Source organism: Candidatus Galacturonatibacter soehngenii (assembly GCF_008830185.1).
Lineage (GTDB): Bacteria > Bacillota > Clostridia > Lachnospirales > Lachnospiraceae > Lachnotalea > Lachnotalea soehngenii.
In genome coordinates this window covers 230,687-288,357 of sequence record NZ_WAGX01000003.1, presented here as the reverse complement: position 1 = coordinate 288,357, position 57,671 = coordinate 230,687, and the positions used below count along the sequence as shown (strand labels likewise).

Sequence of the window (57,671 nt, the reverse complement as noted above, 5' to 3'; positions counted from 1 at the left end):
ACCTGTTGCTTTATCAAAAAGGGAATTTGATATTGTGGAGCTGCTTTCGCTGAATGCCGGACAGGTATTTGACCGGGAGCGTATTTATGAAACAGTGTGGGGACTTGACGGCGAGGGTAACAGTGATACTGTCATGGAACATATCAGGAAAATCCGGGCGAAGCTGGCTGCTTGTACGCTTCACAGTTATATTGATACAGTTTGGGGGTGTGGTTATCGGTGGAACGTCTGAAAAATATGGAATTAAAGAAAACTTTTCTCGTCCTATCTGCTTCCTGTGTTTTGGTGGCTCTCCTGATGTTAGGCTTAGTCTTTATGATATGCAATTCAATCAGCAGCAACTTTCCCTCCGGTGGAATAGAAATTTTAGCAGACGGTTCAATCGTTAAAATGGAAACCCCCACAGAGACCCAGCAAAATATATTGTCCATACTTGGAATCATTCAAATTGTGTCCTGCATTGTTCTCCCTATGGGCGGGCTGGCTCTATCCGGCATATTATATTATCATATCAAATTGAAACAGCCGATCTCCACGCTACGGAATGGGATTTCACGGATTCGGAACCATGACCTTGACTTTTCTATGCCTGTCCATTCTGATGATGAATTGGGGCAGCTCTGCACCGCCTTTGATACTATGCGTGAAGAACTTCTGAAATCAAATCAGGAACTGTGGCGGCAGGCAGAAGAACGGAAAAGGCTAAATGCCGCCTTTTCCCATGACTTGCGCAATCCGATCACGGTCTTAAAGGGAACTATAAAATTACTGCGGCAGGGAACAGCAGATGAACAAGCCATTGACAGATTGGAAAGCTATACATTACGGATTGAACAGTATGCAGAAGCTATGAGTAGCATCCAACGATTAGAACAAATGCCGGTGCGGATAAACGAGTATTCCTATTCACTGCTACATTCTGAATTAGAGGAAACAGCAAAAATTCTTGCAGGAGCATTAGAACCGTCTGTTTCCGCACCTGATAAGGGGACAATACAATTAGATCATGGATTGGTTTTAACCGTTGCTGAAAATCTAATTGGAAATGCGGCTCGGTTTGCAAAGAGTAAAATTGAAATTCATTTGGAACGGAAAGGAAACTTCTTGCATCTATCAGTTACAGACGATGGGTCAGGCTATCCTGTGGAGTTAATACAAAGCGGCCCGAAACCGTTTGGAAAAATGAAAGAAGACTCCGCACACTTTGGTATGGGGCTATACAGCAGCCAGATACTATGTCTGAAGCATGGAGGAACACTTACACTGGAAAACAGCAAAAGTTATGGCGCAACGGCTACTGCTTCTTTCCAAATAAATCAGAAACCTTGAGCGTTTTTTGAGATTTCTGTTTTACACTCTCCTTATATTATAAACAAGGAGAGTGTTTTTTATGAACATTGAAGCAAAGGAACTATCGAAAATCTACGGCAGCGGCGAGAGCCGTGTCGTTGCGTTGGATAAAGTCAACCTTGAAATTGCATCCAGCGATTTTATTTCTATTATGGGACCATCTGGCAGCGGCAAAAGTACCTTGCTCCACCTGCTGTCTGGACTGGACAAGCCGACTTCCGGCAGTCTGACATACGATGGAAAAGACATTTATCGTTTTAATGACAAAGAACTGTCCTCATTTCGCCGTCGGCGCATCGGATTTATCTTTCAGCAATTCAATCTTCTCCCTGTGCTGACCGCAAAAGAAAACATCATCATGCCCCTGCTTCTGGACAAAAAGCAGCCGGACGAAGTATATCTAAATCAGCTTACGGATTTGTTAGGTATTCGTGAACGGCTGACCCATTTGCCCCATGAACTTTCCGGCGGTCAGCAACAGCGTGTAGCGATTGCCCGCGCCCTGATCGCAAAGCCGGATATTATTTTTGCTGACGAACCGACTGGAAATCTGGACAGCAAGAGCGGCGGCGAGGTTATGGAAATGCTGCAAAGCATATGGAAAAAGATGGGGAAAACGCTTGTTATCATCACTCACGACAGCCGCATTGCAAGAATGGCAGACCGGCAATTTGTAATTGTGGACGGTGTTCTTTCGGAGGTGACAGCAAGATGAAATCTTATTTAGCTCTTGCATGGAAAGAACTGAAAGCACAGAAAATCACGGCAATCCTGATCTTGGTTGCAGTTATCATGTCCACGATTATGACGACAGTGATCGGTCAGTCTATTGGTATATTGCAATCCATGCGTATTCAGCAGGCGGCGGGTCTGAACGGAAACCGTTATGCAACCTTTCATCAGCTTGGCAAGGAACAAGCGCAAAAGCTGCATGAAGATGATCGCCTATATGATGTAGGCGATACGATCTTTATCGGCAGCACACCATTAGGCAACAGTAGTTTATCTTTATATCTTCGGGAATATCACGATAACGCATTATCTATGTACCCGGCAATCGGAAACGTAAAAGAGGGACGATTACCAGAGGAAGCGATTGAGATTGCCCTGTCGGAGGATGCGCTTCAATATCTTGGATTGGACGCTGTAATTGGCGATACCGTTTCTCTGGATTTGAGTGTTTCCGTTATGGATGGATCGCTGTCAGAGTTAGAATATTCTGCTGATTTTGTATTGACGGGCATTCTGGAAAGCAGCTATATCGGCTACGCATCTGGTACGGTTGAGGGGATTGTCGGTGAGGGAACCGCAGAAGAACTGTTGCCAGAAGAGTATCTGCTTTATTCCACAGATTTTAAGACTTATGACAAGCAGAATTTTCAAAGCATCATTTATGCTCTCGCAGAAGATTTGAACGTGGATGAACGGTATATCCAATATAACTGGGTTTTGCTTGACGCTATTGGTATTTCCTATGATGAAGCGGCAGACAGCGATACCGGTACGGGATTTTCATTTATGACTGCGGCGTGTATTTTGGTGGGTGTTCTGGTCTTGCTGGCGGCTGGGCTGGTAATCTACAACATTCTGAAAATCTCTATCACAAAACGCATCAAAGAATACGGAACACTTCGTGCGATTGGTGGAGAACGAGGGCAAATCTATCGTTTGGTTTCTTTGCAGCTTTTGATTCTCTGTGGAGCCGGTATTCCTATCGGATTGCTGCTCGGTATATTGTCGGCAAAAGGTGTATTGATTGCGGCTACGGGGCTTCTCAATCCCGATCTGTTCATGGCAAACAGCACTTCCGAATTGAACTCTGCAATCAACACCGCCAGTACGGTAAAACTACCGATGCTCTTTGCCAGTATCGCAGTCATACTTCTGTTTGCTCTGCTGGCTGCCTTTCCTGCTGCCCGGTACGCATCCCATGTATCTCCTACTGTTGCTATGTCGGGGCAGACTGTGAAAATCAAACGCAGGATAAAAAGGAACCGCAACATCCGTAATTTTGAAGCCTATTATGCAAGGCTCAACCTAAAACGAGGGCGTGGAAGAACAGCAGTTACCATTCTGTCTTTGGTTATGAGTATTACCGTATTTGTTGCCTTGCAGAGCTTTACAGGGCTGCTTGATGCCAGCAGTTCCGTTCAGGACATGTATTTCAGCGACTATGCAGTTACAAATGAAACCGTTGGCATCCCATCAGAAGCCGTAAAAACATTAGCGGAAAATGACGCAGTAGAAAGTGTTTCCACTACACGGCTTTCTGTATTTATGCCAGGTGCCGGTGATATACTGCCCTTTGAAACTGATCTTTCCGTACAGAGCCATGAAACCTTGCAGCTTGTAAATGTGGATGAAGCACAATTACAAATCTATGCTCCTAACTTGTCTGCTCAGGATAAACAGGCTTTGAAAGATGGAACAGGCTGCCTTGTAAAAAATCCCATTGCCTTTTCTTATGGAGATACAACTGTTCAGCAGACTGATCTTACCGTAGGTGATACCATTCAACTGGGAGACAGAACACTTCCTGTATTAGGATTGATCGATACAGCAATCACAATCAATAATGATGGCTTTACGAATGGTGTTCAACTCATCGTGAATGACGAAATATACTGTTCACTGCTCGGAAACGACAGTTATTCAGAAGTCTATCCTACATTACAGGATAACGCCGATACAGATACCTTTGAAAGCTGGTTGGATAGCTGGTGCAGCAATTATCCAGGAACACATTGGCTTTCCTATCTCCAAAGCAGCAATGAGATGATAGAAAGCTTTGAACAGATCAAAATGCTGTGCTGGGTGCTTATCATCTTTATCGGTATCATTGGCATCCTGAACATCATCAATACCGTTTACAGCAATATTCATACTCGTGTCGGTGAAATCGGGATGCAGCGGGCTATTGGAATGAGTGCCGCAAGCCTTTATAAAACATTTCTGTGGGAGGGCGCTTATTACGGTATCATTGCGTCAGTGATTGGAGCAGTGTTTGGCTATGTCTGCTGTATCTTTGTCGGAGCAGCACAGACCGATGCTTTACAGCTTGTCGCTGTTCCGGTTATGGCGATTGTGGAAGCTGCGATTATTTCTATTGTGGCCTGCCTGCTTGCAACGGCAATTCCTCTGCGTTCTATTGCAAGAATGAGCATTGTGGATTCTATTGAGACTGTTGAATAATATCAAAAACGACAATTAAAACAAGAAATCCCCCATAAAGCAAACCTTGTTGCTTATGGGGGATTTCTGTATGTTCTTTTGGGGTGTGCTAAGTCCCGTATAAGCGTGGTGTTGTTATGTTTGGTGTGGTATCTTTAACTATGGGAAACTCCTGATTCCCACTTCGCTACCGCTTGTCTTGAAATATTAAGTGCCACAGCAACATCCTCTTGCGATAATTTCTTTTCTCTTCTTACCTGTTGTAGCTTATCCTTAAAACTCATACTTTCACCTTGTATAATGAACTCATAGGGAAATTCACTACATATTTTCCTTTCTCGATTATTTTCTATATAATCAGTTGTAGACGCTGTGGATTAGTAAAATCACCTACGGCAGCTTCCCTATAAGCTGACTGTTTCCTTTGGAGGCTCTAACCACAGCTCTATGTTTATTTGTTAATTAGTTAGATAACGCATGACGTTTTATATATAGCAAGGATACATTCAGCATAGAGTTTGCGGAAACACAGCGTAAATTTATTACAAAGGAGTGATTCTTTATGTTATTTGTTGGCATTGATGTAGCCAAATCTAAACATGACTGCTGTATCATTGATTCTGATGGTGTTATCATTACGGATTCCCTTCGTATTTCAAATACAAAAGAAGGTTTCGATACACTTTATACCTCAATCATATCTGCGCTTGATTCAAGTGATTTTTCAAACGTAAAAATAGGACTTGAATCGACAGGTCATTACAGCACAAACATTACAAACTATCTGTATTCCAAAGGCTTTAGTATTACCGTACTGAACCCTTTAGTGACAAATGCTTTTCGTAAGGCTGGAACCCTTAGAAAAACCAAAACAGATAAGTGTGACGCAAAAGTCATTGCAACTATGCTCTTTTCTGATGAATCAAAATCCTATTCACCTTCATCATATCAAATCCAAGAGCTAAAGTCACTAACAAGACATCGTTATCGTATGATTGGTTATCGTTCCAAGCTCAAGCTATCTGTCACACGACTAATCGATATCATTTTCCCTGAACTACCTGATTTTGTATGGTCTATACACCAAGCTTCCTGTTATCAGTTATTACTTGGATTGCCATCTCCAGAAGTAATCAGCACGTGTCATTTAACACATTTAATAAATGTTCTTTCAAAAGCTTCACGTGGAAAATATGGTCGTGAAAAAGCACTTCAACTTCGAGAGCTTGCTGCTAATTCAATCGGATCATCCAACAGATCTTTAACATTTGAATTACAACAAACAATTCGATTGATTCAAGCNGTTCAATCTGAAATTGACACGTTGGATAAACAAATCAAACTTGTCGTAGATGAGTTAAATACTCCGCTTATAACCATTCCTGGTATTGGATATACCATTGCTGCCATCATTCTTGCTGAAATCGGTGATATAAACAACTTCTCATCACCTGCAAAACTTTTAGCATTTGCAGGAATGGAACCTTCTACTTACCAATCTGGAAAATACAATGCATCCAAAACACCTATGGTTAAGAGAGGCTCTACATATTTGCGTTGGGCAATAATGCAAGCTGCCCGTTTGGTTTCTATGCGAGATTCCACTTTTGCCACTTACATGGCCAAGAAGCGATCTGAAGGTAAACACTTTAATGTCGCACAAAGTCACGTAGGCAAGAAATTAATCCGCGTAATCTATTCACTATTGAAAAATAACACAGCATTTGTCCCACAAATGTAACCAATAAATATCCTTTTTTTGAAGGCAACTCACGTTGCCTTATTTGTCATACACTTTTTTATCTATAAGAAAAACTATAAAATGTTATCAATTTTTACTTGACTTCATATAGTTAGTCTCCAATGCAATTATAGCCTTTCAAAGATGAAAATTCTATTTACTGTCACTTGCACTTTTGACAACCAATGGTTGCACCAATAATTAATCTGCAACCGCTTAAAACCAGTGCATAATTCCAGTAATATTCTTTGCTTTATTCATAATTTCGTCTTTGTTTAACTTTAAATAAAGCTTTAATTGTTCTACCTCTTCCTCTGTAAAACCTCTATATGTTTCAATCTCACCACTTGGAACAATACCTTCTGCATAAGTTTTATCCCCTTCAAAGGTAACACGTACGAATTTTTCATCCCCTCGTGATAAAATACAAGAATGTGTCATCCTAAGTTCATTGTTCTCATTTCCCATAGTATTCTTCCTCCTATGTATCAATTATTTATATCCTACTTAAAAATCATTATACTCCACTTACCTATAAACCGCAAACAATAAACTTTATTCATATTCTATTCATGATTTGTTTCGAAACGTTAACAATTCATTCAATTTCTTATCACGCTTTTTACACAAATTAAGTTTATACTTAGTTCATAAGTTAAAGCCAATCACTTATTTATATAGATAATCTTTTTCATATTTTTAAGGAAATGTAATTTCCTTAAACTCCCTCCCCCCTAAAAAGTAACCGTCATGGTTACTTTTTTTTATACAATAGGAAAGAACTCACCATGTAAAATCCTCATGATTCTTGAATTAATCCACATTCTTTGTTATACTTATCCTATTACCTACAGATTGTTTTTCACTTTGCCATATTTGGAGGAAAGGACATGCCATACTATATTACTTACAAAGAATTTCAAACATACACAAAAGAATATTACCACAAAAACGCTACGCTACTATCTTTAAATGAAATTACAAATCATTTACTTGATAAGGGTGTATTAAAACATACGTATGCTCCTTTTAAATTATCTACGCCATATAACGACGATATGTCAAATGAAGAATTTGATGACATGATAGACTCTATTACTTTAACGCTTACTTTACAAGATTCTAATGAGTTTAAAGTACAAGAATCTTTTTTTCTTTCTAAAACAAAGGATGTTTTAACCATTAAGCATCCTAACTATATTAAAACAACATCTCATACACATAATTATTATGAAATTAACTATGTGGCAAATGGGAAATGTGATTTTGTGTTTAAAAATACAAAAAAAGTGATGGAAAAAGGGGAGATATTTATCATTCCTCCATTCAGTGAGCATGAAATCACTCCAAAGGAAGAAGCAACCGTCTATACCATCATGCTGCAAAACAGTATCTTTCATTCTACCTTTTTCACCTTACTCTTCGATAATCTATTATATTTTTATTTTAAAACGATATTACAAGAAAGTACTTCCTATCATTATTTATCGTTTTATATTTCGGATGAGAATTGTCTTAACAAAATCACTAGAAATTTATTAATTGAATCGAACCAAATAGATAGTTATAGCAACAACGCTTGTATTAATTGGTTGAATTTATTCTTTTTAACAATCTTACGAAACTATGATGATACCATATTGCATTATAATTATCAAATGGGAACTGATTTTTCATTACTGTTACAATATATACAACATAATTATCAAACACTTACCCTCGCTTCACTTGCAGAAATATTTGCTTATAGCGAACCGCATCTTAGTACCTTGATTCGTCAAAACACAGGTTATACATACACAGATTTAATTAAAAAACTTAGATTATCAGAAGCTTTGGAATACTTAAAAACAACAGACCTAAAGATTGGAGAAATTGCTGATCTCATTGGATATAATTCAGCAGATCATTTTTCAAGAGTCTTTCGTTCCGAATACGATATGTCCCCACAGCAATATAAAAAACAACATACGAAGGAGAATTCCTTTTTTCCTAATTTATAGAAGTAACCACACGGTTACTTTTTTGTTAATTTTTTTACATTCTTTGTGGAAAAAGTGAGCTTGAAATCTTGACAAATTCGTCATTTTGAGATAACTTATAATCAAATAACAGAAAAAGCAACAACTTTTTATATTATGTTTTCATTGTTTTATTTGGTTTTAGTTGTACTTTATACTAGAAATCAGTTGTTTTTCGTAGTATATTTATCAATGCAATCGTATCTATGAGCGTCATTTTAGATAAGTAGCTGTATCAAATGAATCATAAGTGAGTGATAACACTTAAATACGCAAGGAATGGAGACCAACTATGAATTTGATTGAAACAATTAAAGAAGCTGGTATTGTCGGGGCTGGCGGTGCAGGATTTCCTACACATATTAAGTTAAATACAAAAGCGGAGTATTTTATTGTCAATGCAGCAGAATGTGAGCCATTGATTGAAACAGATAAATATTTATGCAGAACCTTTGCAGACGAACTCATCAAGGGAATTATGATTATTTCGAATCATTTAGGAGCTAGTAAATCTGTAATCGCATTAAAGGGAAAATATAAAACTGAAATCGCTGCATTAAAAGTTGCAATTGAAAGAAATAATGCAGAAATTGAAATCTTTGAGATGAGAACCTTCTATCCTGCTGGGGATGAACAAATCATTGTGCAGCAAGTAACAGGAAAAAGCATTCCTGAAAGAGGAATTCCAATTGAAGTTGGTTCTGTAGTCGATAATGTTGGTACTGTTATTGGAATCTATGAAGCAGTATCCAAGCAAAAGATGGTTACAGATAAGTATCTATCTGTGGTAGGTGAAGTGGCAGAACCAATCATGCTTAAAGTTCCGCTTGGTACTTCGATACGTTCTTGTATTCAAGCTGCAAATCCAAGGATTACTGACTACGCTATTATTCTTGGTGGTCCAATGATGGGTCGCGTTTTTTCAGATGATACCCTGATTGATCAGCAGTATGTTACTAAGACAACTGGTAATATCATCGTATTACCTAAAGATCACTACTTAATCAAACGCTCTAAAGTAACAATTGATAGAATCAAACATCAAACAAGAAGTGCATGCATTCAATGTCGTATGTGTACTGACCTATGTCCAAGATATCAAATTGGCCACCAAATCAAACCTCATTTGGTGATGAGAAATGTTTGGAGAGAAAATTCAATCAAAATAAATGAAGAATTTATTAAAAGTTTCGGTGATGCTGTAAATTGCTGTGATTGTGGACTTTGTGAAATGTTTTCATGTCCAATGGGACTTTCTCCAAGAAGAGTGAATCAATATATGAAAGGTAAGCTCCGTGAAAAGGGTATCATGGTAGACAAGAATGTAAACCCTGTAGCCAGAGCTAGTGTAGATGTTAGTAAGGTTCCAACAGACCGCCTGATTGCCAGACTTAATCTTGGTAAATACAATGGATTACATGCTCATACTTGTATTGAATTAACTCCTGATGAAGTTTTCATTCCTTTGTCTCAACATATTGGAAAACCTGCTATTGCAATCAAAGCCACAGGCGATTATGTGCATATAGGAGAGTTGATTGGAAGTGCAGATGACACTGGGTTATCAACAAATATTCATGCAAGTGTAAATGGTACCGTAAAAGAGGTCACACAGACTGGTATTCGAATAACTTTAAACTAATGGAGGAATAAAAGAATGGGAAATTCAGTTGGGATGATAGAGCTATCTAGTATAGCAAAAGGAATTGAAACTTGTGATTCAATGATAAAGTCTGCGGATGTGGAGCTACTTAGAGCATCAACTATCTGTCCTGGAAAATATATGGTAATTATTGGTGGTGATACTGGAAGTGTTGAGGCTGCAATGAAAGTTGGCGAAGAAGTAGCCGCACAGTTTTTGGTGGATAAATTATTAATTGCGAATGTCAGCGAGCAACTGATGCCAGCAATCAGTAGTACCTCACAGGTTCCTACGGAAGGTGCTATTGGTGTGATTGAATTTTACTCAGTTGCATCAGCTATTGTGGCTGCTGACACTGCGGCAAAGGCTGCTGCGATTAATCTAATAGAAGTTCGTACTGGCTTTGCCATAGGCGGAAAAGGATTTGTCACAATGAGCGGTGATGTAAGTGCAATTACAGAGGCAATTAAAGCTGCTGAAGCTGCAAGTGAGCTAATGGTTCATAGCGTCGTTATTCCTAGGCCACTTGATAAACTATATGAATCTTTAATGTAAAAGAAATGAAGATTGACTTTTTTTGTAAGGTGAGAACAAGGATTTTGTGTAATATATCCTTGTTCTCTTTTTTTAATTACATTCAAATTCTTTATGTAACTAAAGATGCATCGTATCCTCAAGCATTTTTACGAAAGTACTTGGCTTAATATGGAAGGAATAGCTAATCCGAAAAATAACATCAAGTGTTGGCCTTCTTTTCTTTCTTTCTAACAGACTGATATACGTTCTATCAATGTTACATAAGTGTGCTAGTTCTTCCTGTGACATGCCAATTTTTTTTCTCTCCTGTTTAATAACGATGGAAATTGCCTCTTTTAATTCCAATATTTATCACCTCGCTATATACATTATGAAAAAAATATTTTTTAAGTCTACGGACTATAGTCCCATTTCCGATATGAAATATAAGTAAAAGATTAATGCAATCTAGCATTGAAAAAGATGTAATGTCCCTACTCGTTATTGCTGATTGTATATTCAGATACAGATATAAAATCAGCAATATGAATATACATCTGCATCTGAGCTAAAAAGTATTTTTTTCTATGCTTACATCCTTTAATATATTTTACGGATTGCCATTCAGTCAATAAAAATTAGAGGCATACTTCAATTTCATATTCATTTGCTTTATCTATAAAACTAAAATCCGAATTAGAAGGTAAGCTTATATCGTATAGCTAGGTTCCATTGAAATAATTCTAGATAAAAATTACTGTATATAATAATTTTCTATCAATGAAAATGCAATTTCTTTCGCCTTAGCACTGACTAAGTCTTGGCTTTTACTTTCATCCAATCGAATAGCAAAATAATACACATCATCTTTTGTTTCTGCCATACCAACGAACCACGCATTATTATTCTTTCCTGTGGCTAAGTCTTTTCCCGTTCCAGTTTTTCCATATATCTTTACCATATCATTTGATTCAACCAACATAATATCTTTTAAAATATCAATTTTATCTTTTGCAAATGCTGTTCTTCCTTCAAAGATATTGGCTAATATCGCTACTTGTTCCATTGGTGAGATTTTTAAAGAAGATCCAAGCCAAAATCCACTTAACTCAGGCAAAGAATTAACACTACTTCCATTCCATTCACTTATGTCCTTATTCCCATATTGTAATTGTTCTAGATATTTTTGAACCTCATCTGGACCTACTTTATCGATTAGCTTTCTATAATACCAGACACAAGATGCCGAAAAAGCCTCTCCTAAAGTAAGATCTTTATTCCAAGTTTCTATTGGATAAATAGTCCCATTATAGCCCATTGTTGTATCCACATCCACTACTTTATTTTCTAAGCCCATAAGTGTGGAAATAATCTTAAATGTGGAACAAGGTGAGGTCTGTATCTCACATAAGTCTTTGTTATAGACTTGTAATTCATGTGTCGCATCATTGTAAAATACAGCACATCCTGTTATTTCATCAAAATACTCACTAAAATTAACTTCCTCCACTGTGGAGAATTCCTGCAATATCATCTCTTCTACTAACAATTCCTCTTTGTTTGTTTCTTCCTTTTGTAAGTCTTTTACTGATAAATCAGACTTGGCTAGCGTTTCTTCTTTTTTGTTTTCTATCTCTTTATTAGCTTTTATATTTCCTTCATTTGCACACCCCGTGACGCAACAACTCATAAAAAGAATCAGAACAACTTTAGAAAAATGAATAAATGCTCCCCTTATCATGGTTTCTCCCCTTCCATTTTTAGAATTTTGACTATTCGTCTTTCTCATGCTACTTTTTGTCACACTCATTATATACTTATTAATCGAAACCTACAACACCCTTTAACTTAAAAATCCCTTGCCATTCACATTGACTCTATCAAGAAATACATAACCAGATTTTCAACTATTTTATGTTATTGACAGTCTGAATCAATTCATGCTAGACTTATTTTAGTCTAAATAAATCGACTATGTTTTTATTAAATACATTTAACAATACCAGTGGTTGTTCGGCAAAATGCCTAAGGAGGTCCTATTGTATGAATATTCTACCCCGTATAAAAAATCCGCATTTGTAATAATTCTTCCTGTGCTTATCATTGGTTTCGTTGTCACTATATTTCTACTGACAACCCAAGCTAAAGCACTAGAACTTCCAAATGCAAGCTCTGTATTATCTATAGAAATGGAGCAAATTACCGACCATGAAAGCCTTGGTCAAGTGATGATAAGCGATAGAGATGAGATTAATACTGCTTTGTCCGTTCTTTCCCAGACAAGAAAAACGCTGAACTTCTCTGTAAACGATTATCCCACACAAAGCAATTATCTTGCTATCAGACTAAAACATCCAGAAGAACAAACGATACTGTATCTATATAAGGAAGGAAACACATACTATATCGAGATGCCGTATGCGGATATCTATAGAACGAACGAGGACACAAACGTTGCCTTATATAATATCTATAGTGTGGCTCTTAACAATCATGCTACTAAAACTGCTAAGGATACTCTACTTGTAGACTCCCCAAATGGAGCTTATACCGCCAAAGCATATGGAGCGAACACGAATGTCACTGCAGCCGGAGAGTATCCCTATGATGGTTTGTGTATAATCCGCAATTCAGATGGCGCGACCGTATGGAATGAGGATGGGTATTACAGTGCCCAATTCCTTTGGAGTGATAACAGCAAGTACGTTGCCATATGCGTGGAGGCAAGAACCTGGGGAGAAAGCTTTATTGTAGATGCTGAAAATGGAAATGTCATCAAGTTACCGGATTTAAACGCCATTTCTGCACTTCTTGATACTACTTCACAGCCAGACACCAACCGTTTGGACCCTTACTTCAAAGCAGTTGATTGGGTGAATGACTCAACCATTTGCGTGGACTATCGCTTTATAGCAAGAGATGGAGACAAGGAAGTGTCTGGGACATATGAATATGATCTGATTAACGATAATATCCTATTAAATAATTCTACAATTAGTGGCTCTTCTGGTTAAAATCAAAAGAAATACAAAAAATGAGACGATTTGCTTCCAAGCATACCGTCTCATTTTTTCTATGGCAAACTCTTTCTATATTATCAATTTATTAAGGCATTACTTATTTTTTCTTTTGATTTTGCTTTGCATTATATTTATTTGTATTTTCTTCTACTCGAAACAAAACCATTTTTTTAATTAAATCATACGGCATTGGTTCCTTCAAAGGGAATTGTACAGAGCCTTTTGCCCACTTATACTTTGATAATTCTTCTTGAAATGCCTCGATTGCTGATGGTGCAGGATAAAATCCAATGTGATTCTTATGAGCCGCAAAATGTACCAGATTCCCATAAAGATAAAATGTTGGCATTTGGTAACTTATTTTCTGCGTTGCCTCTGGAACAAGTTTTGTTATAAATGCCCTAAGCTCTGTTAAAATAGTTTGAATTTCGATTGGAAATTGTAACATGTATTCGTCAATTGTACTAACAGCATTTTCTTTCATGCAATCACCTTCCTTTAACGACTTTCGTTTTTTATCTCACTTTGAATCCTTTGATAAACTTCTTGATAGGGCAACTTTTTTTCTTTGCATAACCTTGTGACACAGCTATATTCTGGATAATATCGTTTTCCTGAATTAAGTTCACAGACTTTTACCTGCACTTTGCCAAGACTTGTATCCATATTCACAATTTCACGTTTTAGAATTGTTCGCTCCATTCTGATTTTACGAATTCCTATCGTTGTTGTTTCATGAAATATAATTTGTTCCATTGTATTCACATCTTCTTCCATGCAGATTACAGTCAGCTGATAAGCGGGACGATTTTTTTTCATATAGATTGGAATGTAAAACACATCCAATGCACCTGCTTCAAACAGTTGCTCCATTACAAATCCAAGTGTTTCTCCACTGCAATCATCAATATTGCTTTCTAATTTGATAATTGCAGTACTTTCCTTTAAATTTTCCTGAATTAACATAGCTCGAAGCATACTAGGTCTTTCGTAGGTTCGCTTACCCGCTCCAATACCTACCTTTAGAATTGTAAAATCTTTTGGTAATAGATTGGAGGTTTTAATTGCCGCCACAATTGCCGCACCAGTTGGGGTTATTAACTCCCCTTCTGTATTCGTAACATGAAGCGTCAATTGATGACTTGCTGCAATATTTGACACTGCTGGTACTGGTATTGGCATCATTCCATGTTGGCAACGTACAAATCCTTTTCCCTCGTATAAGACTGGAACAATCACCTGTTCAATGTTTAAGTTATCAAGGCAAACTGCTACCGATACAATATCAACAATGGAATCAACTGCTCCTACCTCATGAAAATGCACTTGGTCTAGCGTTGTACCATGTGCCTTTGCTTCTGCTTCTCCTATAATCTCAAAAATACGAATTGCCGTTTCTTTTGCTTTTCTACTGATATCTGCTTTCTCAATGATATTCAAAATATCAGATAAATTTCTGTGTTCATGTGAATGATTTTTGTGTTTGTTATGTTCGTGTCTATGGTGTTCGTGTCCATGATGTTCGTGTTTATGATGCTCATGCTCATAGTGTTCGTGTCCATGATGCTCGTGTTCATGGTGTTTATGAATCCCTTCATGATCTTCATTTTCGTGAAAATGATCTCCATGAAGAAATTCCATATCATGATCATGATTTTCATATTTTGCTTCTAATTGGACACGAAAATCACAGGCATCAATTCCTGACTTTTTAACTCTTGATATAATGGTCTGAAATCCATCTACATTAAGGCTAAGGAGTGCTTGCTGTAAAATCTTTTCATCAGCTCCTAAATCAAGTAATGCAGCAACCATCATATCTCCACTAATACCACTGTAACATTCTAAATATAAGGTATTACCCATGATGTTCCTCCTTTATAGCAAGGCGATTGATTTGTGTTGCCATATAGCCAGCTCCATACCCATTGTCAATATTTACGACTGCAATTCCATTGGCGCAGGAGTTAATCATGGTTAATAATGCGGACACTCCATGAAAACTAGCTCCATAGCCAATTGAAGTGGGCACTGCTATGACTGGCTTATCTACCAGTCCTCCAAGTACACTTGCCAAAGCCCCCTCCATTCCAGCAACTGCTACCACGCAATTTGCACTTTGTATTACTTCTAATCGAGCCAATAATCGATGAATTCCACTTACTCCTACGTCATAGATTCTCTCCACATAAGAGCCAAAAAATTCTGCTGTTTGTGCCGCCTCTTCTGCGACTGGTATATCTGCTGTCCCTGCTGAGCATACCGTTATTTTTCCTGTTCTTATTTTGTTTTCTTTTTCTATTTTAATGATTTTTGATAAGTTATCATATTCTACTTGTGGGTATACCTTTTGAATGAACTCATATTGACTTTGAGAAGCTCTGGTACCAAGAACCTCTCCTTCTTCTTTATAGATTCTACCAAAAATTTGAAGCAAATGCTCCTTATCCTTACCACTACAATATATCACTTCAGCAAATCCAGAGCGAATTTTTCTATGAGTATCTATTTTGGCGTATCCCATATCATCAAAGGGCTGTTTTCGAAGCAGCTGCTCGGCTTGTTCGACTGACATTTCTCCACATTTCACTTTTTTTAATATATCCTGTGTATCCATACTTGGAATTCTCCTTCTATTTCAATTAATAAAATATTGCTTATGTAATAATAGCTGCTACCTTCTTTCTTTTTAACTGCACATCAGTGACTTTCTTTCAGTCTACCTTCAATGATAATCTTTGTCAATTCTTTCTCTTTTCTAACTTCAATCCACTCACTCAGCTTGAAAAAACGATTACTTCAAAATTGTTGTACCTACAATTATAGGATTGATTGTAGGAGCCATCAACGTTATAATATAACCCATCAGTTAAAACATTAGTTTAGGAGTTGAACAATGAAAAAACAAGCAATGATTAAAAAATCCTTTCAAGCCGCATTTCCTTATACGATACCAATTTTTGCAGGTTTTTGGTTTTTAGGACTTACCTATGGTATTTATATGAATGTTTCAGGCTTTCCATTTTTATATCCCATGGTTATGAGCTTTATTATTTATGGTGGCTCTTTAGAATTTGTTGCTGTAAGCCTTTTGCTTGGCGCATTTAATCCTTTGCAGGCTTTCATCATGACACTCATGATTCAGGCACGTCATTTATTTTACGGAATAGCAATGCTTGATAAATACAAAGGTACTGGATGGAAGAAGCCTTATCTTATTTTTGGTATGTGCGATGAAAGTTTTTCGATTAATTACACAGCTACCATTCCAAAGGAGGTAGATTCTGGGTGGTTTATGTTCTTTGTGACTGTGCTCAATCATTTTTATTGGGTCTTTGGCGCAACATTAGGAGGTCTTCTTGGCTCTTTCATTCGCTTTAATACGGAGGGTCTTGAATTCGTTATGACTGCTATGTTTGTCGTAATTTTTCTAGAACAATGGCTAAAAGAGGATAAGCATCACTCTGCTTTTATTGGGATTGTTTCATCAATTTTATGCCTTATCCTATGGGGACCTGATCATTTCATGATTCCTACCATGCTACTGATTCTTTTCTTACTTACATTACTAAGAAAACCCTTAGAACAAACAGGAGGTTTATCGACATCATGAGTTTAGCTGAACAAATTATTATAATTAGCATTTGTGTATTAGGAACTATACTTACAAGATTTTTACCCTTTTTGATATTTTCATCCAAAAAGCCAACTCCTGCTTATGTACAATACTTAGGTAAAGCACTACCTTCTGCCATTTTTGGAATGTTGGTTATTTATTGTCTAAAAGATATTCGTATTTTCAAGGGTAGTCATGGGATACCAGAATTGTTATCTATTATTTTCGTATGTATCTTACACCTTTGGAAGCGCCAAATGCTTGTTTCAATAGCTGGCGGAACCATTCTTTACATGCTGTTGATTCAATTTGTATTTTAAAAGTACAATTTACAAGCCTTACATAGAAATTTTGTTCATATTAAAACACCCATTTCTATCCCTGTGTAACTATCACTGGATTAAATGGGTGTTTTATTCATTCTATAAATAACCTTATTGGTTCTTTACTTCTAAGCGTATTAATTTCTCTATTATTTCATCACAAATCTGCTCAACAGTTTTTTGGTCTGTGGCTACAATAATATCTGCTGCCGCTAGATACTTATCCTGTCTTTTCTCCATGAGCTGTGCAATAAATTCTGTGTTCATATTGTCATTTAGGATAGGTCTTTCTTTGCTATCTTTTACTCTTTCATATATCGTTTGTGGGGTAGCTGTAAGTAAAACAATACGTCCTTGCTTTTTCATATTCCACACATTTTCTTCGCGAAGAACAATTCCTCCTCCGCAAGAAACAATTAAATTATTTCTTTTTTGTAAATCAATTAAAATACTACTTTCACAATCACGAAAATATTTTTCTCCTTTTTCTTCAAATATCTGTGGAATTTTCTTTCCTTCTTTTTTCACGATAAGCGAATCCGTATCTACTTCCTCCATATTCAATTGCTTACTTAAATAAGAAGAAACTGTACTTTTACCTGCTCCCATAAAACCTATTAGCATTATATGAAACGTTATCAAATCTTTGACTCTTCGTCCTTCCTTTTCCATATCTGCAAAGATGTCTCGTGCTTCTTTCTCCATTGGGGCCTCCTTATACTCTTACCAGATAAAAATTATGACTCTACTGGTGTTGTATCAATTCATTAAAGCTTTAACGCATTACCATAGAATAATAACATATCCTATCACTTCCATCAAGCTTTTGATGAATCGATCATTCCTTCATGCCTTGATTTAAAATATGTAACACTTCCTCTAATTGCTTAGCTGGTATTTGCCCTGGAGCAGATGCTTTTTGTGCAGAAGCAAAGGTAACGGATGAGCCAAACACTTGACCAGATAACCGACTGATGACGCCTAAATCAGCCATTGACATAGTAATAATAGGTCTATCTGCATGCTTTTCTGACATTTCTAGTGTCGCCTCAAGTAGTACAAGTACATCCATCTTGGAGTTTGGCATTACAGCGATTTTTGCAATATCTGCTCCAATTTCTTGCATCTTTAAAAGTCTACTAACAATCTCTTCTTTTGGAGGAGTCTTTTTAAAATCATGATTCGATGCAATTACTTTCACTCCATTTTCATGTGCTTTGTTTATGATTTCTTGAACAATATTATCCCCTGTAAATATCTCAACATCAATGAAATCAATTAATTGTGTATTAATGATTGATTTTAATAAGTCAATATACGCTTTGGTCTCGAATTCTTTAACTCCACCTTCTTTAATGGTACGAAATGTAAAAAGCAGAGGAATACTGGTTAAAACACGATTCAACTCCTTTAATACATCTATAACCTGTTCAAAGTCTTCTACGTGTTCAAACCAATCTACACGCCATTCCACAATATCAACTGGAAACATCAAAAGGTTTTTCGCCTCCTTTATGATATCTTCCTTTGCTGTTGCTACGATTGGGATACATATTTTAGGAATCCCTGCTCCAATCACTACATTTTTCACAGTCACTGTATTCATCACAATCTCCTTATTACTCCTATGAAGTCATTCATTTATTGATTCTTTCGAATCCAAGATATCTGGTTCCTTGAAAAGTAAGTTTACCAAAATCTTTTTCCACTAACAACCCATATTCTTTTCCATTTACCTGAAATTCTATCCTATCACCACTTTCGACCTGAAAGGTAGCGTAATAGTTGCTATATGTGGAAGACATCAACTGATCATCTGTTGATTGATGTCTATGTATTTCATCTCTTTTTGTAACTAATGTGGCTTCTACTGTTAAAACTGGGCTATCATTATTGGCTTTCCATTGTAAAGCCCCTTGCACTAATCTAAATGCTATTAACCCAAAAACAAGAACAAAACCTATTACAATGATAATCGGTATAATTGTAAAGAGACTATCTTCTATCCCACCATAATAAAATGTTTCCATATATACCCCCTTATAAAGTACTTATCTTTTTCCCAATAAATTTAATCTATATGAATGAGTATAGCATATAGCAATATGTATTATATTACAAATTTCTAACACTTTATTTATTTTTTGATAGCAGAAACAACTAACGATATAAAAAAGAGTTTTTATCCCTTTATTGATAAAAACTCTTCTCCTCTTATCTTTCTTCTCTAAAATACGCTTTTCCTAAACTTGATGGTGGCTGACTTTCATGTTTATTCCTCTTGCTTGAAATGATAAGAACTACAATTGTAACAAGATAAGGAAGCATCTTACATAATTCCTGCGTTGCTCTTGTCAGTCCTGGTAAGTAAATATACAAAATATATAATCCACCAAATAAGAAAGAGCCCCAAATTGCATTATTGGGATTCCATAATGCTAAAATTACCAAAGCAATCGCAAGCCATCCTCTATCACCAAATCCATTGTTTGACCAAGTTCCACCGTAATATTCCATAACAAAGTATAGTCCACCAAGTCCAGCTATTGCTGCCCCCATTACTGTTGCACTATATTTATATCTAGTTACATTGATACCTGCCGCATCAGCTGTTGCAGGGTCTTCCCCTACTGCACGAAGGTTTAATCCCTTTCTAGTGTGTTTTAGAAAGTACGTCATTGATAAAGAAATGATAATTGCAAGGTAAGTTAAAAAACCATATGAAAATAATAAATCTCCTATAATTGGTATCTTATTTAGCACTGGAACCGATGCTCGAAATGCTGCTGCTGTTGTCTTTACCGATATCTGTCCGACACCACCTGCAAGCTTTGAAATAGAACCTCCAAAAAAGTTACCAAATCCAACTCCAAACGTTGTTAATGCAAGACCAACTACATTTTGATTGGCTCTTAATGTAATGGTTAAAAAACTATAAATAAATCCTCCTAAGGCTGAAACAATGAAAGTCATTAAAAAGGAAATAAAAAGCCCTATAAGTGGAATTGGATTTGCTACATTTTTTTCATAAAAAAATGCTCCCATTAATCCACTAATACCCCCCATGTACATAATTCCAGGGATTCCAAGATTCAAATTACCAGATTTTTCAGTCACAATTTCACCTGTGGCACCAAATAAAATTGCAATTCCTTGTCCAATGGCCTTTTGTATAAATGTAAGTAATAAATCCATTTATTTACCCTCCTTGCTTTTTTTGCGAAGTTCAACCTGATAATTTATAAAGAATTCACAACCGATTAAAAAGAAAATAATAATTCCTGTAATAATGTCAGAGGCATTTTCATTTAACCCAAACTGAGTCGCAATTTGAACGGAACCTTGTTGCATAAATATTAATAATGCCGATACAAGTATCATTGCAATTGGATTAAATTTGGCCATCCAAGCTACAATGATTGCAGTAAATCCTCTTCCGCCTGCTGTACTTGTAGATATTGTATGACTAGCACCACTTACAATTAAGCTGCCTGCAAAGCCACATATAGCACCTGAAACCATCATCGTTCTTAAAATAACTTTTTTTACATTAATACCTGCATATTCTGCTGTAAATTCACTTTCACCAACAACAGAAATTTCATATCCATGCTTACTATATTTCATATAAATCGCAATCGCAGTTGTTAGTAATAGGACTAATACTACATTTAGACCATATACATTTCCAAAAAGGCTTGGAAACCATCCTGCCTTGGTAGCAGAATTGATAATACCAACCGTATTGGAGCCAGTTGGATTTTCCCAAAACACAATACAAAAGGTAACAATTTGCATCGCTACATAATTTAGCATTAAGGTAAATAGCGTTTCATTCGTATTAAAGTATGCTTTAAAGAAAGCTGGAATTATACCCCATATTAATCCTGCAATTGAACTTACAATGATAATAACGATAAGTAAAATACCGCTTGGTAACTTATCTGAAAAGTAAATCATAAAGGCCGCAGCTGCAGTTCCTCCCATTAGAATCTGTCCTTCCGCCCCTATGTTCCAAAACTTCATTTTGAATGCAGGTGTCAAGCCAACTGCTATACACAGCATAGCTAAAATCTCTCTAATTGTAACCCATAATCTACGTTTGCTTCCTACTGCACCGTCAATCATCCCTAGATATACTTCAATTGGATTTTGCTTTGTTATGGCTACAATAACAAGAGCCGCAACAATAAGAGCCAGTATTACAGCAATCATTCGAATGAACCATGCTTTTACAGTAGTGATGCTATCTCTTTTTACCATGCGTATAAACGGTTCTTTATTTAATAACACAATGTCTTTACTCATCCTTGTGCTTCTCCTCTCCTGTACCTGTCATCAACAATCCAAGTTCTTCTTTATTTGTAGAACGCGCATCAACAACACCAGTAATTTTTCCACTATTTAATACAAGGATACGATCGCAAAGTTCTAACAAGACATCAAGATCTTCAATTACGCAAATAACAGCATGTCCTTTTTTCTTCTCCTCATTAAGAAGATTATAAATTGTATAGGAAGAATTAATATCCAACCCTCGCACTGGATATGCTACCATTAAAACAGTTGGATTAAGTGCAATCTCTCTACCTACTAAAACCTTTTGGACATTTCCACCTGATAATCTGCGAACTGGCGTTTCTAATTTTGGAGTAACAACCTTTAACTGCTCTACAATCTTTGATGCTAGCTTTCTAGGTTTCTTACGATCTACTAAAAAGCTTCTTCCATCTTTATAGCTTCGTATCATCATATTATCGGTCAAATCCATAGAACCTACCAGTCCCATTCCAAGTCGGTCTTCTGGTACAAATGCTAATCTAACACCTTTTTCTTTGATTACATCTGCGCTTAATTTAGTTAAATCTTCTATCGTCTCCTCTGGTGTATGATAAAAGATTTGTCCACTTTCTAATTTTTGTAATCCAGCAATGGATTCCAAAAGTTCTTTTTGTCCACTTCCTGAAATACCCGCAACCCCAAGTATTTCTCCACTATATGCTATGAAGGAGGCATCTGTTAAAACAGGCAATCCCTCTTTATTTCTACAATTAATGTTACAAACTTCAATTCGTTTTTTCTGATTGGTAGGCTTAGTTCTCTTAATGTCCAAACTCACCTTTTCTCCTACCATCATTTCTGTCAAAGATTCCACTGTTGCATCTTTTGTTTCAACAGTATTAATGTATGTTCCTTTTCTTAGCACACTGATTCTATCTGATAACTCCAACACCTCATTTAATTTGTGAGTAATAATAATGATGGATTTTCCATCTTCTTTCATATTTTTTAATACTTGAAATAATTTTGTTGTCTCATGTGGTGTCAACACCGCTGTCGGTTCATCTAAAATTAAAATATCGGCACCTCGATACAATACTTTTATAATTTCAACCGTTTGTTTTTGTGATACTGACATATCATATATTTTTTGCATTGGATTTAAATCAAATCCATATTTTCTAGTTAATGCATTGATTTCCTCGACTACCTGAGGCATTTTAATCTTCTTTTCTCCTGGAAGTCCTAATATGATATTTTCTGCTGCTGTTAAAATATTGATTAACTTAAAATGTTGATGAATCATACCGATTCCCAACGAAAAAGAATCTTTTGGAGAGCGAATCGTAACTGCGTTTCCATTTATGCGTATCTCTCCTTCGTCAGGAAAGTAAATACCAGATAACATATTCATAAGCGTAGTTTTACCACTCCCATTCTCACCAAGAATAGAAAGTATTTCACCCTTTTTTAACGTAAGACTTACATTGTCATTTGCAGTAACCTCACCAAATCGCTTCGTTACATGCTTTAATTCAATTGCGTTGACCTGTTCCACAAAAAATCCTCCTATAAAATAGGCGGAACTGTACAATACAGTTCCGCAATATTCGTTGTATCTCGAAACTACTCTGTTAATTCAGTAATACCATCAATTCTTAAATCAAATGATGGGGAAGAAGCAAGTTCAGATTCATGGAAATATCCATCTGATACATAATCAGCATATTTTGCATAATCTCCACCTTCTGCAATTAAGTCTTCAAGTGACTTGCCACCTATTGTGAATGTAGTAGTATCAAATACATGTAAGCTTCCATCTTTAATCGCTGCTTCTACTTGTGCAACTTTCTCTGCACTACCAGCTGCAACCACTTTTTCATTTAAAGCGGTAATGCCAACTGCACCTTCCGCAAAGCCTTGACACCAATTAACATCCATTTTTGTACCATCTATTACACTCTTAACCGCATAGGTATAGTAAGGTGCCCAGTTATTATATGCTGAGGTTAATGCACTATCAGGAGCTACTGAAGTCATATCCACATTATAACCAACATTTGGTACTCCAGCTTGTTCACACGCAGATGGTGCACCCGTTGTATCTGCATGCTGGCTGATTAATTTTGCTCCATTTGCGATTAACTGAGAAGCAACTTCTGCCTCACCTGACATATCAGCCCAACTATTTGTATATTGCACTTCCATTGTAGCGGTAGGACAAACACTTTTTGCTCCTAAATAAAAGGAGGTATAACCTGAAACTACTTCCGCATATGGAAATGCACCAACATAACCTATTTTTGCTTGTTCTGCTGTAATTGTCCCATTTTCAATCAGCTCATTTAGCTTTAAACCAGCAACCACACCTGTTACAAATCTAGCTTCATAAATAGAGGTAAAATAGTTATGCATATTGGAAAGCCCTGAAGATGCTGCCTGATATCCTGTCGCATGAGCAAACTGCACCTCTGGAAATTCTTCTGCTGCCTGCATCATATAGCTTTCCTGTCCAAAGCTATTCGCAAATATGATATTACAACCTTGATCTGCAAGATCAACTGCGGCATCATATGCCGACTCATCCTCTGGAATATTTGTTTTTTCAATCACTTGTTCATCTGTTAGGCCAAGTGCTGTCTTCATTTCTTGGATTCCCTTCATATGAGATTCCGTATAACCTTCATTTTCATCACCTATGTACATGATACCTACTTTAATTGCACTAGCATCATCTTGTGTATCACCAGATGCTGATTCGCTAGACTGTGTTTGTATCGTGTCACTTGATGATTCTTTTGTTGCAGATGATCCGCAACCTGCAATTAAAGTTGCAGTCAATGCTAACGACACTATCAAACTAAGTGTTCTTTTTTTCATAATGTTCTCCTCCTAAAATGCTTTGTCTTATATAACAAATGCGATATGCAGTTTGTTCCTTGTCATATGTATTTATCTTAATACTTTTTAACTTATTTATTTTACAAGTTATACTAATAAATTTCAACTTATTTATATGTATTTTTAATAATAAGTAAGTAGTAATTTTACTTATAAATCAATTTCTTTTACACAGCCTATAACACTTGTAATAGGGACAATAGAACTTTTCTATTATACAAAAAAAGGCTGTGTGTAACGATACACACAGCCTGTAATACTGTTTTTTATTCCTTTAAATCAATCTTTGCAAATACATCTGCAAATGGGGTATTAAATGCTCCTTGCTCCTCTTTCTTAGACTTTTGCATATATTTTGCAATCTCTTTTTTACTAACACCAGCGCCCTCCTTCTTACGTCTTTCTTGAAAAGAAGTAAGCTTTTCCTTATGCCCGCAGCTACACACAAATGTTTGCTTTTCCCCTTTTCCTATTAACTCCATTTTTTTATGGCACACTGGACATCTGGCGTTACTAGTTCTTGCAATCGTCTCTCGATATCCACATTCTCTATCTTGACAAACGAGCATTTTGCTATTTTTACCATTTACTGCAAGTAAGTTTTTTCCACAGTTTGGACATTTTTTATTCGTTAAATTATCATGTCTGAATTTACTATCTGATCCCTTTATCTGAGCAACTATCTCTTTAGTATAATCAGTCATTTCATTCATCAAATCCTGTTTTGCTAACTTTCCTTTGGCAATCTCACCTAATTTCATCTCTAGTTCAGCCGTTAGCTCAGGTTTTCGAAGATCTTCTGGTACTAATTCAAGTAGTTGCTTTCCTTTTGAAGTAATAAAAATATCCTTTCCTTTCTTTTCCATTAAAAAAGAATGAAACAATTTTTCAATAATATCTGCACGAGTCGCAACCGTACCAAGGCCTCCTGTTTCTCCAAGAGTCTTAACAAGATCTTTTTTCTTTTCCTCTAAAAATCCAATCGGATTTTCCATAGCCGATAATAATGATGCTTCATTAAAAGGAGCCGGTGGCTTTGTTTTTCCTTCTGTCAAAGAAAATACAATGCCTTTTATCACATCATCTTTGACCATAACAGGCAATGTCTCGTTTTCATTTTCATTACCCGTTTCATAGACTGCTTTATATCCTAAGGTATTTGTTCTTTTTCCTTTTATCACAAACTCTTCTTTTTCCACTTCCACTTTAATGCTTATTTCTTCATATTCATATGGAGGATATAGCACTGCCAAAAAGCGTCTAACTACCATATCATATATTTTGCGTTCATCTGTACTCATATTTTCCAGATTCACATATTGCTCAGTTGGAATAATTGCATGATGATCCGTTACCTTTTTATTGTCTACAAAAGAGGAGTTTGCTTGAATTGTTTTTTTACTTAGAGGCGCAGCAAGCTTTTTGTATGGTCCGATACTAATTGCATCTAAGCGTTCCTTTAAAGTGGATACAATATCGGTGGTCAAATATCTAGAATCCGTTCTCGGGTACGTTAATACCTTATGATTTTCATACAATCTTTGCATTATATTTAGTGTTTCTTTTGCTGAAAAATCATACCGTAAATTTGCCTCACGTTGTAGCTCGGTTAAATCATATAAGCCTGGTGCAAACAACTTCTTTACTTGTGACTTTATATCAATTACAACAGCTTCTTTTCCTTTTAACTTGTTGATAATTTCTTCCGCCCTTGCCTTATCTGCTATGGTATTTCCTTTACTTTTCTTATCCCTCCAGTTTAATGTAATTCCATTTACCTTACCAACAATCCCATAATAGGTAACTGGCTTAAATTTTTTGATTTCTTCCTCTCTCTTTGCTATCATTGCAAGGGTTGGAGTTTGTACCCGACCACAAGTTAGACTTGCATTGTATTTACAAGTAAGTGCCCTGGTCGCATTCATTCCTACAATCCAATCTGCTTCTGCTCTTGCAACAGCCGCCTGATATAAATTTTCATATTCTGAACCATTTTTTAATTTAGAAAACCCTTCTTTGATTGCCTTATCTGTAACAGAAGAAATCCAGAGTCTTTTTACAGGTTTTTTATTGTTTGCCTTTTCAAGTATCCAACGAGCCACCAGTTCTCCTTCTCGCCCTGCGTCTGTGGCAATGATAACTTGTCCTACATCTTTTCGATGTATCTGTGATTTTACGACATGATACTGCTTGCTTGTTTGCTTAATCACAACCAATTCAAATTTTTCTGGCAGCATAGGAAGATGCTCTAGATTCCATTCTTTTAGTTTTTTATCATACTCTTGTGGATCTGCCAGTGTTACCAAATGCCCAAGTCCCCAGGTCACAATATATTTTTCTCCCTCTAGTATTCCATTGCCTTTTTTATTACAGTGAAGTACCTTTGCAATATCTCGTCCTACCGAAGGTTTCTCTGCTATCACTAATGCTTTCATTTATTTCTCCTATCTATCTCTTTCATATAATTCATTCTTACATGGCTTAATATCTATTATTTCATTCAGCTACAATCATTTCATTTCGTGCATTATCATACCAAAAAATAACGTAGAAAGCAAATTATCACTAAAAAGTGGTGTGTTATCAAGAAATAACACACCACTTTTTTAATTAACTCTTTGTAATTCCATATCATAAATCATCTTCGTAGGTCTATCATGCAATACCCATAACACAACATCAAATGCTTTTGGGTTCTTGTTCAGATAATCTGTAACAGTTTTTACTGCTACTTTAGCAGCTTCTTGTACTGGATATCCATAAGCTCCTGTTGATATAGAAGGAAATGCAATTGATCTAATTTTATTTTCTTTTGCTAAATCCAATGATTTTATGTAGCAGGACGCAAGCAATTTTGCTTCCTCCCTATCGCCACCATTCCATACTGGACCTACCGTATGAATAATATTTTTGCAAGGAAGGTTATAAGCTTTCGTAATTTTTGCCTCTCCTGTCTTTAAACCTCCTAAAGTCTTGCATTCTTCCAACAATCTAGGCCCCGCAGCCTCGTGGATAGCTCCATCAACCCCATCGCCGCCAAGCAAGCTTTGATTGGCCGCATTCACAATTGCAGATACGGTATCCATCTTTGTTATGTCTCCTAATATTGTTGCAATCATAATTTCACATCCTTCAACTATATATTGTTATATTTTATATTCTAACACAATATATTGTGGTTTGCACTTCTTTTTTGCAAAACTCTAAAACAACTCATTTATATGATTGGTTCTTCTATTTTTTCTTCTATTTTTTCTCCTATCTTTTCACCCATTTTCACTACTGTTTCTATGTCATTCAAAGAATTGTATAAAATATCAGTATCAATTTTTACTTTACCCTTCTCTAAACAAACAATGATAGTGGATCCTCCAAATTCAAATCTACCTTTTTCTTCACCACGATTCACTTTTGCTTCTTCATGGTAATTAGCGATCTTTCCTACAAGCAATGCTCCTACTTCCATTATCAATATATTTCCATAGTTCTCACTTTTTAAAATTGAAAATTCTCTTGTATTTTCTTTATAAATAGGAAATATCTTACCTGCTAACGGATTAACCGTATGAAAAACACCTGGTATATGCCAATTTTTTGTTTTAATTCCGTTATCAATATAGCAGTAGCGATGGTAGTCATCTACCGTAAGACGAAATAATAATAAAATTCCATCTTCATATCTTTTAGCAAGCTTTTTACTTCTAAACAAGCTCTCTATGGTATAGATAGAATCTTTTATTGTAAATTGTGAGTCCTGGTTTATTGGGAATACACTTAGCTTAGCATCACAAGGTGATATGAAATGGTTGAATTGCTTATCGATAATTCGTTTTTCTTTCATTATCTTTCGAATAAAAAAATCATTAAAGGAGGTGTATTTTCTTTTCTCATACTCTTCTACATTAATATGGTTCTTTCTTACAAAATAAGGAATTATTACTCTTGTGACAGGTAGATTCAAAATAAAACCTATCCCCCGTGATATTTCTGGTCTCACTAGTACCATAAGTATCATTCTTCCTATTTTCGTTTGATATAAAAAGGACAGTACCTTATTTTGTGTTTCATTTTGTTTTACTATAGAACCTTTTCGATCAATACATTTCATTTATCTTTTCCTCTAATCTAATATCTTTTCAATTAATGGTTCCTCGTGTTCAATAGTATGTGTAATTGGATATTTGGAAAAAAACAATATCATAGCAACGGAGCATGCTACAAGAATCACCCAAAAACACAATTGCTTATTCGAAGGTTTCTTTAATCTAAAATTAGTGATAAACAAAGTTCCAACACAAAAAAGAGTTCCTACCAAAATCCATTTAAATATATTCTCTGCCAATATAAAATTAAATAAAAATATCAAAGGTAATATAATTGTAATTGATGTAATCGGAAGGCCATAGTAGAATTTATTCGCATTATCTTCTTGCACTTGGCGGCTTGTTTCAAGAACATTAAAAAATCCCAGTCTAATTACAGAGCATACGCTGTAATATGCTATCGCCACTTCTCCTATTACTCCTTTTACTCCAAGCACATAACAAAGTATAACAGGAAATGCACCAAAGCAAATGACATCACAAAGGGAATCAATCTGTACACCAAATAACTTTTCATCATAGGTTCTATCTTTTTTTGTCCTTGCAATCTTTCCATCAAACATATCACATAATCCTGAAATAGCAAGACATGCAATTGCTGTCCTAAAGCGTCCTTCAATAGCTTGTGTCATTCCAAATACAGATACTGCAAGACTAATATATGTAAGTACTACTGTGTAATCATAAAATCCTATCATCATTCTTATTTCCTTTCGTATTTCCCTTTCTACCAATTACAATATGTGCAATAATTGTGAATAATGCACACAAGATTAGCTCAGCATAAAAACTTAAACCTCTACTAACTACCATGGCAGGTAATGTAATATTCCCAAGCATTGGTGTAAAAATCATAAGAAATAACTTTTCGCTAATTCCCATTCCTCCTGGAAGAGGAAGCATATCAACTGCAACTGCAATCATCCCCTGCAGTAAAACTATAGTAATCCAACTTTCCCCCTTAAGACCAAACGAGCGATAAGTCAAATACGTAATATAAAAAAATAGCAATCTTTGAAAAACTGTTATAAGAAATACATTAAAAATAACTAGCGTATGTGTTTTAAAAAAAATTGCAACCTCTTGGTATTGTTGCATCGCTCCCTCAATGCGTTCCAAATATCCACTCGGATGTTTTATCAATTTAATTTTGTTTAATACTTTTATAGTACTAATTAATATATTTTTAGCAATTGATGGATGAAACACAAGAAGAATCATAAATCCCACACAAAAAACATTTAGTAAAAGACCCAAATAGCAAATTCCTTTTACTGGGGTAAGATAAATCATAACTTCTGCAGGCTGAATTATGAAAACTATAATTCCTAAAACAATTAATACCATTTTATAGGTAATTGTAATTACCATAAGTATTAACGTTGCTACTGGTATTGGTATGTTATCCTTTTTCATATAATATATCTGAGCTGGTTGCCCCCCTGTTGCTGAAGGTGTAATACAACTAAAGAAGAAGCCAACAAACGAATATAAAAAACAATGTGTAAGATTTACTTTTTGCTGAATGGAGTGCATCATATAAAATATAAGAACGGATTCACTTCCAACAAAAATAATGATACAAAAGACAGCTCCAATCCAATATCTCAAATCTGTTTTTTGAATATAATATATAAGACTACTCATATCTTTACCCTGGAATATATAATGAGTTGTTATAACAAATACTGCTATTAGAAATATTGCATTGAACATATTTTTCTTTTTACTCATTATATGTTACCCCAAATATTTTTTGATTAAGACATTCGAAAATTCTCTCTGTTATTCGATAAACCTTTGTATGATTCATAATGTAAAAACAAAACTCCGCTATTATGATTCCTCCTGCTATATCTATAACTCCATGTTGTTTTACAAATTGAGTAGAAGCAAATACCATCATAGCAAAAATAGCAGAAAAAACCTTATATCCAAATGGAACCTTTTTACTATTGCGAATTCCTATAAAACAAAACCAACTAACAAGACAGTGAATGGATGGAAATAAATTCGTTGGAGAATCCATTTGATAAACAAAAAGAACTAATTTACTAAACAAATCACTTCCAATTACCTCAGGACGAATATTTGTAGTTGGATATGACACAAAAAATAATGCACATACAAGTCTAGACATTATATCTGCACTCACAAAACGATACCACAGCTCTTTTCCTTCCTGTGATATCAAAATATAATTTATAAGCCAAAAAACATAACATATTATGTATATAACCACCCATTCTTTTACAAAAGGGATTTTGCTATCAATCCAAATTGAAACATCATAATGAACGGCATCCCTCATCGCCTTTTGTGTTCCCCAATACACCGCACTATTTACTAAAAAACATGTAATAAGAGAGAAAATACTATATTTAGGTATCCATTTCTCCAAATACTTTCGATACCATAGTCCTAATTTCATTTTTATCTGCATAATCATTAATATCCTATCTAATTATATTCATGAAAGTATACCATAAATATAGATATTATGTTTTTACATATTTCTCAATCTTTTCTTACATTTTATTAACAATTTACTCTTATTCTAGCAAAAATCCTCATTATAACTCCACATAACACCATAAAAGGTCTATACAAGCATTAAAAACAAACTAATCAATACAAGACTAATCAAAATGCACAATGAATTAATCGTACTTGACATACCTACATCTCCTCCAACTTTTTCGGTATAGGCTGTGCTAATTGCAGATACTGGGCTAAGTACTACCATAGCCATAGCTTTTCTAATTTCTAGCTCGAATGGGAGAAGAAAGTACAACAATAACGCAAAAATCAATGAAACAATATATCTAGTTGCAATGATTTTGCTACTTTGTATGATTTGTTCTCTTTTTAGATTCAATTGAAAGCCAATCCCTATCATAAACATAGCCATAAATGCATTCGCATTTCCAACAATTTCAGCCAAACCTACTACAGCCTTTGGTAACTCCAAATGAAGAAGTCCTAGCAAAACTAAAATTAGATAGCATACAAATGGTGGAGAATGTAACAGTTTATTGATTAAAAACAAAATCTTATTATCTTTTTTGTTTTCTAATGAAGATGCAACTGCATAAGTTCCTCCAGTCGCCATAATGGAATTACCTGCGTCAAAAAGACATATTACAACAATCCCTAACGATCCTAGAAATACTTGTGCAAATGGAATTGTAAAGCAACCTATGTTATACCCCGCTATATTTAACATATGAAACGCTTTTTCAAGATTGCTTCGTCGAAACGAAATGATATAACCTAAACATGCAAGAAATGCTGAGCATAAAAATCCAATCAATACTATAATAATTAATCTTTTGCTCATTTCTATATTGGAAAAGTTAACGATTATGGCACAAGGTAGAGTTAAATACAGTACAATCTTTGAAATAACTGTAAAATCTTCTTTTTTGAATATACCTGCCGTTTTTAATCCATATCCAATACAAATGATTAAAATAAATTGAATTGCTTTTACTAAAACGCTTATCATAATTACTCCTGTTGTTCTATTATTTTATCTATAACATCCTTGTAATCTCCGCAATACTCCTCATAAACACCCTTCACAGCATTTCGAAATTTTTCTTTCTCCTTATCAGAAAGCGTAATTACCTCCCCACCATTCTTCATTACTATCTCTTGAGATTGCCTCTCTCGCTCTCCCCATAATTTTCTTTCATAAAGTGCTGATTCTTTTGCACATACTCTAATAATTTCTTGATCTTCTTTGGATAATTTATCCCATGTCGATTTGCCACATATCTGAACCTCTGGTACTCTGGTATGTTCATCAACGGTAAAATACTTTGCTACTTCGTAGTGACTCTTAATCTCATATGAAGGCCAATTATTCTCAGCCCCATCAATTAAATCCCTTTCAAATGCAGAGTATACGCCCTCGTATACTATCGGTACGGCTACAGCACCAAGTGCTTCAACCATATCTATCATTAAATCTGACTCCTGAACGCGAATCCTTAAACCATTCATATCTTCTAGGGTGTAAACGGGCTGTTTAGTATAAAAACTACGTGCTCCTGCATCATACCAAGACAACGCTACTAATTGTGTTTCATCAAAAGAACTTAAGAAATCATTTCCTATCTCTCCTTCTAATACCTCCCACATATGTCTTGAGTCACGATAAAGATAAGGCATTTGTAACACATTTAACTTTGGAATTGTTTCTGATAGCGTAGATAAAGAAACTCTTGCAAAATCTATTCCTCCAAACTGCAACTGCTTTACAACTGCTTTTTCATCTCCTAAATATCCTTCCGCTTGAATAATAATTTTTATTCTTCCATTTGTTCTTTCTTCAACTAACTGCGCAAATTTGTATCCTCCCAGTGTTGTTGGATAATTTTCTGGTTGATTTTCTGCATAAGTAAAAACATATTCAGGCTCCACTATAATATTCTCTTTTTTATTATATTGGTAAAATATAACAAATAAAATCACTCCAATTATTATAATACATAATAATTTCTTTTTCATCTCTTCACCCTACATTATTATTCCACTTTTCATCATTATTTGCGGCTATGGTATTTTTTCCTAAAATTATTATCCTGTATTCACTTGGCGTTACACCCACCAATTTTTTAAATACTTTTGCAAAATAATTAGAATCTTTATATCCAACTTTATCACTAATATCTTTGACATTAATCGTTACATCACTCAAAAGCTGTTTTGCTTTTTCAATTCTATATTCCATCAAATAAGTTGTAAAGCTTTTCTGGAATCCTTGCTTAAATAATTTACAAAAGTAAGCATTCGAATAATTCATTGCTTCTGCAACATCTTGCATAGATATCTCTTCGATATAATGCATTCGAATATATCGCAATATTTCTTCGCGAACAACATTAATACGTACTTGTTCTGGATTCTCACTACTTCCTATTGATAACTCACTTGTCGCTAGTGCTTCTCTTGTCTGACGCTCTTGCCTTTCCTCTATCACTTTAAGAGCTTCTTTAACCGTAGAAACAATCTCTTTTTCTGAACCAGGCTTTAGCAAATAATTTAACGCTTTAACTGTTATCGCTTTTTTTGCATACCCAAATTCATCATAAGCGGTTAAAAAGATGATATTACACCCCTTATCTTTCTTTCTTATTTTTTCTGCTGCTTCTAAGCCAGTGATTCCTGGCATTTCAATATCTAAAAAAACAATATCAAAGTGCGTTTGCTCAAATAACTCTATTGCTTCTCTCCCATTGACAGCTTGTACGATTTCAAATAAATTTTTAAAATTGTTCTTAATCGTCTTACAAATAACCATTCTTTCAATTGGTTCATCATCTGCGACCAACATGCGATACATAATCATACCTCCTGATTCATGTATGGAATTATTACTTTAATAACTGTACCTTTATTCTTTGTGCTATATAATAAGACGTCTCCTTCTTGATACATACGATTTATTCTTTTGTAAATATTTCCAAGTCCTATCCCTATTTTACCTGCACTACCTTCTCTTACAGCACCTCGTAACTGATACAATTTATCTCTCGACATTCCAATACCTGTATCTGCTATTGTAATAATTATATTTTGCGCTCTCTTTTTAATGTCAATGTATATCTTACCACCTTCTTCTTTTTTAGAAATGCCATGAATGATTGCATTTTCAATTAAAGGTTGGAAACAAAACGAAGGAACCATTACAAATTCCTTGTCAACTTTGCATCGAATATCATACTCTAGACGACTTCCAAAGCGCATTTGTTGCAAATACAAGTAATTTTTCACTACATAAAGCTCTTGTGAAAGGAATACTTCACTTTGGGGTGTCTTTAAGTTATATCGAAAAATAGAACTTAAAGCTTTAATCATCTTTTCAGTCGTATCCGCATCTTCAAGATTTGCCATCCCTGCAATTACATTTAAAGTATTAAATAAAAAATGGGGATTGATTTGACTTTTCAGTAATTCTAGATTAGCAGTCTCTAAATTTTTTTCTGCCTCCATTTTTTCTAATTCCTCTTGGTGCAGTAAATCAATCATATTTCTTCTTTCTTCCATAGTGGTAATGTATTGACCTGTAGCAAATTTCATCTTATTGAACGCATTCACTAACTCACCAATTTCATCCTGATTATCAACCCTTACATCCTCTATAAAAAAATTATTGGCTGCTATCTCTTTTGATACATTAACAAGTTTCATAATGGGGACAACTAAGGCCTTGTTCATAACATTAGATAAGCTAAGCATTATGCTAAATAAGAAAAATCCACTTATAATCACCACCATTGGAAGTCTTCTTAACCCTCGTACTTTTTTTAAATACGCTGTTTTTCCATCTTGCAATGTATATCGCATTAATCTTCTAGCATATTCATGCAAATATACTTGCATATCATATACTTTGTAAAGTTCTTTGATGTATGCTAAGTTTTCTTCACTCATTCCAAGTACAGCATCTCGTTTTTGAGTATAATTTTCATAGCTATTTTTAATAGACCATGTTTTTGCATACCTTTGGATATTCATAGATGAATAATCATCTGGAAGCGCGTTTATAGCCTGTTTTGTTTTTAAGATTGCCTGTTCCATCTCAAAATGATTCTCTTCACTTGGATGTTTAATATAAGCTTCAAACCACCTTTCTTCTTCCTCAATTGTATCCACTAAATCACTACATTTTGCATTATCATCCAAAATAACTTTAAAATCATTCATTGAAAAATTAACAACCCATATATCAAATATAATTGATAGTGAAATAACTAGAAATACAACTCCAGTAAATACTTCAATTTTTCTTCTGATGGATAAAGAGACCCATCTATCACTAAATTGCTTGGACCATCCATTGACTCTCATAAGTTTGTTCCCTTCGTGATACAATTTGATATGATAATTATATCAAATTTTTATGTGATAAGATAGTATGTACGCAAAAAAGCCGTGTGATAACGGCTTATTGCAAAAAAGATTAATCTTAGTGACTCATCTTTAACACTACGTAGTTATAAAATTCTTTGTGTTTATCTCCTAGAACACGGTTGCTTAAAATAAATCCATGCGTTGTTGTCGAGAAAAGAACTACCATAGTTGGTTTTTTAGACACTTTTTTTATATTTTTCCATTCTAAGTTTGATACTTCTCCTCCTGATTTCACCTGAATTCCAGAATCATCAAAATATATTTCCACTTCTTTTGCATCTGCAGCCTGTTTTTTTGCTCTAACATAAACTCCAATTGGCTGAATGATTGGAAACAAACAAATGGAAAACAGTAAAAGTAGTCTTACAAAATTGGTTGTTTCAGCCCAAATCTGATTCGTAAGCAATATCATTGCAACAGTAAAAATAGTGTTACAAACCCCTACAATAGATCCATACGTATAATATAATGACAATTGCAAAAAATCTATTGGTGTGTTTTTATAACGAAATTGATACTTCATATTTGATTAACCTAGTACAGATGGAAGCCATAAGCTTATAGCTGGAACAAACGTTATTAGTAAAAGAGTAACAATCATACATAAGTAAAATGGCAATGTTGCTTTTACCACTCGCTCCATTGGAACTTTTCCAACTGCAGATCCAATAAATAGTACTGCTCCTACAGGTGGTGTAAGCAATCCTATTCCACAGTTTAATACTAACATAATACCAAATTGTATCGGATCAATACCAATTGATGTTGCAATTGGATATAAAATTGGAGTAGCAATTAATATAATTGGAGCCATATCCATAATACAACCTAGTACAAAAAGAATTAAATTTAATAGCAACGCTAAAATAATTGGATTATCTGTCAAACCAATAATTGCGTTTGCTGCTAAATCAGGAACGTGTAAACGGGTCAAGCAATAGCCGAATATACTTGAAGTTGAAATGAGAATCAATACGATTGATAAAGTATCAACGCAATCTTCAAATACTTTCCAAACGCCTTTCCAATCAAGTCCCTTATATATAAAAATACTAACGATTAGACTATAAATAACTGCAATCGCAGCTGATTCTGTTGCTGTAAATACTCCACCTACAACGCCAAATACAACTATTAATACTGCTGCAAGAGCCCAAAAAGATACACTTAATTGTTTGAATAAGTTTTTGAAACTGAATTTTTCACCCTTTGGATAGTTTCTTTTTACTGATATAATATAAGATCCCACCATCAAACTTAATACAAGTAAAGCACCAGGTATATAACCTGCCAAAAACAAACTTCCAACTGATACTCCGCCCGCTGCTGTTGCATAGATAACCATGTTATGACTTGGTGGTACTAAAAGTCCTTCACATGAGGATGTAATGGTTACTGCTGTAGAAAAGTCATCATCGTATCCTTGATCTACCATCATTGGAATTAGTATTGTTCCTAGTGATGCGGTGTCTGCTGATGCAGAACCAGAGATTCCACCAAAAAAGTAAGAAGCAACAATGTTAACCATTGCCATTCCTCCTCGCATCCATCCAACACAAGAATCCGCCAATGCAATTAACTTCTTGGAAATACCTCCTGATCCCATTAAGCATCCCATAGTAATAAAGAATGGAACTGCCATAAGACTAAAAGAACTAATACCCTTTACCATTTGCTGACATATTGTAGTTAGAGGTAACCCCTGATACAACAAGCAGAAAAAAGAGGATAGCGCTACTGCATACGCTATAGGAAATCTTAATAATATCAAGACAAAGAAACTTCCAAGTAATATTAAAATCGCTAAACTTTCACTAGACATTATTTTACCTCCTCTATAAAAAATGATTTAACATGATTGTATATTGACTCTAATTCAAATACAAACATGGCTACACCTGCTAGCGGAACTGGAAAGTACATCCAAAAACGGGATAAAAACGGCATACTAACATAAGTTCCTTTCGCTCCAATTCCTACGGCGTACTTCCAGCCTACTACTATCATAATAATAGCAAGTAATAAAACTCCTAGATCTGCAAAAATGTCTAATACTCCTAAAACTTTTTTTGACAAATACCGATCAAATGCTGTCATACGTATATGTGCACCTCTTCTGATTGCCAACGCTGCCGAAAGAACTGCCATATAAGCCATACAAGTTAAAACGATTTCTTCACTCCAAGATGGATCAGGAATAAATGATATATATCTTCCTGCAACGGATAAACTTGTAATCAAAATATCTATAATCAAAAGTAATTTACATAAGAAAAGCACAATTTGGTATGTTATATCATAAGCAGGCTTTATCTTATCAATTTTTTTAAAAATGTCAGGCATATTTACCTCCTTAAAAGCAGGCACAAAGGATTTTAATCCCTCATGCCTTCCCTTTCTATTTAAGTAACGTTAAAATTTCTATTTCATATCAACAATTTGCTGATATAATTCTTTACTATCTGCTGTAGATGATTCAATAATTCCCTTACATGCTTCTTGCCATGGAGTAATATCTGTAACTTCAACAACGTTAACTCCTTCAGCCTTTAATTCTTCTAATACTTTTTTCTCGGCTTCTTCTGATATCTTTCTATTATATTCTGAAGCATATTTACTAGCTTCTTCTAAGATACTCTTATGCTCATCAGAAAGTTTATCCCAAGCCTTATCAGTAATAACTACCTGTACTGCACCAAGTGTATGTCCATCAAGAATTAGGTTTGGTGAAACCTCTGGAAATGCATTTGACTTATAGTTTGCTATTGGTTGCTCTGCACCATCTACTACTCCTGTTTGAAGTGCTGAATAAAGTTCTCCAAAAGAAACAACAGTTGGAGACGCTCCAAGTCCTTCTACCATTCCATTCATAATAGGATCATTTGAAACTCTAAGTTTCATACCTTTTAAATCCTCTAAACTATTAACAGGATTAACCGTAAAGAAGTGTCTAAATCCTTCTTCTGCGTAAAATAATCCTGTGATACCACTTCCATTTTCATGAGGTTCAACAAGGAACTCTTTTGCTAAATCTGAGGTTGCAAAGTTCCAAAAATGTTCACGATTTACAAATGTATAAGGAACAGATAATAGCTTTGATTTTTCTCCGCCATAGCTTGTTAATGCAAATGCTGATATACGAGCCATATCGATGGTTCCACCACCGCCAAGCATTGTATCAAGTACGTCATTTTCAGATCCAAGAACACCACTTGCTTGAAGATCTATCTTAATTTCTCCTCCTGATAGTTCTTCCACTTTTTCTTTAAAAGCTGTGTCTGTTTGTCCTACGATTGTGTCTAATGGATTTACTTCAGCAAATACAAGTGTCACCATTGCTGAATTACTTTCTCCTTTTGATTCAGTAGTTGTTTCTTCTACCTTTTCGGTTTCTTCTGCTACTGGTGTTTCTGTCTTTTCTGGGGTTTTTAACCCACAAGCAGAAAGTGATACCACCATACTTGCACACAATAGCGCTGCTAACATTTTCTTTTTCATCTTCAAATCCCTCCATAAATTTACTATATTAATAAGTTTCAAACTCATTACATTATTATTTTATCAATTAATTTGCACAATAAAAACCGTAGGATTTTAATATTTATAGTATATTTTTATTTTTTTTATTTATACCCTGTATATTTTGCCAAATTTATCTTTACTTTTGCAATTGCTACCTTTCATATGGAACAAATGGTTACTTTCAAACGCTCTCTTATGTAGTATATTTGTAAAATAGAGAATTATAAAATTTTCTTATTATACAAAAAACCGCCTTTATTAAGGCGGTTCTTAATCATTCAACAAACAGAAAATAGATAACTATATACAAAAATCCAACTCGGCATCCTCTAGGTTATAAGGCGTTACCTGATAAACATAATAATTCAGCCAGTTCGTATACAAATTATTACAATGTGCTCTCCATTGTAATGGCGGCTTTAAGGTATCATCATCCTTTGGATAATAATTTTTTGGTGTATCAATTTCTAATCCTTTCTCTTTGTCACGTCGATATTCATTATGTAGTGAAACTCTATCATATTCTGGATGTCCCATAACAAAGATTTGTTTTCCTTCTTTTGCAATTACAATGTATACTCCTGCTTCTTCTGACTCAGCAAGTATGGTTAATTCTTTATTGCTTAGGATTTCTTCTTTTGATACCGTAGTATGTCTGGAATGTGGTGCATAAAACTCATCATCAAATCCTCTTACAAGAGGTACTTTTCGATTGAGAACAGAATGCTTAAATAATCCAAACATTTTTTGCTCCAACATCTTCTTGTCAATTCCATAATGATAATACAAACCAGCTTGCGCACCCCAGCAAATATGAAAAGTAGAAGTTACATTTGTTTTTGACCACTCTAGTATCTGGGTTAATTCCTCCCAGTAATTTACCTCTTTAAAAGGTAAATGCTCAACTGGCGCTCCTGTAATAATAAGTCCGTCAAACTTTTTTCGCTTAATTTCATCAAATGTTCGATAGAATTTATTTAAATGACTGGAAGAGGTATTTTTCGATATATGACTTGATACATTAAGAAAGGTCAAATCCACTTGAAGAGGTGTATTGGATAATGCTCTCATCAGTTGTATCTCTGTATCCTGCTTTACAGGCATTAAATTTAAAATTCCTATTTCAATTGGACGAATATCCTGATGCATTGCACGGCCTTCGTCCATAACAAATATATTTTCAGTTTCTAATATTCCCTTTGCGGGCAAATCACTTTGTACCTTAATTGGCATATTATCACCTGTCTCACTTTATTAGATTTTGCTACGTTAATTCATATTACAACATATATCATATGTTGTCAATTTGTGTAATATTAATTTGGCTCACCAAACAAATGGAGGTTAAATCATTTTAAGAAACTCTTCTTCTGATATAATTTCTACCCCAAGTTCTTTTGCTTTTTTGTTTTTTGAGGAGGAAGATGTCGTATCATTATTAATAAGATAGTTTGTTTTTGATGTAACGCTGCCCGTTACTTTTCCACCCTTCTCTTCAATCAATTCTTTTAAGGCATTTCTATTTTCAAACTGTATTAGACTTCCTGTGATAACAAATACTTTGTCTTTTAATACTTGCGCTGCTTCATCTATCTCTATCTTTTCTAGGTTTAGTTCCCTTAAAACATGTCTTAGGTTGATTACATTACTTTCTTTCTCAAAGTACGATACAATACTATCGGCAATCACATCTCCAATACCTGCTATTTCCGAAAACTCTTCTCTAGAAGCATTTAATAATCGTTCTATATCATAATTAAATTCTTTGCATATCATCTTAGCATTCGATAATCCAATATTAAGTATACCTAAGCTATAAATGAGCCTTGGTAATGTAGTGTTTCTTGCCTTTTCAATACTTGCCATTAAATTATCAAACGATTTCTGTCCAAATCCTTCCATTTCAATTATCTCAGCTTGATACTGTTTCAAATGAAAGATATCTGCAAACTCTTTAATAAATCCTCTTGCTATAAATTTCTCCAAAGTTGCCTCTGATAAACCGTCGATATTAAGAGCATCCCTGCTTACGAATAAAGTAAATGCTTTGATCTTTTTTGCTTGACAATCTGGATTTTCGCAGTATAAGGCTTCTACATCGTTAATCTTTCTGATTGAGGTACTTTCACCACAAACAGGACAGGAATGAGGTATCGGACATACTCCACTTCTCGTAAGATTGTTAGCAATCTGAGGTATAATCATATTTGCTTTGTATACTTCTATGGTATCGCCTATGCCAAGTTCTAGATTTTTTAAGATACTAATGTTATGGACGCTAGCTCTACTTACACTCGTTCCCTCCAATTCAACTGCTTCAAATATTGCCACAGGATTAATTAATCCTGTTCTTGAAGGGCTCCACTCAATTTCTAATAGAGTTGTCTCTTTTATTTCATCTGCCCATTTAAAAGCGATAGAGTCCCTTGGAAACTTCGACGTAGCTCCAAGCCTTTGCCCATAAGAAATGTTATCAAACGCAATTACCAATCCATCAGAAGGAAAATCATTGCTTTTTATTTGCTCTGAGAAGTTTTCCACTGTCTTTGCCAAGTTTTCTTTCGAAACCATCTTATATTCTACTACTTCAAATCCTTGATTTTTAAGCCATTCAAATTGATTTTTTCTTGAATTATGAAAATCAATCTCATCAGCTTTTACAAGAGAGAATGCAAAAAAGTTTACGTTTCTAGATGCAGTAATCTGATTATTTAATTGTCTTACAGAACCGCTGCATAGATTTCTCGGATTTTTATATTTTGCTTCCACATCTATAATTTGACTGTTAATTTTTTCAAAATCAGAATAACGAATTACGGCTTCTCCACGAAGAACCAGTTCACCTTTGTACTTAATCTTTAATGGAAGGTTACGAAATACTTTTGCATTATTGGTTACTACCTCTCCTATTTCACCATTTCCTCTAGTAACTGCCTTTTGTAATTCGCCTTGATTGTAAGTTAGAACAATAGTTAATCCATCTAGTTTCCAAGATAATAATGCCTCTTGCTCACCCAGCCAATCGGTCAGCTCTTCTACTGATTTGGTTTTATTTAGAGAAAGCATAGATCTTTCATGGCGTTCCTTTGGGAGTTCGCTTACTATTTCATATCCCACATTAACACTCGGGCTATTACCAAGAACCACTCCTGTTTCTTCCTCCAATTTAAGTAACTCATCATACAAGGCATCATATTCATAATTACTCATAATTTCTGTTGCTTCTTGGTAATAAGCCCTATTTGCATTATTTAATATATTGATTAGTTCTTTGATACGTTTTACTTTATTTTCTTCCATTTTTTTCTCCATATGAAGTGATATTTGATGATTTTTGAATTAACTTTTCTAGCTCTTTTAATTCTTCTTGGGTGATATCTCTATATTTTCCCTGTGCTAGTTTACCAAGTTTTATATTCATTATCCTAATTCTTTCTAACTTAGTTACCTTATAGTCAAAATATTCACACATTCGTCTAATTTGTCTATTTAAACCTTGTGTTATTATAATGCGAAACGATTTCGTTCCAGTTTTTGTTATTTTACATTCTCTTGTAACAGTGTCAAGTATTGGTACTCCTTTTGCCATTCCATGTAAGAACTCTTCTGTGATTGGTTTATCGACCCAAACAAGATACTCTTTCTCATGCATATTGTGGGCTCTCATCATTTTGTTTACAATATCTCCATTGTTTGTCATTAAAATAAGCCCTTGCGAATCCTTATCTAATCTTCCAACGGGGTAAATTCTTTGAGGGTATTGAATGTAATCTACAATATTGTTCTTTTCTTTTTTCTGTGTGGTACAAACAATACCTATAGGCTTATTAAAAGCTAACAATACCATTTTTTCATTATGTAAAACTTCTTTTCCCTCAACGCATATCCTTTGTGTACCATCTACTTTTGTACCCATCACTGCCAATACTCCATCAACAGTAATCTTTCCTGCCTCTATTAATCGATCTGCTTCTCTTCTTGAGCAGACTCCTGCTTCACTTAAATATTTATTAATACGTATAGGTTCTATTGGTTTTTTTTCAAATTCTCTTTTTATCTTGCTGCTCATAGAGTTCCTCCAACTCTAAATCATAATTATAGATTAAATCGTATGTATAGTTTAACTTCACCTTATCTAATAGTCAAGGCATTCTTGGCAGGCATTGCCTTTTAGGACTAGGAATATTGCAAAACAATTTCCATGATAAAGAGCTACTTATAGCTCATAGTCTATAAATAGCTCTTTAACTTGCGAATACATTCTTCTTCAAAAGCCACAAATTCATTCGCTAATTCAACGGATTGTTTTGATGCATTGTAATTTTCTTTTAAAGTTGACATGACGCCTGTCATTCCAACTGAATTTTCACGAATTACCATATTGGCAATATGCTTTGTACTTGTATTAAAAATAGTGTTAGCTTGAATGGAAGACCACATTTTAAATCGATCCAAAGGTTTGTTTTCCAACATAACACCTGATTCAATTAACTGGTCAGAAACTTTTGAGTTAATCTCACGATATCGTTGAAGTTGGGTATTCATTTCATAATTCAAGTCATCATCATAAACTTTGTTTAATAAGATACTAAGAGTATCCATACCCTTTTTACTATTGTTATATGTTTCTTGCAAAAGTTCTTTGTCTGAACTGGTAATCATATATTTCACCTCCAAAATAATTGCTATCGTCTTCAAGTGTATTTGTATGATTAGCATATGAATATTATGATTTTTTATGTAATATTTTATCGTAAAATTATGGAAAAATAAAGGATGTCGACTTTATCGACATCCTAAACCATACCTATTTTATCATATCTAATTATAAGTATCTGCCAAAAATTCAGTTTTTACATAACCAACTACTCCATCACAGTTAATTCTACTCCAGCCACTATCTAGCACTGCTGTTCTTGTAACTTTGGTTCCTAAATAACCTGTTCCAACTCTACTTGAGTTTTCATCTGCTTGTTCTCTGATATTAACCGTTGAAGTTAAATATTTTACTTCTTGCAATCCACCTGAACTAGATAAATATTCGGATAATACATAACCTGTTTTTCCATTGAATTCAATACGACTCCATCCATTGGAAAGCACGCCAGTTCTCTTGGTACTTTCACCTACATAAAGTTGTCCTAATTTAGTCGCATTCTCGTTATCTGCTTCTCTTACATTAATCGTCTCGGTAGCATATACGGTTTCATTAACTTCTTGCAAACCATCTGCTGTTGAAACATCAGCTGGTTGCTCTTGCGCTGGCTCTTCTTGTGTCGTTTCTTCTGCTGCTGGTTGTTCTTGTGTCTCTTCCTCTTGGGTTGCTTCTTCTTGGGTTGAACCTGTCAATTTCTGGATAAACTCCTTTAAGTCCGGATCCGATTCCTGCGCCTGTGTAAACTTAGCTTCAATGGAATTAAGCAAGTCTACAACATCTTGTCCTGCAGCAATGCTAGCCATGTATGAATTTACTTCTGGTGAAAATTCTCCATTATAGATATAAAGAGTTCCATCCTCATTGGTACATACATAAAGAGGAATTTCTCCTGGCACTGGAGTGTTAATATTAATAAACTTAATCTCATAATAAACAAAAACGATATATGAGTTTTCCTCTGGTCCAATCTTTGTATAACAAGTTATATTATCGTAACCTTCAATATATTCTTTCTTTTGAAGAATTTGAGCTTGCTCCTCCTCACTTAAAGGATTCTGTAATTGAAGCAAGGTATCAATATCACCTTCCGCCATTGCAGTAAAGTACTTCGTAATTAATTCATTTACTTCTGGATAAGCATTTACCAACAAATCATTGGTAGGTTCAGCTTGCGTTTCTTCCGCATCTTCCTGTGTTTTCTCATCTATCGTAATAACTTCCTCAGATTTTGCCTCTTCTGCCTTCTTAGAAGAGTTATTCGATACCTTTACTAAGGTTACAACCATTATTACAAATATTACTGCGATTATCACATAGTTTTTGTTTTTTATCAAAAATGCTTTCATATTCTCGAAATTAAGTTTCATATAAACCTCCTGATTTTGCGAACTCTGACCATATTATATAACACAATCGTGAACATTTTATGTATTTTATCTTTCGAATTTACAAATCATACAAAATAAATTTTAATATTATCTTTTATGATATTCTTTTTAACGCTCCAATGAAAAAAATAATTCACCTGATTTTACTTGATTCCTATGCATCCGGAGGGATTCGAACCCCCGACACGTGGTACCGGAAACCACTGCTCTATCCCCTGAGCTACGAATGCATATTTGTATTCGGTTATAATACCACAACTAGTATTGTACCTCAAATACCTCAAATAATCAATTGGAAGTTTATAGTTTATTCATAAATCTGTTTATTCGACTGCAATTTGCAATCTGTCTTCTTCTTGCAAATATTCATATACGCTATAAGATAATATTTCTTCTTTTTCTACATGATTCTCATTCGTTTCTTTTACCATTGCTTTCAATTCACTTACTTTCGTTTTATGTGATTTTGGAATGATAATGATTTCATGTACACTACTTGGCAAAAGATATAAATCACAACCCACTGTACGGGAAAACTCTTTTAAAACCTCTGGATAAAGCATGCATGCTGCACCATTTAGTTTCGAATGATTCGTTAGGACATACATAGGTATATCCCCTTCTTCTATCTCATCCCAATACTCTTCTTCTAATTCTTCCTTTAAAATATCTTCAATCCGACTCACTTTGTGTGGTAATAGTCGTTGCGTATTCGCTTTTGCAACCTGAAAAATCTCATAACTTCCGATTCCCCATATCTCTAAATGAGAATTATAAATCAATATGGTAGCATTTCCGAATTTCTCACTATGGACCAAATAATAGAATACAATTGCTAAATCTAGAAATTTGATATGAGGGATACTATCTAGTAAAATCTTGTTCTTTTCATAATGAATCATTTTAAATACAATGCGTTGTTTTGTACACTCATAGTTTGAAAAAAACGAAGTGTCGATATTCATCTGCTTATTATTTTCATCATATAATTCCATTATCTCGTTCACAATTTCATTAATGCTTTCTCCTGTTAGATAACTTTTATAATAATGATTTAAGTAAATAGTTGGAGAGATACTCTCATTTTCTTTACGAAGTGTCAAACCATCTAAGACAACATCATTGTTCTTTCTTATTGTCTTAAGTGAAACCTCACATTCGTCTCCAACTTTTTGTGCAATTAAGTTACATATTTCTTCTTTAAAAATCTTATAATTCATTAATTCCCCTTCTTTCATAATAAGCTTAATATTGGTAAATAAAGTTGATGATTAAATGACACTCCCCTCCTCTTATCTTGGAAGCATAGACTCTCTGACTATTTTTCAAGACGTTTTATTGATTTATATTAACCCCAAAATTAACATACAAGTACAAACGGAATATAACTAACATTGAATTTAAATCACGATAGGAAAAATAAGCACGAAATGTGCAAGAATTTATTTAGAAATAAATCTATTTATTGCGTATCGAAACAAGAAGCTTAATTGCTTACATATTATGTATAGAAGAAATAGTATATAGAAACCCGATATTAATTTCTATATACTATTTAAATAATTATATTCTAGATAGATAATCACCTGATCTGGTGTCAATTTTGATTTTATCACCTTGGTTTACAAATAATGGAACATAAACAGTTGCGCCTGTTTCTACAACAGCTGGTTTTGTTGCGCCTGTTGCTGTGTCACCTTTGATACCTGGTTCTGTGTCTGTAATCTCAAGTTCAACAAATAAAGGTGGTTCAACTGCAAATACCTTACCATTATGAGAGCAGATTTTAACCATTTCATTTTCTTTTACAAATTTTAATGCATCACCAATTTCGTCTGCATTTAAGGCAATTTGCTCAAATGTTTCAGTATCCATGAAATTATATAAATCTCCATCTGAATATAGATATTGCATATCATTTCTATCAATACGTGCTTGTGGGAATTTTTCTGTAGGTCTGAAAGTTTTTTCAACTACGCCACCACTAATAATATTCTTTAATTTCGTTCTAACAAATGCTGCACCTTTTCCTGGCTTTACATGCTGGAAATCAATAATCTGAAATATATTACTATCAACTTCTATTGTAATACCATTTCTAAAATCACCTGCTGATATCATGTCTGATATTCCTCCTTAAAATAGTACCGATGGTAAATCTTGTTCTGTTACCACACTCTCTAATATTCTATAATAAATGACCATTTTTTTCAACTATTTTTTTGTGTCCATTGCTTCACTTACAATGACGATGTAAACACTTTACGATTAATCCTTTTTATTTTGAGATTTTTTATAAAAATACAACACAATTTTTTCCAAGTATCTTTTTAAAACAATTTGAATCTCTTCCTTTGGATGGATTGGTTTTACCAGTATTGTCTTTAATCCAGCACGATTTGCTCCAAATACATCTGTAAAAATTTGATCTCCAATAAAAATTGTATTTTCTTTATTCGTTCCTATGGTATTCATTGCCTGTTGATATCCTTTTCTAGAAGGCTTTCTTGCATTAAAGATATATTGTACTTGAACTTCATCATTAAAAGTTCTTACTCTTTCTTCCTTATTATTTGATATTAGACAAACTTTAAAACCAATGTTTTTTAGTTTCGTAATTAATTCTTTTGCCTTGTCATCTGCCTTCGCTCCATGTGAAACCAATGTATTATCTACATCAAATAAAATACCTCGAAATCCTTTCTGATACAACTCTTCATAATTAATAACATAGGATGAATTGGCATATTCATTTGGGTAAAATCTTTTAAGCATGATCGATACTCCTTTTCCTTCCAGTTAATCTTATAAATTCAAACTTTGTTTCTGCCATAATAACTGCCGTAAAGATTAAGCTACAGCCAATCAACATTTTTATTGTTACTATTTCTTTCAGAATCAAAACAGAAAATATGGCACCAAATACAGATTCCATAGATAATAATAATGCAGCAGTTGACGGTTCAATGTATTTTTGTCCTATATTTTGAAGCAAATAGGCAATCATGGTACTTCCAATACCAAGATATAACATTCCGACCATGATATTGGGATTTGTAGCATCTACTGGAAAACCTCCATCCATGATTGGTGCTGTTAACCAAGATAATATAGCTGCTACAAGAATTTGTAAAAACGTTAGTATAATGGGATCTTGATATTTTGAATACTTATTAATGTAAATTAAATGAATCGCATATCCAAATCCACACAGTAATGTCAATACATCTCCAAGGTTTATACTTAAATCCGAATTCAGGGAAAGCAGTCCGATTCCAATTATCGCCATAAAGGCCGAAACAAGACAATAAATATCTGGCTTTTGCTTACTAATCAACCAATAAAGAAATGGAACTATTACAACATAAATTGTAGTGATAAATGCATTTTTGCCAGCCGTCGTATATAGGCAGCCAATGGTTTGCAATAAATAACTTATATACAATAATATACCCAATACAATACTAGATTTTACATTATTTATATTAATCATTCGAAGTCTTTTTGAAAATACAAACAAAAGTCCAATGCTTGCTATTGTAAAACGAAATGCAAGCATATAAACTGGTGGTACATAATCAAGTGCATCTTTTACCACGACAAAAGCAAATCCCCAAATTAGAGTAGCAACTAATAAGCCAAAACTTGCAATCGTCTTTTTTTTTTTTACTTTCATTTTATCTTAACGTCCTATTCTAATATTCTTGTACCATTATATATAAGATTTCTAAATGGTTCAAGTCATTTATTACGTTTGCATTTGACATTAGAATTTTTTTTTATTATCATAATAGAAATTATAATTATGAATAAAGGCGGAATTAATATGATTGAAAGAATAACTGGTCACACTGTCCTTACAGGTCTTTTAGGTAGCCCTGTTTCCCACAGCATTTCACCGTTGATGCACAATGAGTCATTTCAGCAATTAAATCTGGATTATGTCTACCTTGCATTTGATGTTGGAACCGAAAACTTAAAAACCGCAGTAGAAGGATTAAAAGTACTTGGCGTAAGAGGTTTTAACTGCACCATGCCAGATAAGAATCTAATATGCGAATACGTAGATCACCTATCTCCTGCTGCTAAGCTAATTGGAGCTGCTAATACAGTTGTGAATGATAATGGTATATTAACAGCCCATAATACCGATGGTGTTGGATATATGCAAGCGGTAAAAGATGCAGGTTTTGATATCATTGGCAAGAAAATGACACTTCTTGGTGCAGGTGGCGCAGCAACGGCTATTTGCGCACAAGCAGCACTTGATGGTGTGTCCGCCATTGATGTTTATAGTATTAAAGATCAGTTTTTCGACCGTGCAATTAACTTAATCGATAACATTAATGCTACAACGAATTGTAAAGCAAGCTTATACGAACTGCCTGATGATACTTCACTTAGAAAGAGCCTACAAGAAAGTGCCATTCTAACAAACGGTACTTCTGTTGGTATGTCACCAAACATAGACAATAGTATTATAAATGATAGTAGTATGTTTCATGAAAATCTTATTGTATCAGATGTTATTTATAACCCTGCCCAAACAAAATTATTAAAATTAGCAAAAGAAGCGGGGCTTAATACCTTTAACGGAATGTATATGCTTCTTTATCAAGGTGCAGAAGCTTTTAAATTATGGACTGGTCAAGAAATGCCTATAAGAATAATCAAGGAGAAATTTTTCTCCTAAACAAAATCTTTCTCGTATTATAAAAGCCTATCTTCTATATATAAATAGAAAGATAGGCTTTTTATTATATATTCACTTTTTACTAATTGTCTTCCTCTCTTATTCTTTGAATTAAATCCTGATATTCTGGTGTTAGCAGTTTATAAACAGGCATGGCAGCCTCTCTAAAGCGCTGTTTTTCTTCTTTTTTTAATTCTGTAACAATTACTCCTGCTTTTACAGCCCTTTCTCTTGAAGTCTTTACATGCTCTTCCCAAAGCTTTTGTTCATAGATGGCAGAATCCAATGCACATTCTTTTATGATTGCTTGATCTTCTTTGGATAATTTATTCCAAGTAATTTGAGATACCAACTGTAGTTCTGGAATCTGATTATGCTCATCTAATATCATATATCCTGCCACTTTGTAATGATCTGTGGATACGTAAGAAGGCCAATTGTTTTCAGCACCATCAATCTCTCCTAACTCTAAGGAAGAGTATATTTCAGAATAATCCATAGCAACAGGAGTCGCACCAAGAGAGGATACTAATTCTTTCATAAACTCCGATTTTGCTACTCTTATTTTAAGACCTTTTAAATCCTCCAAGTTTTCTACCTTTTGTCTTGTATAAAAATTTCTCATTCCTGCATCATACCAAGACAAGGCTGTTAGCCCATGATCTTTTAGACTATCCATAAATTCTTGCCCAATTTCTCCATTTAAGACCTTCCACATATGATTTGAGTCATTATATAAATACGGTAACTGTAACACGTTAATCTTAGGTATAAATTCTCCCATTGTCATAATTGAAGCCCTTACAAAATCGAGGCCTCCATACTGTAATTGTTCAATTACAGACACCTCATCCCCAAGAAAACCACTAGAATGTACATTGATTTTAATTCTACCTTGCGACCGTTCATATACAAGTTCAGAAAATAAATATGCTGCTTCCGTTGTGGGATAGCCTTCAGCTTGATTTTCTGCATAGGTAAAAACATATTCTGGAACTGCTTCCTTTTTCATATTCTTCTTTATATATCCATATCCTACTTGACCCAAAATGACAAAAATAAGTAAACCACCAATCAATATCTTGCTCTTTTTCATGCCCCTACTTTCTATCTTCTTTCAAAACCGCCAATACGCCTTCCACAAATGTGGAAAGCGTAATAAATTGGCTATGAAAATATATCTGTTTTATTTTGGATTGATAACACTTTGTACTTCTTCAGAATCTACATTTGTTTTATCGACTAAGATAACACCAGTATCAATCTTCTTCTCTTCTACTGTTCCACCTTGAGCAAGTTTTAATGCATTTTTTACACCATCATATCCCATGAAATATTGACGTTGTACAACAGATGCTACATCAAATTCACCAGCTCTGATCATGGTTTCGATTTCAGATGAGAAGTCAAATCCTACCATTGATACATCTTTTCTTTGGGATTCTGTAAGACCAGTTACAAATCCAACTGTAGAACCATTGTTTGGTCCAAATACACCCTTAAGGTTTGGATATGTTGTTAAGAAATCTTGGCAGAAACCAACTGCTTTACTGATGTCACCTTCGTTTACTTTGATATCATCATTTAATACCGTCCAGCTTTCTGGAGCATTTGCTTCCCAATACTCATTGAAACCTTTTACACGGTCATTGATTGTCTGGGAACCAGTAGATCCAACCTGAATTGCAACTTGTGCTTCTTCTGTTTCTTTTACACCTTTATCTTTTAATCTCTTTAAAAGTTCCCCTGCTGCTGCTTTACCTGCTTCAACGTTATCTGTTAATAAAGCTGCGCTGTAGTTATCGCTGTTGATAACTGTATCAACTAATACAACTGGTGTTCCTGAATTATAAGCTTCTGTAATTGGTGCATCCAAAGATACACTGTCAAGTGGTGCAATAACAATGGCATCTGCCTGTGCGGATACTGCGTTTTGTAATAATGTTAACTGTCCTTCGATGTCAGATTCTAATGAAGTACCAACGATAACAACATTACATCCTAATTCTTTTCCAGCCTTTTCTGCACCTGCTTGTAATACACTCCAATACTGGTTACCAAGTACTTTAACGATTACATAAATTGTTTTTTTGTCTTCACTTGCGCTGTCATCTGCTTGACCTGAAGCATCATTTGTTTCTTGACCAACTTCTGGAGTTGTTTCCTTTTCTGGTGCTTTTGAGCCACATCCTACAAGAGTTGAAACTGCTAAAACCCCTGCAATTAATAGTGCTGCTACTCTTCTCATATTAATATCCTCCTTTTATTTTAAGCTTTTTGCTTTTTACTAAAGAAACGTTTAATCGTATCTAAATTTCCTGCTTTATTTGCTGTTTGAGATGCTACTGCAACTAATAGAATCAATCCAACAATAACTTGCTGCCAGAAAGAGTTGATACCATTTAAGTTCAAACCGTTTCTGATTACACCCATCATAAGTGCTCCAATTATTGTATTTAAAATGGTACCTTCTCCACCAAGGATTGAAATACCTCCAAGAACAGATGCTGCAATTGCCTCCATTTCATAACCAACACCTGCTGTTGGTTGTGCACTTGATAAACGAGATGCAACTAAGATACCACAAATCGCTGCTGATAAACCTGAAATACAATATGCAAACATACGAGTCTTTACTGCGTTAATACCAGATAATTTCGCTGCCTCTAAGTTTGAACCACATGCATAGATTTGGCGACCTATACTACTTTTAGCTAAAACAACGCCCAAGATAAGTGCATAAACTAATGTGATAATAACACTGTATGGAAGTCCGTCTCCTCCAATTCTCCCGCCACCAAGTAAATAAAACTGTGATTGAACCTTAGTTGAAGGAATTGTAGTTGTATAAACTGGTGCTCCATTAACAATAACATTGGCTAAACCTCGATATACCCACTGTGTTGCAAGTGTGGCAACAAAAGGTACTACTCCTAATATTTCAATAAAGAATCCGTTCATAACACCTGTTAAAATTCCCATTGTTAGGCAAAGAATAATACATAACCATAATGGAAGACCTTTTGCTAAAAGGCTTACTACAATAATACCTGATAATGCCATTGATGCTCCTGCTGAGAGATCGTTACCTCCACAGACAAGACAAAAAGTTAATCCGCATCCAATAATGGTATATGTAACAATTTGTTGCAAAAGATTTTGTAAATTTGTAGGTGCCATAAACTTATCAAATGATAAAATTGAAAATAATGCGAACAGCGCAACTAAAATTCCTAAAGAATAAATAGCACGTCTAGTAGCAACATTTAACTTATTAAATGAATTCATGTTTTTCTTCCTTTCTGTCAGCTCCTTGTAGATAATTTTGGAGCTTCTTTTCCTTCTAACTTGTTATAACCTGCCGCCAGATACAATATCTCTTCTTGTGTTGTCTTTTTGGCATCCAATTCACCATTGATTTCTCCCTGATGAATTACCAAAACTCGATCACTCATACCTAATATTTCAGGAAGTTCTGAAGAAATCATGATAATAGCAACACCTTGTTCACTTAGCTTATTAAACAACTCATATACTTCATACTTTGCACCAACATCGATTCCACGTGTAGGCTCATCTACAATCAATACTTTTACATCATTGCAAAGCCATTTTGCCAACACAACCTTTTGTTGATTTCCTCCTGATAGATTTTTACAAAGTTGATGTATGCTTGGTGTTTTTGTTCGAAGTAATTTTACATACTTCTCTGCATTTTTTGCACCCTCTTTATCATTGATAAATCCAAATCGAGATAGTTTAGATAAATGAGCCATATTGGTGTTATATTTTACATCCAAGTTAAGTGCTAAACCATCTCTTTTTCTATCCTCTGTTGCATATCCGATACCATGTTTGATTGCTTCAATTACAGAATTTACTTTTATAGGCTTACCCTCTAAATAAAGTTCCATGCTATCAGCAACATCAGCGCCAAAGATACAACGCATTAATTCAGTACGTCCAGCACCTACTAATCCTGCAATACCAAGGATTTCACCTTTTCTAACATAAAAATGGTCTGCATTTACCTTGGTGCCCCTACGAACATTTCTTGCCTCTAAAGCAATATCACCGAATTTTCTTTTATACTTTGGATATTTATCTTCAAGAGATCGACCAACAATCATATTTACCAGTTCATCCATTGTAATTTCATTTAGATGTCTTGTACCAATATACTGACCGTCACGAATGATAGTCACTCGTTCACAAATCTGATTTAATTCAGCCATACGATGAGAAATGTAAACCATTCCAACACCTCTTGCCTGTAAACGTCTAATAATTCCAAATAACTGATCAATTTCTCTCTCTGTTAATGTTGCTGTTGGTTCATCTAATACTAGTATTTTTGAATTGAAACTAATAGCTTTTGCAATTTCAACCATTTGCTGCTGTGCAACACTAAGACTACTTACCTGAGTATAGGTATTTAGTTCTATTCCCAAATCATCTAGAATCTTTTGTGCTTCCTCATGCATTTTTTTATCATCAATAAACAATCCTTTTTTATGCGCTCTACCAATAAAGATATTATCTGCAACACTTAAGTGCCCGCACATATTTAATTCCTGCATGATGATACTAACACCTAATTCATGTGCTTTACTAACAGAATCAATGTCAACTTTTTTTCCTTCAATAAAAATTTCTCCCTCGTCAGCTCTATGCACACCTGACAATATTTTCATAAGTGTTGATTTACCGGCTCCATTTTCACCAACTAACCCTAACACTTCTCCTTTGTAAACATTAAGACTAACTTTTTCCAAGGCTTTTACGCTCGGAAAGCTTTTACTTATTCCTTCCATGCGAAACAATTCTTCCGCCATTTTTCATCCTCCTTTCATAACTTCTTCCTTACATCTAAATTATAGAGGATGTTACTGCATAAAAATATCGGATATTTTTATTATCCAAAGGATAATTTTATTTTTTTGTGTTAAATTTAACAAAAAAAATATTGTCATGTAAAAAACGACAATATTTTTCAACAATTTATTTTATATTTCTTTCATCTTTTGTAATTGATATTCTGATGGACTAACACCAATAATTCTACGAAATACTCTTGCAAAATAACTAGAATCTGGATATCCAACTCTTGCTCCTACTTCTTTCACACTCACATTAGGCTGCTTAAGTAACTTTTTTGCCTCATTCATCCGATATTCGGTTAAATATGTTGTAAAGTTTTGACCAAACTGTTGCTTAAACATTTTACAAAAATAAGTATCAGAATAATTGATACATCTGGCTGCCTCTTGCATTGAAATATCATTCATATAATTACTTCTTACATACTCTTCTACTAAGGATACTAATACATTGAAACGACTTACATTGTTTTCATCTTGTATCATTTGCATTTCTGAAGCCACTTCTTGCTTATTCGTATTACTATTTCCCATAAGCTCCATAACTTTTGGCGCATAGGAGGTATCCTCTTTTCTTTTTTCATATTCCTCTGCAAGATGAAGGGCCTCTTCTACCACAGACACTAACTCTTTTTCGGAATATGGTTTTAGTAAATATTCAAGTGCATGTACGGCAATCGCTTTTTTTGCATATTCGAATTTATCGTACGCCGTAAGAAAAATAATACAAAATCCTTCTTTTTCACGTCGCATAATTTCCGCCGCCTCAATTCCTTTTAGCCCTGGCATTTCAATATCTAAAATAGCAACATGAATGTCTGTGCTTCTAAAAACCTCTAATGCTCTTTTTCCATTTTCCGCTTCCAATATCTCACATAAATCCCCAAATATTTTTTGCAGAGTCTTTTTTAACATCATTCTCTCAATTAATTCATCCTCCGCTATTAGAATCCGATACATTATTGTTTTCTCCTTCCCAAAATAATCTGAATACGAGTACCCTCATTTTCACGACTATCCACTTGGACTTCTCCATGTTCATAATAGGCTGAAATTCTTCGGTATATATTTCCCAAACCAATGCCAACGCCCTTACCCCGTTGTTTTATGGCACTTCGTATCTGTTCTAATTTTTCTAACTTCATACCTAGACCTGTATCACTTACTTCGATGTATAATTGCTCCATATTTTGTTTAATTGCAATCTTTATGCTTCCACCATCCTCTTTCATAGAAATCCCATGTATTACTGCATTTTCAACCAATGGTTGTAATAGAAAGACAGGAAGTTCGATCATCTGGGTTTGTACATCACATTCAATTTTCCAACTGATTCGATCTCCAAAGCGTTTTTCTTGAATGTACATGTAATCTTCCACTATCCTTAGCTCCTGATTTAAAGGTGCAAATGGAGCCGTGGTTCGAAGGCTATATCGAAGAAGGTTACTTAAGACCCGTAACATTTCCTGTGATGTTGGTGCTTCTTCTATTTGAGTCATTCGAAAAATCATATTTAGCGTATTAAAAAGAAAATGTGGATTCAACTGGCTTTTGATTAATTGTAGCTGTGCTTCAGAGAAGCGCTGCTCAAGTTTCGTCTGCTCTAATTCTTGTTTGTGAAGTTTTTCTTCCACTTCACGTTTTTCCTCTAGCGTATGTACATAATCTTGCATGGAATGCTTCATCTTATTAAATGCATAAACTAATTGTCCTACTTCATCCTTACCTTCCCATTTGACATCACGTACTGTAAAGTCATTCTTTTCAATCCCCTTTGAAGCATGAACCAAATCTGACAATACGGTAATAATATTCTTAGTCAACATTCCTGTCAAATAAAAGAACAGTGTTAATGCTAGTAAGCCACTAATACAAATAACATATGGAAAGCGCTTTAAAAATACTACCCTTTCTTCATAATAAATATTACCTCCATCCAAGACCTCCTTCATAAGACGTGCAGCATAGTCTTGGATGTAATCTTGCATTTGATAAGTTTTATATAATTCTTTGATATATCCCGTTTCGTTTGATCTCATGGATAAGACTTTATCTCTTTGTTTTTTGTACTCTTCATAACTATTCTTAATATTCCATGTAATTGCATACCTTGCTTCTCCAGTCAATCTGTAGTCGTAAGGTATTGCCCTGAGGTTTTTTTGCGTTACTTCACATGATTGTACAAATTTTTTTTCGTTCTCTGAAGTATTATTTCTGATTAGTTTTTCAAAATCATCTGCTTCTTGTTTGAGTGCTTCCTGAAACTTATAACTAGATAGATTATCATCCATTAATACTTTTACATCACCAATAAACCCGTAAATCACACTTGCATTTACAAGTATTGCCACAGTCATTAAAACCCCTACACTTATCATTATCATATATAGTTTTGTTTTTAATGAAAGTTCATTCCAAAAGGATATTAGTCTTTTTTTAAGCATTTTTTCCCCCGTTAATTTAAAATGCACCCTCCATCAGGAAAGGCGCATCTTAAAATCATCATAGCCAAATTCTTTGACTATCTCTATTGTTTCACCTTTTTTTAATGCAATTGCAGGTAATTTCATTCCATTAAAGGTATTATTCTTTACCATAGAATAAATTGCCATATCACATAATAATAGTTTAGAACCAATTTGTAAAGGCTTTTCAAAAGAATAATCTCCTATGATATCTCCTGAAAGACAAGTTGGTCCCCCAAGGCGATACGTATATGGTTTTTCCTTTGCATCATATCCCCCAACAATTTGTGGGCGATAAGGCATCTCAAGTACATCTGGCATATGGCAAGCTGCTGAGGTATCAAGTATTGCTATATTCATACCGTTTTCAACGATATCTAGCACCGTAGTAACCAGATATCCTGCATCTAAGGCAACTGCTTCTCCAGGCTCAAGGTAAATCTCTAAATCATACGTCTCT

Annotated in this window: 56 protein-coding genes and 1 tRNA gene (2 of these 57 running past the window's edge); 12 read left to right on the top strand and 45 right to left on the bottom strand. The window is 34.6% G+C overall.

The features are described 5' to 3' along the window. The 4 genes from F7O84_RS02100 to F7O84_RS02085 form a co-directional block, all read left to right on the top strand. A protein-coding gene (locus tag F7O84_RS02100) for a response regulator transcription factor (protein ID WP_004850543.1) crosses the window boundary here: on the top strand, positions 1-232 show its final stretch. The gene continues 440 nt to the left of window position 1, outside the view; only the last 232 of its 672 coding nucleotides appear in the window; its start codon lies off the left edge, out of view; it ends in the stop codon at positions 230-232. A gap of 5 nt (positions 233-237) precedes the next feature. Then, entirely contained in the window at positions 238-1,329 is a 1,092-nt protein-coding gene (locus tag F7O84_RS02095; RefSeq protein ID WP_151141344.1) for a HAMP domain-containing sensor histidine kinase, read from the top strand. A gap of 61 nt (positions 1,330-1,390) precedes the next feature. Next, positions 1,391-2,065 carry an ABC transporter ATP-binding protein gene (locus F7O84_RS02090; protein ID WP_004850548.1) on the top strand — a complete coding sequence of 225 codons (675 nt, stop codon included), beginning with the start codon at positions 1,391-1,393 and terminating at the stop codon, positions 2,063-2,065. Beyond that, on the top strand, positions 2,062-4,542 hold the full coding sequence (locus F7O84_RS02085; RefSeq protein ID WP_004850550.1) for an ABC transporter permease: 2,481 nt from the start codon (positions 2,062-2,064) through the stop codon (positions 4,540-4,542). Before F7O84_RS02090 ends, F7O84_RS02085 begins: the two co-directional genes overlap by 4 nt. A gap of 134 nt (positions 4,543-4,676) precedes the next feature. Here the strand turns inward: F7O84_RS02085 and F7O84_RS02080 are convergent, their stop codons facing one another. Continuing rightward, entirely contained in the window at positions 4,677-4,805 is a 129-nt protein-coding gene (locus tag F7O84_RS02080; RefSeq protein ID WP_151141341.1) for a helix-turn-helix transcriptional regulator, read from the bottom strand. Positions 4,806-5,083: 278 nt separating this feature from the next. Between F7O84_RS02080 and F7O84_RS02075 the strand changes: the two genes are divergently transcribed. After that, on the top strand, positions 5,084-6,262 hold the full coding sequence (locus tag F7O84_RS02075; RefSeq protein WP_151141338.1) for an IS110 family RNA-guided transposase: 1,179 nt from the start codon (positions 5,084-5,086) through the stop codon (positions 6,260-6,262). Positions 6,263-6,478: 216 nt separating this feature from the next. Here F7O84_RS02075 and F7O84_RS02070 read toward each other — a convergent pair whose 3' ends face one another. Next, the gene (locus F7O84_RS02070; protein WP_151141335.1) at positions 6,479-6,730 is read right to left on the bottom strand and encodes a hypothetical protein; all 252 of its coding nucleotides are present in this window, start codon (positions 6,728-6,730) and stop codon (positions 6,479-6,481) included. Positions 6,731-7,152: 422 nt separating this feature from the next. Between F7O84_RS02070 and F7O84_RS02065 the strand changes: the two genes are divergently transcribed. The 3 genes from F7O84_RS02065 to F7O84_RS02055 all read left to right on the top strand — a co-directional run bounded on the left by F7O84_RS02065 (position 7,153) and on the right by F7O84_RS02055 (position 10,480). Beyond that, complete coding sequence (locus tag F7O84_RS02065; RefSeq protein WP_151141332.1) at positions 7,153-8,265, top strand: AraC family transcriptional regulator; 1,113 nt, start codon at positions 7,153-7,155, stop codon at positions 8,263-8,265. A gap of 310 nt (positions 8,266-8,575) precedes the next feature. Continuing rightward, entirely contained in the window at positions 8,576-9,925 is a 1,350-nt protein-coding gene (locus tag F7O84_RS02060) for a 4Fe-4S dicluster domain-containing protein (protein ID WP_151141330.1), read from the top strand. 15 nt (positions 9,926-9,940) lie between these two features. After that, positions 9,941-10,480 carry a BMC domain-containing protein gene (locus F7O84_RS02055; protein ID WP_151141327.1) on the top strand — a complete coding sequence of 180 codons (540 nt, stop codon included), beginning with the start codon at positions 9,941-9,943 and terminating at the stop codon, positions 10,478-10,480. Between the two features lie 99 nt (positions 10,481-10,579). On the opposite strand, the gene F7O84_RS02050 is transcribed toward F7O84_RS02055, so the two are convergent. Continuing rightward, entirely contained in the window at positions 10,580-10,807 is a 228-nt protein-coding gene (locus tag F7O84_RS02050; protein ID WP_151141325.1) for a helix-turn-helix domain-containing protein, read from the bottom strand. 388 nt (positions 10,808-11,195) lie between these two features. Further along, a complete protein-coding gene (locus F7O84_RS02045) occupies positions 11,196-12,251 on the bottom strand; it encodes a class D beta-lactamase (protein ID WP_151141322.1) in 1,056 nt (351 codons plus the stop codon). A 229-nt stretch (positions 12,252-12,480) separates the two neighbouring features. Here F7O84_RS02045 and F7O84_RS02040 point away from each other — a divergent pair, with 229 nt between their 5' ends. Further along, the gene (locus tag F7O84_RS02040; RefSeq protein WP_192451632.1) at positions 12,481-13,455 is read left to right on the top strand and encodes a DUF5301 domain-containing protein; all 975 of its coding nucleotides are present in this window, start codon (positions 12,481-12,483) and stop codon (positions 13,453-13,455) included. Between the two features lie 103 nt (positions 13,456-13,558). On the opposite strand, the gene F7O84_RS02035 is transcribed toward F7O84_RS02040, so the two are convergent. Genes F7O84_RS02035 through larB form a run of 3 tightly spaced genes read right to left on the bottom strand, consistent with a single transcriptional unit; the run spans position 13,559 to position 16,078 of the window. After that, positions 13,559-13,945, bottom strand: coding sequence for an iron chaperone (locus tag F7O84_RS02035; protein ID WP_151141316.1), 387 nt, complete (start codon positions 13,943-13,945; stop codon positions 13,559-13,561). Between the two features lie 14 nt (positions 13,946-13,959). Beyond that, on the bottom strand, positions 13,960-15,327 hold the full coding sequence (larC, locus tag F7O84_RS02030) for a nickel pincer cofactor biosynthesis protein LarC (RefSeq protein ID WP_151141313.1): 1,368 nt from the start codon (positions 15,325-15,327) through the stop codon (positions 13,960-13,962). Beyond that, the gene (gene larB, locus F7O84_RS02025) at positions 15,320-16,078 is read right to left on the bottom strand and encodes a nickel pincer cofactor biosynthesis protein LarB (RefSeq protein ID WP_151141310.1); all 759 of its coding nucleotides are present in this window, start codon (positions 16,076-16,078) and stop codon (positions 15,320-15,322) included. Before larB ends, larC begins: the two co-directional genes overlap by 8 nt. Positions 16,079-16,357: 279 nt before the next feature. Between larB and F7O84_RS02020 the strand changes: the two genes are divergently transcribed. Both F7O84_RS02020 and F7O84_RS02015 read left to right on the top strand, forming a co-directional pair. Beyond that, entirely contained in the window at positions 16,358-17,074 is a 717-nt protein-coding gene (locus F7O84_RS02020; RefSeq protein WP_151141308.1) for an AzlC family ABC transporter permease, read from the top strand. Then, on the top strand, positions 17,071-17,397 hold the full coding sequence (locus F7O84_RS02015) for a branched-chain amino acid transporter permease (RefSeq protein ID WP_151141306.1): 327 nt from the start codon (positions 17,071-17,073) through the stop codon (positions 17,395-17,397). The genes F7O84_RS02020 and F7O84_RS02015 overlap by 4 nt, the downstream gene beginning before the upstream one ends. Positions 17,398-17,511: 114 nt before the next feature. Here F7O84_RS02015 and F7O84_RS02010 read toward each other — a convergent pair whose 3' ends face one another. The 31 genes from F7O84_RS02010 to F7O84_RS01860 all read right to left on the bottom strand — a co-directional run bounded on the left by F7O84_RS02010 (position 17,512) and on the right by F7O84_RS01860 (position 48,849). Further along, positions 17,512-18,105, bottom strand: coding sequence for a shikimate kinase (locus F7O84_RS02010; protein WP_151141304.1), 594 nt, complete (start codon positions 18,103-18,105; stop codon positions 17,512-17,514). Between the two features lie 133 nt (positions 18,106-18,238). Beyond that, positions 18,239-19,006, bottom strand: coding sequence for a type I 3-dehydroquinate dehydratase (gene aroD, locus F7O84_RS02005; RefSeq protein ID WP_151141301.1), 768 nt, complete (start codon positions 19,004-19,006; stop codon positions 18,239-18,241). Between the two features lie 31 nt (positions 19,007-19,037). Then, positions 19,038-19,430 (bottom strand): DUF2500 domain-containing protein, encoded by a 393-nt coding sequence (locus F7O84_RS02000; RefSeq protein WP_151141298.1) that lies wholly within the window; start codon positions 19,428-19,430, stop codon positions 19,038-19,040. Between the two features lie 184 nt (positions 19,431-19,614). Continuing rightward, complete coding sequence (locus F7O84_RS01995; RefSeq protein ID WP_151141296.1) at positions 19,615-20,595, bottom strand: ABC transporter permease; 981 nt, start codon at positions 20,593-20,595, stop codon at positions 19,615-19,617. Beyond that, positions 20,596-21,708, bottom strand: a complete 1,113-nt coding sequence (locus F7O84_RS01990; protein ID WP_151141293.1) for an ABC transporter permease — start codon at positions 21,706-21,708, stop codon at positions 20,596-20,598. Then, the gene (locus tag F7O84_RS01985; protein WP_151141290.1) at positions 21,701-23,239 is read right to left on the bottom strand and encodes an ABC transporter ATP-binding protein; all 1,539 of its coding nucleotides are present in this window, start codon (positions 23,237-23,239) and stop codon (positions 21,701-21,703) included. Before F7O84_RS01985 ends, F7O84_RS01990 begins: the two co-directional genes overlap by 8 nt. A gap of 68 nt (positions 23,240-23,307) precedes the next feature. Beyond that, a complete protein-coding gene (locus F7O84_RS01980; RefSeq protein ID WP_151141287.1) occupies positions 23,308-24,561 on the bottom strand; it encodes a BMP family ABC transporter substrate-binding protein in 1,254 nt (417 codons plus the stop codon). Positions 24,562-24,848: 287 nt separating this feature from the next. Then, positions 24,849-27,017 carry a DNA topoisomerase III gene (locus F7O84_RS01975; protein WP_151141284.1) on the bottom strand — a complete coding sequence of 723 codons (2,169 nt, stop codon included), beginning with the start codon at positions 27,015-27,017 and terminating at the stop codon, positions 24,849-24,851. A 171-nt stretch (positions 27,018-27,188) separates the two neighbouring features. After that, positions 27,189-27,701 (bottom strand): O-acetyl-ADP-ribose deacetylase, encoded by a 513-nt coding sequence (locus tag F7O84_RS01970; protein WP_151141281.1) that lies wholly within the window; start codon positions 27,699-27,701, stop codon positions 27,189-27,191. Between the two features lie 98 nt (positions 27,702-27,799). Further along, positions 27,800-28,690, bottom strand: a complete 891-nt coding sequence (locus F7O84_RS01965) for a phosphatidylserine decarboxylase (protein WP_151141278.1) — start codon at positions 28,688-28,690, stop codon at positions 27,800-27,802. A 12-nt stretch (positions 28,691-28,702) separates the two neighbouring features. Continuing rightward, the gene (locus F7O84_RS01960; protein ID WP_330578704.1) at positions 28,703-29,386 is read right to left on the bottom strand and encodes a CDP-alcohol phosphatidyltransferase family protein; all 684 of its coding nucleotides are present in this window, start codon (positions 29,384-29,386) and stop codon (positions 28,703-28,705) included. Beyond that, positions 29,367-30,419, bottom strand: a complete 1,053-nt coding sequence (locus tag F7O84_RS01955) for a lysylphosphatidylglycerol synthase transmembrane domain-containing protein (RefSeq protein WP_320411214.1) — start codon at positions 30,417-30,419, stop codon at positions 29,367-29,369. The genes F7O84_RS01960 and F7O84_RS01955 overlap by 20 nt, the downstream gene beginning before the upstream one ends. Further along, positions 30,412-31,128, bottom strand: a complete 717-nt coding sequence (locus F7O84_RS01950; RefSeq protein WP_243140784.1) for a phosphatidic acid phosphatase — start codon at positions 31,126-31,128, stop codon at positions 30,412-30,414. Before F7O84_RS01950 ends, F7O84_RS01955 begins: the two co-directional genes overlap by 8 nt. A 159-nt stretch (positions 31,129-31,287) precedes the next feature. Next, positions 31,288-32,193: an AEC family transporter gene (locus F7O84_RS01945; protein ID WP_151141272.1), complete on the bottom strand. Its 906-nt coding sequence runs from the start codon at positions 32,191-32,193 to the stop codon at positions 31,288-31,290. A gap of 2 nt (positions 32,194-32,195) precedes the next feature. After that, entirely contained in the window at positions 32,196-33,200 is a 1,005-nt protein-coding gene (locus F7O84_RS01940) for a TRAP transporter substrate-binding protein (RefSeq protein WP_151141268.1), read from the bottom strand. Between the two features lie 4 nt (positions 33,201-33,204). After that, entirely contained in the window at positions 33,205-34,035 is an 831-nt protein-coding gene (locus F7O84_RS01935) for a response regulator transcription factor (RefSeq protein ID WP_192451631.1), read from the bottom strand. 2 nt (positions 34,036-34,037) lie between these two features. Then, complete coding sequence (locus F7O84_RS01930; RefSeq protein WP_151141265.1) at positions 34,038-35,543, bottom strand: sensor histidine kinase; 1,506 nt, start codon at positions 35,541-35,543, stop codon at positions 34,038-34,040. Between the two features lie 118 nt (positions 35,544-35,661). After that, positions 35,662-36,129 carry a YcxB family protein gene (locus F7O84_RS01925; RefSeq protein WP_151141262.1) on the bottom strand — a complete coding sequence of 156 codons (468 nt, stop codon included), beginning with the start codon at positions 36,127-36,129 and terminating at the stop codon, positions 35,662-35,664. A 6-nt stretch (positions 36,130-36,135) separates the two neighbouring features. Then, positions 36,136-37,428, bottom strand: coding sequence for a TRAP transporter large permease (locus tag F7O84_RS01920; protein ID WP_151141259.1), 1,293 nt, complete (start codon positions 37,426-37,428; stop codon positions 36,136-36,138). After that, complete coding sequence (locus F7O84_RS01915) at positions 37,428-37,949, bottom strand: TRAP transporter small permease (RefSeq protein ID WP_151141255.1); 522 nt, start codon at positions 37,947-37,949, stop codon at positions 37,428-37,430. Before F7O84_RS01915 ends, F7O84_RS01920 begins: the two co-directional genes overlap by 1 nt. 78 nt (positions 37,950-38,027) lie before the next feature. Then, positions 38,028-39,104 (bottom strand): TRAP transporter substrate-binding protein, encoded by a 1,077-nt coding sequence (gene dctP, locus F7O84_RS01910; RefSeq protein WP_151141252.1) that lies wholly within the window; start codon positions 39,102-39,104, stop codon positions 38,028-38,030. A 324-nt stretch (positions 39,105-39,428) separates the two neighbouring features. Further along, on the bottom strand, positions 39,429-40,361 hold the full coding sequence (metA, locus tag F7O84_RS01905) for a homoserine O-acetyltransferase MetA (RefSeq protein ID WP_151141249.1): 933 nt from the start codon (positions 40,359-40,361) through the stop codon (positions 39,429-39,431). A 111-nt stretch (positions 40,362-40,472) separates the two neighbouring features. Beyond that, complete coding sequence (ligA, locus tag F7O84_RS01900) at positions 40,473-42,440, bottom strand: NAD-dependent DNA ligase LigA (RefSeq protein ID WP_243140783.1); 1,968 nt, start codon at positions 42,438-42,440, stop codon at positions 40,473-40,475. Next, entirely contained in the window at positions 42,415-43,197 is a 783-nt protein-coding gene (rluF, locus tag F7O84_RS01895) for a 23S rRNA pseudouridine(2604) synthase RluF (RefSeq protein WP_151141243.1), read from the bottom strand. Before rluF ends, ligA begins: the two co-directional genes overlap by 26 nt. Before the next feature lie 161 nt (positions 43,198-43,358). After that, complete coding sequence (locus tag F7O84_RS01890) at positions 43,359-43,790, bottom strand: hypothetical protein (RefSeq protein WP_151141240.1); 432 nt, start codon at positions 43,788-43,790, stop codon at positions 43,359-43,361. Positions 43,791-43,949: 159 nt separating this feature from the next. After that, complete coding sequence (locus tag F7O84_RS01885) at positions 43,950-45,152, bottom strand: SH3 domain-containing protein (RefSeq protein WP_151141237.1); 1,203 nt, start codon at positions 45,150-45,152, stop codon at positions 43,950-43,952. Between the two features lie 178 nt (positions 45,153-45,330). Next, positions 45,331-45,403: transfer RNA gene (locus F7O84_RS01880), tRNA-Arg, on the bottom strand. A gap of 93 nt (positions 45,404-45,496) precedes the next feature. Then, positions 45,497-46,393, bottom strand: coding sequence for a DUF5688 family protein (locus F7O84_RS01875; RefSeq protein ID WP_151141234.1), 897 nt, complete (start codon positions 46,391-46,393; stop codon positions 45,497-45,499). A gap of 343 nt (positions 46,394-46,736) precedes the next feature. Then, positions 46,737-47,294, bottom strand: coding sequence for an elongation factor P (efp, locus tag F7O84_RS01870; protein ID WP_151141231.1), 558 nt, complete (start codon positions 47,292-47,294; stop codon positions 46,737-46,739). A 147-nt stretch (positions 47,295-47,441) separates the two neighbouring features. Next, the gene (locus F7O84_RS01865; protein WP_151141229.1) at positions 47,442-47,948 is read right to left on the bottom strand and encodes a YqeG family HAD IIIA-type phosphatase; all 507 of its coding nucleotides are present in this window, start codon (positions 47,946-47,948) and stop codon (positions 47,442-47,444) included. Next, complete coding sequence (locus F7O84_RS01860; RefSeq protein ID WP_151141226.1) at positions 47,941-48,849, bottom strand: DMT family transporter; 909 nt, start codon at positions 48,847-48,849, stop codon at positions 47,941-47,943. Before F7O84_RS01860 ends, F7O84_RS01865 begins: the two co-directional genes overlap by 8 nt. A gap of 150 nt (positions 48,850-48,999) precedes the next feature. Here F7O84_RS01860 and aroE point away from each other — a divergent pair, with 150 nt between their 5' ends. Then, the gene (aroE, locus tag F7O84_RS01855) at positions 49,000-49,866 is read left to right on the top strand and encodes a shikimate dehydrogenase (RefSeq protein WP_192451630.1); all 867 of its coding nucleotides are present in this window, start codon (positions 49,000-49,002) and stop codon (positions 49,864-49,866) included. A gap of 82 nt (positions 49,867-49,948) precedes the next feature. Here the strand turns inward: aroE and F7O84_RS01850 are convergent, their stop codons facing one another. From F7O84_RS01850 to nspC, 7 genes are all read right to left on the bottom strand, one after another. Beyond that, a complete protein-coding gene (locus tag F7O84_RS01850) occupies positions 49,949-50,962 on the bottom strand; it encodes a TRAP transporter substrate-binding protein (protein WP_151141223.1) in 1,014 nt (337 codons plus the stop codon). Between the two features lie 90 nt (positions 50,963-51,052). Continuing rightward, positions 51,053-52,114 (bottom strand): ABC transporter substrate-binding protein, encoded by a 1,062-nt coding sequence (locus F7O84_RS01845; RefSeq protein WP_151141220.1) that lies wholly within the window; start codon positions 52,112-52,114, stop codon positions 51,053-51,055. A gap of 20 nt (positions 52,115-52,134) precedes the next feature. Further along, on the bottom strand, positions 52,135-53,154 hold the full coding sequence (locus F7O84_RS01840; protein WP_151141218.1) for an ABC transporter permease: 1,020 nt from the start codon (positions 53,152-53,154) through the stop codon (positions 52,135-52,137). Between the two features lie 17 nt (positions 53,155-53,171). Then, complete coding sequence (locus F7O84_RS01835) at positions 53,172-54,701, bottom strand: sugar ABC transporter ATP-binding protein (RefSeq protein WP_151141215.1); 1,530 nt, start codon at positions 54,699-54,701, stop codon at positions 53,172-53,174. Between the two features lie 171 nt (positions 54,702-54,872). Then, positions 54,873-55,706 (bottom strand): response regulator transcription factor, encoded by an 834-nt coding sequence (locus tag F7O84_RS01830; RefSeq protein WP_151141211.1) that lies wholly within the window; start codon positions 55,704-55,706, stop codon positions 54,873-54,875. Further along, complete coding sequence (locus F7O84_RS01825; protein WP_151141208.1) at positions 55,706-57,190, bottom strand: sensor histidine kinase; 1,485 nt, start codon at positions 57,188-57,190, stop codon at positions 55,706-55,708. Before F7O84_RS01825 ends, F7O84_RS01830 begins: the two co-directional genes overlap by 1 nt. Before the next feature lie 33 nt (positions 57,191-57,223). Further along, positions 57,224-57,671, bottom strand: partial view of a carboxynorspermidine decarboxylase gene (gene nspC, locus F7O84_RS01820; RefSeq protein ID WP_151141205.1) — the end only. It continues 677 nt past the right edge of the window; only the last 448 of its 1,125 coding nucleotides appear in the window; the start codon falls outside the window, past its right edge; its stop codon occupies positions 57,224-57,226.

Excerpts from the sequence above, each read along its gene's own strand:
- larC (WP_151141313.1), bottom strand. The coding sequence starts at position 15,327 with ATGGGTAATACCTTATATTTAGAATGTTACAGTGGTATTAGTGGAGAT.
- F7O84_RS01830 (WP_151141211.1), bottom strand. The coding sequence starts at position 55,706 with ATGTATCGGATTCTAATAGCGGAGGATGAATTAATTGAGAGAATGATG.
- F7O84_RS02095 (WP_151141344.1), top strand. The coding sequence starts at position 238 with ATGGAATTAAAGAAAACTTTTCTCGTCCTATCTGCTTCCTGTGTTTTG.
- F7O84_RS01935 (WP_192451631.1), bottom strand. The coding sequence starts at position 34,035 with ATGTATCGCATGTTGGTCGCAGATGATGAACCAATTGAAAGAATGGTT.
- F7O84_RS01990 (WP_151141293.1), bottom strand. The coding sequence starts at position 21,708 with ATGAGTAAAGACATTGTGTTATTAAATAAAGAACCGTTTATACGCATG.
- aroE (WP_192451630.1), top strand. The coding sequence starts at position 49,000 with ATGATTGAAAGAATAACTGGTCACACTGTCCTTACAGGTCTTTTAGGT.
- F7O84_RS02060 (WP_151141330.1), top strand. The coding sequence starts at position 8,576 with ATGAATTTGATTGAAACAATTAAAGAAGCTGGTATTGTCGGGGCTGGC.
- F7O84_RS01945 (WP_151141272.1), bottom strand. The coding sequence starts at position 32,193 with ATGATAAGCGTTTTAGTAAAAGCAATTCAATTTATTTTAATCATTTGT.
- F7O84_RS02000 (WP_151141298.1), bottom strand. The coding sequence starts at position 19,430 with ATGGAAACATTTTATTATGGTGGGATAGAAGATAGTCTCTTTACAATT.
- metA (WP_151141249.1), bottom strand. The coding sequence starts at position 40,361 with ATGCCAATTAAGGTACAAAGTGATTTGCCCGCAAAGGGAATATTAGAA.
- F7O84_RS01965 (WP_151141278.1), bottom strand. The coding sequence starts at position 28,690 with ATGAAATGTATTGATCGAAAAGGTTCTATAGTAAAACAAAATGAAACA.
- F7O84_RS01885 (WP_151141237.1), bottom strand. The coding sequence starts at position 45,152 with ATGAAACTTAATTTCGAGAATATGAAAGCATTTTTGATAAAAAACAAA.
- F7O84_RS01915 (WP_151141255.1), bottom strand. The coding sequence starts at position 37,949 with ATGCCTGACATTTTTAAAAAAATTGATAAGATAAAGCCTGCTTATGAT.
- F7O84_RS02090 (WP_004850548.1), top strand. The coding sequence starts at position 1,391 with ATGAACATTGAAGCAAAGGAACTATCGAAAATCTACGGCAGCGGCGAG.
- F7O84_RS02015 (WP_151141306.1), top strand. The coding sequence starts at position 17,071 with ATGAGTTTAGCTGAACAAATTATTATAATTAGCATTTGTGTATTAGGA.
- F7O84_RS01995 (WP_151141296.1), bottom strand. The coding sequence starts at position 20,595 with ATGGATTTATTACTTACATTTATACAAAAGGCCATTGGACAAGGAATT.
- F7O84_RS02080 (WP_151141341.1), bottom strand. The coding sequence starts at position 4,805 with ATGAGTTTTAAGGATAAGCTACAACAGGTAAGAAGAGAAAAGAAATTA.
- ligA (WP_243140783.1), bottom strand. The coding sequence starts at position 42,440 with ATGGAGAAAAAAATGGAAGAAAATAAAGTAAAACGTATCAAAGAACTA.
- F7O84_RS01835 (WP_151141215.1), bottom strand. The coding sequence starts at position 54,701 with ATGGCGGAAGAATTGTTTCGCATGGAAGGAATAAGTAAAAGCTTTCCG.
- F7O84_RS01970 (WP_151141281.1), bottom strand. The coding sequence starts at position 27,701 with ATGATTGCAACAATATTAGGAGACATAACAAAGATGGATACCGTATCT.
- dctP (WP_151141252.1), bottom strand. The coding sequence starts at position 39,104 with ATGAAAAAGAAAATGTTAGCAGCGCTATTGTGTGCAAGTATGGTGGTA.
- F7O84_RS01825 (WP_151141208.1), bottom strand. The coding sequence starts at position 57,190 with ATGCTTAAAAAAAGACTAATATCCTTTTGGAATGAACTTTCATTAAAA.
- F7O84_RS02085 (WP_004850550.1), top strand. The coding sequence starts at position 2,062 with ATGAAATCTTATTTAGCTCTTGCATGGAAAGAACTGAAAGCACAGAAA.
- F7O84_RS01860 (WP_151141226.1), bottom strand. The coding sequence starts at position 48,849 with ATGAAAGTAAAAAAAAAAAAGACGATTGCAAGTTTTGGCTTATTAGTT.
- F7O84_RS01960 (WP_330578704.1), bottom strand. The coding sequence starts at position 29,386 with ATGATGATAGGATTTTATGATTACACAGTAGTACTTACATATATTAGT.
- F7O84_RS01955 (WP_320411214.1), bottom strand. The coding sequence starts at position 30,419 with ATGAGTAAAAAGAAAAATATGTTCAATGCAATATTTCTAATAGCAGTA.
- F7O84_RS02065 (WP_151141332.1), top strand. The coding sequence starts at position 7,153 with ATGCCATACTATATTACTTACAAAGAATTTCAAACATACACAAAAGAA.
- F7O84_RS01920 (WP_151141259.1), bottom strand. The coding sequence starts at position 37,428 with ATGTCTAGTGAAAGTTTAGCGATTTTAATATTACTTGGAAGTTTCTTT.
- F7O84_RS01940 (WP_151141268.1), bottom strand. The coding sequence starts at position 33,200 with ATGAAAAAGAAATTATTATGTATTATAATAATTGGAGTGATTTTATTT.
- F7O84_RS01845 (WP_151141220.1), bottom strand. The coding sequence starts at position 52,114 with ATGAGAAGAGTAGCAGCACTATTAATTGCAGGGGTTTTAGCAGTTTCA.
- F7O84_RS01865 (WP_151141229.1), bottom strand. The coding sequence starts at position 47,948 with ATGCTTAAAAGATTTTACCCAAATGAATATGCCAATTCATCCTATGTT.
- F7O84_RS01875 (WP_151141234.1), bottom strand. The coding sequence starts at position 46,393 with ATGAATTATAAGATTTTTAAAGAAGAAATATGTAACTTAATTGCACAA.
- aroD (WP_151141301.1), bottom strand. The coding sequence starts at position 19,006 with ATGAATACAGTGACTGTGAAAAATGTAGTGATTGGAGCAGGGATTCCT.
- F7O84_RS02070 (WP_151141335.1), bottom strand. The coding sequence starts at position 6,730 with ATGGGAAATGAGAACAATGAACTTAGGATGACACATTCTTGTATTTTA.
- F7O84_RS01890 (WP_151141240.1), bottom strand. The coding sequence starts at position 43,790 with ATGATTACCAGTTCAGACAAAGAACTTTTGCAAGAAACATATAACAAT.
- F7O84_RS02045 (WP_151141322.1), bottom strand. The coding sequence starts at position 12,251 with ATGAGTGTGACAAAAAGTAGCATGAGAAAGACGAATAGTCAAAATTCT.
- F7O84_RS01930 (WP_151141265.1), bottom strand. The coding sequence starts at position 35,543 with ATGAGAGTCAATGGATGGTCCAAGCAATTTAGTGATAGATGGGTCTCT.
- F7O84_RS02010 (WP_151141304.1), bottom strand. The coding sequence starts at position 18,105 with ATGGAGAAAGAAGCACGAGACATCTTTGCAGATATGGAAAAGGAAGGA.
- F7O84_RS01980 (WP_151141287.1), bottom strand. The coding sequence starts at position 24,561 with ATGAAAAAAAGAACACTTAGTTTGATAGTGTCGTTAGCATTGACTGCA.
- F7O84_RS01950 (WP_243140784.1), bottom strand. The coding sequence starts at position 31,128 with ATGCAGATAAAAATGAAATTAGGACTATGGTATCGAAAGTATTTGGAG.
- F7O84_RS02020 (WP_151141308.1), top strand. The coding sequence starts at position 16,358 with ATGAAAAAACAAGCAATGATTAAAAAATCCTTTCAAGCCGCATTTCCT.
- F7O84_RS02055 (WP_151141327.1), top strand. The coding sequence starts at position 9,941 with ATGGGAAATTCAGTTGGGATGATAGAGCTATCTAGTATAGCAAAAGGA.
- rluF (WP_151141243.1), bottom strand. The coding sequence starts at position 43,197 with ATGAGCAGCAAGATAAAAAGAGAATTTGAAAAAAAACCAATAGAACCT.
- larB (WP_151141310.1), bottom strand. The coding sequence starts at position 16,078 with ATGGATACACAGGATATATTAAAAAAAGTGAAATGTGGAGAAATGTCA.
- efp (WP_151141231.1), bottom strand. The coding sequence starts at position 47,294 with ATGATATCAGCAGGTGATTTTAGAAATGGTATTACAATAGAAGTTGAT.
- F7O84_RS01850 (WP_151141223.1), bottom strand. The coding sequence starts at position 50,962 with ATGAAAAAGAGCAAGATATTGATTGGTGGTTTACTTATTTTTGTCATT.
- F7O84_RS01975 (WP_151141284.1), bottom strand. The coding sequence starts at position 27,017 with ATGAAAGCATTAGTGATAGCAGAGAAACCTTCGGTAGGACGAGATATT.
- F7O84_RS02035 (WP_151141316.1), bottom strand. The coding sequence starts at position 13,945 with ATGAAAGAAAATGCTGTTAGTACAATTGACGAATACATGTTACAATTT.
- F7O84_RS01840 (WP_151141218.1), bottom strand. The coding sequence starts at position 53,154 with ATGAATTCATTTAATAAGTTAAATGTTGCTACTAGACGTGCTATTTAT.
- F7O84_RS01925 (WP_151141262.1), bottom strand. The coding sequence starts at position 36,129 with ATGAAGTATCAATTTCGTTATAAAAACACACCAATAGATTTTTTGCAA.